The sequence below is a fragment of the Micromonospora sp. KLBMP9576 genome (genome assembly GCF_050941805.1).
Taxonomy (GTDB): Bacteria; Actinomycetota; Actinomycetes; order Mycobacteriales; family Micromonosporaceae; genus Micromonospora.
Genome location: NZ_CP194567.1, coordinates 4,120,884 through 4,178,554, shown reverse-complemented (window position 1 = coordinate 4,178,554; position 57,671 = coordinate 4,120,884). Strand labels below are relative to the sequence as shown.

Annotated in this window: 48 protein-coding genes and 1 pseudogene (2 of these 49 cut by a window edge); 30 read left to right on the top strand and 19 right to left on the bottom strand. The window is 70.7% G+C overall.

Annotated features, from left to right (window positions below):
- Nucleotides 1-668, top strand: partial view of a nucleotide disphospho-sugar-binding domain-containing protein gene (locus ACQ452_RS18240; RefSeq protein WP_433386195.1) — the final stretch only. The gene continues 748 nt to the left of window position 1, outside the view; only the last 668 of its 1,416 coding nucleotides appear in the window; its start codon lies beyond the left edge, outside the window; it ends in the stop codon at nucleotides 666-668.
- A 191-nt stretch (nucleotides 669-859) separates the two neighbouring features.
- Here the strand turns inward: ACQ452_RS18240 and ACQ452_RS18235 are convergent, their stop codons facing one another.
- From ACQ452_RS18235 to ACQ452_RS18225, 3 genes are read right to left on the bottom strand one after another with little or no spacing between them, the layout of a single operon-like run.
- On the bottom strand, nucleotides 860-2,392 hold the full coding sequence (locus ACQ452_RS18235) for a 4-hydroxyphenylacetate 3-hydroxylase family protein (RefSeq protein WP_433386193.1): 1,533 nt from the start codon (nucleotides 2,390-2,392) through the stop codon (nucleotides 860-862).
- On the bottom strand, nucleotides 2,389-3,384 hold the full coding sequence (locus ACQ452_RS18230) for an NAD-dependent epimerase/dehydratase family protein (protein WP_433386191.1): 996 nt from the start codon (nucleotides 3,382-3,384) through the stop codon (nucleotides 2,389-2,391). The genes ACQ452_RS18235 and ACQ452_RS18230 overlap by 4 nt, the downstream gene beginning before the upstream one ends.
- Nucleotides 3,381-4,679: a nucleotide sugar dehydrogenase gene (locus ACQ452_RS18225; RefSeq protein ID WP_433386189.1), complete on the bottom strand. Its 1,299-nt coding sequence runs from the start codon at nucleotides 4,677-4,679 to the stop codon at nucleotides 3,381-3,383. Before ACQ452_RS18225 ends, ACQ452_RS18230 begins: the two co-directional genes overlap by 4 nt.
- 622 nt (nucleotides 4,680-5,301) lie before the next feature.
- On the opposite strand from ACQ452_RS18225, the gene ACQ452_RS18220 reads away from it, so the two are divergent.
- Complete coding sequence (locus ACQ452_RS18220; protein ID WP_433394207.1) at nucleotides 5,302-6,513, top strand: methyltransferase domain-containing protein; 1,212 nt, start codon at nucleotides 5,302-5,304, stop codon at nucleotides 6,511-6,513.
- Nucleotides 6,514-6,619: 106 nt separating this feature from the next.
- Here ACQ452_RS18220 and ACQ452_RS18215 read toward each other — a convergent pair whose 3' ends face one another.
- Genes ACQ452_RS18215 through ACQ452_RS18195 form a run of 5 tightly spaced genes read right to left on the bottom strand, consistent with a single transcriptional unit; the run spans nucleotide 6,620 to nucleotide 12,069 of the window.
- Nucleotides 6,620-7,948 (bottom strand): cation:proton antiporter, encoded by a 1,329-nt coding sequence (locus tag ACQ452_RS18215; RefSeq protein WP_433386187.1) that lies wholly within the window; start codon nucleotides 7,946-7,948, stop codon nucleotides 6,620-6,622.
- Nucleotides 7,945-9,072 carry a carboxymuconolactone decarboxylase family protein gene (locus tag ACQ452_RS18210; protein WP_433386185.1) on the bottom strand — a complete coding sequence of 376 codons (1,128 nt, stop codon included), beginning with the start codon at nucleotides 9,070-9,072 and terminating at the stop codon, nucleotides 7,945-7,947. Before ACQ452_RS18210 ends, ACQ452_RS18215 begins: the two co-directional genes overlap by 4 nt.
- A complete protein-coding gene (locus ACQ452_RS18205) occupies nucleotides 9,069-10,697 on the bottom strand; it encodes a GMC family oxidoreductase N-terminal domain-containing protein (protein WP_433386183.1) in 1,629 nt (542 codons plus the stop codon). Before ACQ452_RS18205 ends, ACQ452_RS18210 begins: the two co-directional genes overlap by 4 nt.
- The gene (locus tag ACQ452_RS18200; protein ID WP_433386181.1) at nucleotides 10,694-11,263 is read right to left on the bottom strand and encodes a DUF5987 family protein; all 570 of its coding nucleotides are present in this window, start codon (nucleotides 11,261-11,263) and stop codon (nucleotides 10,694-10,696) included. Before ACQ452_RS18200 ends, ACQ452_RS18205 begins: the two co-directional genes overlap by 4 nt.
- Complete coding sequence (locus ACQ452_RS18195; protein WP_433386179.1) at nucleotides 11,260-12,069, bottom strand: TIGR03084 family metal-binding protein; 810 nt, start codon at nucleotides 12,067-12,069, stop codon at nucleotides 11,260-11,262. The genes ACQ452_RS18200 and ACQ452_RS18195 overlap by 4 nt, the downstream gene beginning before the upstream one ends.
- Nucleotides 12,070-12,400: 331 nt before the next feature.
- On the opposite strand from ACQ452_RS18195, the gene ACQ452_RS18190 reads away from it, so the two are divergent.
- The 6 genes from ACQ452_RS18190 (at nucleotide 12,401) to ACQ452_RS18165 (ending at nucleotide 22,711) form a co-directional block, all read left to right on the top strand.
- Nucleotides 12,401-13,399, top strand: coding sequence for a DUF1702 family protein (locus ACQ452_RS18190; protein WP_433386178.1), 999 nt, complete (start codon nucleotides 12,401-12,403; stop codon nucleotides 13,397-13,399).
- Between the two features lie 103 nt (nucleotides 13,400-13,502).
- Nucleotides 13,503-14,489, top strand: coding sequence for a DUF1702 family protein (locus ACQ452_RS18185; protein ID WP_433386176.1), 987 nt, complete (start codon nucleotides 13,503-13,505; stop codon nucleotides 14,487-14,489).
- A 42-nt stretch (nucleotides 14,490-14,531) separates the two neighbouring features.
- Nucleotides 14,532-20,345, top strand: coding sequence for a type I polyketide synthase (locus ACQ452_RS18180; protein WP_433386174.1), 5,814 nt, complete (start codon nucleotides 14,532-14,534; stop codon nucleotides 20,343-20,345).
- Between the two features lies 1 nt (nucleotide 20,346).
- Nucleotides 20,347-20,787 carry an acyl-CoA thioesterase gene (locus tag ACQ452_RS18175; protein WP_433386172.1) on the top strand — a complete coding sequence of 147 codons (441 nt, stop codon included), beginning with the start codon at nucleotides 20,347-20,349 and terminating at the stop codon, nucleotides 20,785-20,787.
- A 32-nt stretch (nucleotides 20,788-20,819) separates the two neighbouring features.
- Nucleotides 20,820-21,338 carry a flavin reductase family protein gene (locus tag ACQ452_RS18170; protein ID WP_433394206.1) on the top strand — a complete coding sequence of 173 codons (519 nt, stop codon included), beginning with the start codon at nucleotides 20,820-20,822 and terminating at the stop codon, nucleotides 21,336-21,338.
- Entirely contained in the window at nucleotides 21,335-22,711 is a 1,377-nt protein-coding gene (locus ACQ452_RS18165) for a cytochrome P450 (protein ID WP_433386170.1), read from the top strand. The genes ACQ452_RS18170 and ACQ452_RS18165 overlap by 4 nt, the downstream gene beginning before the upstream one ends.
- Here the strand turns inward: ACQ452_RS18165 and ACQ452_RS18160 are convergent.
- Complete coding sequence (locus tag ACQ452_RS18160; RefSeq protein WP_433386168.1) at nucleotides 22,624-23,442, bottom strand: helix-turn-helix domain-containing protein; 819 nt, start codon at nucleotides 23,440-23,442, stop codon at nucleotides 22,624-22,626. The two genes, ACQ452_RS18165 and ACQ452_RS18160, sit on opposite strands and share 88 nt — an antisense overlap.
- Before the next feature lie 835 nt (nucleotides 23,443-24,277).
- On the opposite strand from ACQ452_RS18160, the gene ACQ452_RS18155 reads away from it, so the two are divergent.
- From ACQ452_RS18155 to ACQ452_RS18110, 10 genes are all read left to right on the top strand, one after another.
- Complete coding sequence (locus ACQ452_RS18155; protein WP_433394204.1) at nucleotides 24,278-26,188, top strand: CRTAC1 family protein; 1,911 nt, start codon at nucleotides 24,278-24,280, stop codon at nucleotides 26,186-26,188.
- Nucleotides 26,189-26,310: 122 nt separating this feature from the next.
- On the top strand, nucleotides 26,311-27,177 hold the full coding sequence (locus ACQ452_RS18150) for an enediyne biosynthesis protein (RefSeq protein ID WP_433394202.1): 867 nt from the start codon (nucleotides 26,311-26,313) through the stop codon (nucleotides 27,175-27,177).
- Between the two features lie 891 nt (nucleotides 27,178-28,068).
- Complete coding sequence (locus tag ACQ452_RS18145; protein WP_433386166.1) at nucleotides 28,069-28,863, top strand: AraC family transcriptional regulator; 795 nt, start codon at nucleotides 28,069-28,071, stop codon at nucleotides 28,861-28,863.
- A gap of 180 nt (nucleotides 28,864-29,043) precedes the next feature.
- Nucleotides 29,044-30,222, top strand: coding sequence for an acyl-CoA dehydrogenase family protein (locus ACQ452_RS18140; RefSeq protein WP_433386164.1), 1,179 nt, complete (start codon nucleotides 29,044-29,046; stop codon nucleotides 30,220-30,222).
- Nucleotides 30,223-30,253: 31 nt separating this feature from the next.
- On the top strand, nucleotides 30,254-30,676 hold the full coding sequence (locus ACQ452_RS18135; protein ID WP_433386162.1) for an SgcJ/EcaC family oxidoreductase: 423 nt from the start codon (nucleotides 30,254-30,256) through the stop codon (nucleotides 30,674-30,676).
- 418 nt (nucleotides 30,677-31,094) lie between these two features.
- Complete coding sequence (locus ACQ452_RS18130) at nucleotides 31,095-32,408, top strand: aminotransferase class V-fold PLP-dependent enzyme (protein ID WP_433386160.1); 1,314 nt, start codon at nucleotides 31,095-31,097, stop codon at nucleotides 32,406-32,408.
- A 77-nt stretch (nucleotides 32,409-32,485) separates the two neighbouring features.
- Entirely contained in the window at nucleotides 32,486-33,352 is an 867-nt protein-coding gene (locus tag ACQ452_RS18125) for a formylglycine-generating enzyme family protein (RefSeq protein WP_433386159.1), read from the top strand.
- A 12-nt stretch (nucleotides 33,353-33,364) separates the two neighbouring features.
- On the top strand, nucleotides 33,365-33,631 hold the full coding sequence (locus ACQ452_RS18120; RefSeq protein WP_433386157.1) for a MoaD/ThiS family protein: 267 nt from the start codon (nucleotides 33,365-33,367) through the stop codon (nucleotides 33,629-33,631).
- A complete protein-coding gene (locus ACQ452_RS18115) occupies nucleotides 33,631-34,629 on the top strand; it encodes a quinone oxidoreductase family protein (RefSeq protein ID WP_433386155.1) in 999 nt (332 codons plus the stop codon). The genes ACQ452_RS18120 and ACQ452_RS18115 overlap by 1 nt, the downstream gene beginning before the upstream one ends.
- A 99-nt stretch (nucleotides 34,630-34,728) precedes the next feature.
- Complete coding sequence (locus ACQ452_RS18110; RefSeq protein ID WP_433386153.1) at nucleotides 34,729-35,793, top strand: glucose-1-phosphate thymidylyltransferase; 1,065 nt, start codon at nucleotides 34,729-34,731, stop codon at nucleotides 35,791-35,793.
- Between the two features lie 170 nt (nucleotides 35,794-35,963).
- Here ACQ452_RS18110 and ACQ452_RS18105 read toward each other — a convergent pair whose 3' ends face one another.
- The 9 genes from ACQ452_RS18105 to ACQ452_RS18065 all read right to left on the bottom strand — a co-directional run bounded on the left by ACQ452_RS18105 (nucleotide 35,964) and on the right by ACQ452_RS18065 (nucleotide 46,064).
- Nucleotides 35,964-37,190, bottom strand: a complete 1,227-nt coding sequence (locus ACQ452_RS18105; RefSeq protein WP_433386151.1) for an acyltransferase family protein — start codon at nucleotides 37,188-37,190, stop codon at nucleotides 35,964-35,966.
- A gap of 112 nt (nucleotides 37,191-37,302) precedes the next feature.
- Entirely contained in the window at nucleotides 37,303-38,649 is a 1,347-nt protein-coding gene (locus tag ACQ452_RS18100) for an NAD(P)/FAD-dependent oxidoreductase (RefSeq protein ID WP_433386149.1), read from the bottom strand.
- A gap of 236 nt (nucleotides 38,650-38,885) precedes the next feature.
- Nucleotides 38,886-39,221, bottom strand: a complete 336-nt coding sequence (locus tag ACQ452_RS18095; RefSeq protein WP_433386147.1) for an ArsR/SmtB family transcription factor — start codon at nucleotides 39,219-39,221, stop codon at nucleotides 38,886-38,888.
- 49 nt (nucleotides 39,222-39,270) lie between these two features.
- Nucleotides 39,271-40,665: a UbiD family decarboxylase gene (locus ACQ452_RS18090; RefSeq protein WP_433386145.1), complete on the bottom strand. Its 1,395-nt coding sequence runs from the start codon at nucleotides 40,663-40,665 to the stop codon at nucleotides 39,271-39,273.
- Complete coding sequence (locus ACQ452_RS18085; protein WP_433386143.1) at nucleotides 40,662-42,089, bottom strand: aldehyde dehydrogenase family protein; 1,428 nt, start codon at nucleotides 42,087-42,089, stop codon at nucleotides 40,662-40,664. Before ACQ452_RS18085 ends, ACQ452_RS18090 begins: the two co-directional genes overlap by 4 nt.
- Nucleotides 42,086-42,886, bottom strand: a complete 801-nt coding sequence (locus ACQ452_RS18080; protein ID WP_433386141.1) for an SDR family NAD(P)-dependent oxidoreductase — start codon at nucleotides 42,884-42,886, stop codon at nucleotides 42,086-42,088. The genes ACQ452_RS18085 and ACQ452_RS18080 overlap by 4 nt, the downstream gene beginning before the upstream one ends.
- Nucleotides 42,883-44,481, bottom strand: a complete 1,599-nt coding sequence (locus ACQ452_RS18075; RefSeq protein WP_433386139.1) for a class I adenylate-forming enzyme family protein — start codon at nucleotides 44,479-44,481, stop codon at nucleotides 42,883-42,885. Before ACQ452_RS18075 ends, ACQ452_RS18080 begins: the two co-directional genes overlap by 4 nt.
- Nucleotides 44,482-44,484: 3 nt before the next feature.
- On the bottom strand, nucleotides 44,485-45,690 hold the full coding sequence (locus ACQ452_RS18070) for a pyridoxal phosphate-dependent aminotransferase (RefSeq protein ID WP_433386137.1): 1,206 nt from the start codon (nucleotides 45,688-45,690) through the stop codon (nucleotides 44,485-44,487).
- A gap of 38 nt (nucleotides 45,691-45,728) precedes the next feature.
- Complete coding sequence (locus tag ACQ452_RS18065; RefSeq protein ID WP_433386135.1) at nucleotides 45,729-46,064, bottom strand: hypothetical protein; 336 nt, start codon at nucleotides 46,062-46,064, stop codon at nucleotides 45,729-45,731.
- A gap of 14 nt (nucleotides 46,065-46,078) precedes the next feature.
- Between ACQ452_RS18065 and ACQ452_RS18060 the strand changes: the two genes are divergently transcribed.
- The 12 genes and pseudogenes from ACQ452_RS18060 to ACQ452_RS18005 all read left to right on the top strand — a co-directional run bounded on the left by ACQ452_RS18060 (nucleotide 46,079) and on the right by ACQ452_RS18005 (nucleotide 57,092).
- Nucleotides 46,079-47,260 carry an epoxide hydrolase family protein gene (locus ACQ452_RS18060; RefSeq protein WP_433386134.1) on the top strand — a complete coding sequence of 394 codons (1,182 nt, stop codon included), beginning with the start codon at nucleotides 46,079-46,081 and terminating at the stop codon, nucleotides 47,258-47,260.
- Nucleotides 47,261-47,364: 104 nt separating this feature from the next.
- A complete protein-coding gene (locus tag ACQ452_RS18055) occupies nucleotides 47,365-48,927 on the top strand; it encodes an MFS transporter (protein ID WP_433386132.1) in 1,563 nt (520 codons plus the stop codon).
- A gap of 106 nt (nucleotides 48,928-49,033) precedes the next feature.
- Entirely contained in the window at nucleotides 49,034-50,020 is a 987-nt protein-coding gene (locus ACQ452_RS18050; protein WP_433386130.1) for a hypothetical protein, read from the top strand.
- 147 nt (nucleotides 50,021-50,167) lie between these two features.
- Nucleotides 50,168-50,557 carry a DUF1801 domain-containing protein gene (locus ACQ452_RS18045; RefSeq protein WP_433386128.1) on the top strand — a complete coding sequence of 130 codons (390 nt, stop codon included), beginning with the start codon at nucleotides 50,168-50,170 and terminating at the stop codon, nucleotides 50,555-50,557.
- Nucleotides 50,554-51,345 carry a YaaA family protein gene (locus ACQ452_RS18040; protein WP_433386126.1) on the top strand — a complete coding sequence of 264 codons (792 nt, stop codon included), beginning with the start codon at nucleotides 50,554-50,556 and terminating at the stop codon, nucleotides 51,343-51,345. The genes ACQ452_RS18045 and ACQ452_RS18040 overlap by 4 nt, the downstream gene beginning before the upstream one ends.
- Nucleotides 51,346-51,444: 99 nt before the next feature.
- Nucleotides 51,445-52,041 (top strand): hypothetical protein, encoded by a 597-nt coding sequence (locus ACQ452_RS18035; RefSeq protein WP_433386124.1) that lies wholly within the window; start codon nucleotides 51,445-51,447, stop codon nucleotides 52,039-52,041.
- A 45-nt stretch (nucleotides 52,042-52,086) separates the two neighbouring features.
- A complete protein-coding gene (locus ACQ452_RS18030) occupies nucleotides 52,087-52,602 on the top strand; it encodes a copper resistance CopC family protein (protein ID WP_433386122.1) in 516 nt (171 codons plus the stop codon).
- Nucleotides 52,603-52,657: 55 nt separating this feature from the next.
- Nucleotides 52,658-54,046: an FAD-dependent oxidoreductase gene (locus ACQ452_RS18025; RefSeq protein ID WP_433394201.1), complete on the top strand. Its 1,389-nt coding sequence runs from the start codon at nucleotides 52,658-52,660 to the stop codon at nucleotides 54,044-54,046.
- Nucleotides 54,047-54,280: 234 nt separating this feature from the next.
- The gene (locus ACQ452_RS18020; protein WP_433386120.1) at nucleotides 54,281-55,564 is read left to right on the top strand and encodes a serine hydrolase domain-containing protein; all 1,284 of its coding nucleotides are present in this window, start codon (nucleotides 54,281-54,283) and stop codon (nucleotides 55,562-55,564) included.
- Between the two features lie 376 nt (nucleotides 55,565-55,940).
- Nucleotides 55,941-56,423, top strand: coding sequence for an iron chaperone (locus ACQ452_RS18015; RefSeq protein WP_433386119.1), 483 nt, complete (start codon nucleotides 55,941-55,943; stop codon nucleotides 56,421-56,423).
- Nucleotides 56,422-56,852 (top strand): annotated as a pseudogene (locus tag ACQ452_RS18010) (IS5 family transposase); the annotation flags it as partial. The gene ACQ452_RS18015 and the pseudogene ACQ452_RS18010, both read left to right, overlap by 2 nt.
- A gap of 33 nt (nucleotides 56,853-56,885) precedes the next feature.
- On the top strand, nucleotides 56,886-57,092 hold the full coding sequence (locus ACQ452_RS18005) for a hypothetical protein (protein ID WP_433386117.1): 207 nt from the start codon (nucleotides 56,886-56,888) through the stop codon (nucleotides 57,090-57,092).
- Between the two features lie 418 nt (nucleotides 57,093-57,510).
- Here ACQ452_RS18005 and ACQ452_RS18000 read toward each other — a convergent pair whose 3' ends face one another.
- On the bottom strand, nucleotides 57,511-57,671 hold the end of the coding sequence (locus ACQ452_RS18000; protein ID WP_433394199.1) for a TetR/AcrR family transcriptional regulator. 418 nt of this gene lie beyond the right edge of the window; only the last 161 of its 579 coding nucleotides appear in the window; its start codon lies off the right edge, out of view; its stop codon occupies nucleotides 57,511-57,513.

The window sequence follows — 57,671 nt, the reverse complement described above, 5'->3', positions numbered from 1 at the left end:
GGATCTGCCTGACCCTGGGGGAGTCGTACCGGCGGTTCATCCGCGGCGACTGGAATCGGACCCCGATGCTGCTCGAGGCGCTGGCCGAACTGGACGTGGAGGTCGTCGCCACGCTCAACGACGTGCAGCTCGACGGCTACACCCCGCCGGACAACGTGCGCCTCGTCGAGTACCTTCCGCTCAACCAGATCCTGCCGACCTGCTCGGCCATCATCCACCATGGTGGCCTCGGCACGTTCCAGGCGGCCGTCGCCAGCAGGATCCCCCAGCTCGTCTGCGACACGTCGGAGTCCATCCTCCTGCGTTTCGAGGAGGACACGGCGCACGACGAGTCGGACGACACCGGGGTGTACCGCTCCGGTGTCGAGTACGGCGTGCGCGAACCGGACGCCCACGAGAATCCGGCCATCCGGTGGGTGATGCCGGCGAAAAAGCTCGAGGCGACACCGGTGGCGGACTACGTCGTATCCCGGGGCGCCGGAGTGCGGTTGGACCACCAGACCCAGTCGGTGGCCGACCTGAGGGAGGCGATCCTGGACGTCCTGCGTGATCCATCCTACCGACGGGGCGCCGAGGCGATCCATGACGTCTGGCGCGCCATGCCGGGCCCGAACGATGTCGTACCGGTCCTCGAGAGCCTCGCGGCCGACGCCCGCAACCGCAGGTGACAGGGGATGCTTGGCCCGGCCGGTGACCGTCGAGTTTCGCGGCGAGTTCGGGTGAGACACATCGCCGCCAGGATCGTGGCCCACGACGTGGGGGAGACGGCGACGGCCATGGCGATGGACCGGTTGTAGACCTCGCCGGGCGTGCCGCTCCGGGTGACGGGAGGCGGCACGCCCGGTCGGGGCGCGGCAGCTCAGTCGTGCCCGTGCAGCCCCTGGTTGCGGTAGGCGAGATCCGGAACCCGCCAGCCGTCGAGGTCGTACTCGTCGAGGCACGCTTCCGCGAGCGCCTTGTAGCGGTCCAGGTCGCCACTGGCCATCGCGCCCGCCAGCAACTCGACCCGGGTGTTCTCGTGATTGCCGGCGTAGTTGCGCTCATACAGCTCGTGCCGGCCACCGAACTCGGAGCCGACCGCGTCCCACAGCAACTTCATCACCTTGACCCGGCCGACTGCGTCGACGCCCTGCGAGCCACGCAGGTAACGGTCGAGGTGCGGGCGCAGTTCCGGGTTGCGAAAATCCTCGGCGCCGGAGTTGACGTAGATCAGGCCACTGGCCACGTCCTGCATGATGATTTCGCGGACCCGCGGGTAGCCCACCTGCATGAACCAGCGGTAGGCCATGCCGTACCGCGGATTGGGCAGGACCGCCCCGTCGTGCCACGGCACCGGATCGCGTGCGGCCGCCTCGGCCAGACCACGGAACAGGTTGCGCCACGCCAGTACCTCGCCCAGCCGGCTCTGCACGCCCCGGAAGTCGGCGGTGCCGGTCGTTTCGAGCGCCTTGGCCAGCAGGCCGGCGAGGAACTCCAGCTTCACCGACAGCCGGACGCAGCCGTGAAAGGTGAAGCGCTCACTGAAGCCCGACCGCCCGGCGAAGGTCTGCACCTTGGCCAGATCGCCGTAGACGAAGACGTTCTCCCACGGGATGAGGACCCGGTCGAGGACGAAGATGGTGTCGTTCTCGTCGAGTCGCGACGACAGCGGGTAGTCGAAGGGGCTTCCGGTCGCCTCCGCGTTCGCGGTGTAGGAGGGCCGGCAGATCAGGGTGACCCCGGGTGCGTCCGTCGGCACGGCCGCCACCAGCGCGAATTCTCGCTTGGCGACGGGGAGGCCGTAGTGCGCGATGAAGGTGTGGTGGGTCAGGGCCGAGCCGGTCGCCACCACCTTGGCGCCGCTGACGATCACGCCCGCGTCGGTTTCCCTCTCGACGTGGACGAACACGTCCGCCACCTCGTCCGGCCGGCGTGTGCGGTCCACCGGCGGGTGCACGATGGCGTGGCTCCAGTAGAGCACCTTCTCCTGCGACTCCCGGTACCAGCGCCGCGCGTTCGCCTGGAACGGGTCGTAGAAGTCGGCGTTGGCGCCCAGGGTGCCGAGGAACGAGGCCTTGTAGTCCGGGCTGCGTCCCATCCAGCCATAGGTCATCCGCGCCCAGGTGTCGATGGCCCGCGCGTCGGCGACCAGGTCCTGCGCGCTGCGCGGCGTGGTGAAGAACCGGTGCGTGTAGCCGTTGCTTCCCGGCGCGTCGCAGGCGGTGGTCAGCGTCGACCGATGCTCCGCGCTGTGCAGCGCGTCGTACAGGCGCGCGGTCATCCGCACCGGGTTGCGGAAGGCGGGGTGGCGGGTGACGTCGCGGATCCGTTCACCGTGCAGGTAGACGGCCCGCCCGTCGCGCAGCGACTCGACGTACTGCTCCCCGCTGAGGGGCCGTGTCCCGTCGCTCACCGGCCGGCACCGCTGTCCGGCAGGGCCAGCCACCACGGGTTGGCGCGAGCCCACCGTACGGTGCGGTCCAGGCCGTCGCGCAGACTGGTTTCCGCACTCCAGCCGAGCAGCGTGCGGGCGCGGGACGCGTCCGGGACGCGCCGGGGCAGGTCCTGGTACTCCTTGCCGAGGTGCGCCGCGGTGTCGAGGCCGACGACGCTTCCGTCGTCCCCGCCCACGGCAGCGACAAGGGCGATCGCCTCGGCTATCGTCGTCTCGCGCGTGCCGCCGATGTTGAAGGCCTCGCCGATGCCCTGGTCGCACGCTCCGACGAGGATCGTGCCCTCGACCGCGTCGGCGACGTACGTGAAGCTGCGAGTCTGCCCGCCCTGGTCGTAGACGACAGGTGCCCGGCCGTTGAGCATGCGGTGGATGCTGCGGCTGATGACGTACGCGGGCCGCTGCCGGGGGCCGTAGACGTTGAAGTAGCGCACCACGGAGGCGGCGAGGCGGTGACGGTGCACGAAGGCGAAGGTGAGGTGTTCGGCGAGGGCCTTGCTGGAGGAGTAGCACCACCGCTGTGCATTGGTGGGACCGAGGACACGGTCGGCGTCCTCGCGCCAGGGCACGGCGGGGTTCTTGCCGAAGATCTCGCTCGTGCTGGCGACGACGACCCGGGCTCCGACCTGCGCGGCGCGTTCCAGCACGCGCTGGGTGCCGACGAAGTTGACGTCGATGACGTCCAGCGGATCGCTCAGATAGGTGTCCACGCCGACCTGCGCGGCGAGGTGGTAGACGATGTCCACGTCGGGGGTGATCGCCTCGGCGAGCCGCCGCTGGTCGCGGACGTCACCCTGGACGAGCCGGGTGTGCCGGTGCAGCACGTCGAGATGCGGCGGCGCGGCGCCACCGTCCAGGATGGTCACCTCCGCCCCCGCTGCGACGAGCCGTTCGGCGAGGTGACTGCCGATGAAGCCGTGACCGCCTGTGACGACGGCCCGGGGAGCGCTCACCGCCCCACTCCGCGGTAGGTGTAGCCGAGCGTGCGCAGCATGGCGATCTTCTCCTTGGAGAGGTAGGCGCGACCGTCGAGAACGAGGCACCCGTCGGCGACGGGAAGTCCGGCGAAGTCGACGGACTCGAACTGTCGGTGCATGGCCAGCAGTGCGACGCAGTGCGCGTCGCGCACGGCCTGCCGCACCGTGGCGGTGACCGACAGGCCGAAGACCTCGCGCGCGTCGTCCGGGTCGACAAGTGGATCGTGGATGCGCACCCGTACCCCCGCATCGCGCAGGGCGTCGACCACGTCGCGGGTGGGCGTGGCCCGCAGGTCGCCTGTGTCGTTCTTGAAGGACAGCCCGAGGACCGCCACCGTGGCCGCGTAGGCGGGCACGCCCCGGGCGGCGAGATCATCGAGGATCAGCCGGGCCACGTGGCCGGGCATCCGCTGGTTCACCTCGCGACCCACGCGGGCGGTGGCGATCTCCACACCATGGCGTCTGGCGGTCCGCCAGACCATCCAGGGGTCCTTGGTCAGGCAGGAACCACCGACACCGACACTGGGGCGCAGGATGTTGACATGTCCGCTGCCCTTCGGGATGGAGTTTGCGGCAGCGATGACATCCAGCACGTCCACCCCGAACAGGTCGCAGAACATGGCCAGTTCGTTGGCGAGAGCGATGTTGAGGTCGATCCACCAGTTGTCCGCGAGCTTGACGATCTCGGCTGCCTCCAGCGACTCCTGCGGCAGGACGGTGGTCCCGAGCGCATCGTGCAGGAATTCGGCGGCGGCGGACGTGCTGTGCGGGTCCAGGCCGCCGACGACGACGGGCAGGGCCTGCAGATCGGTAAGCGCGGTGCCTTCGGCCAGCCGCTCCGGCGCGAAGGCCAGGGTGAAGTCCGTGCCGGCCCGCAGACCACCCGTCTCGAGCAGAGGCAGCACGAGGCCCCGGGTCGTACCCGGGGGGACGGTGCTCTTGAGTATCACCAACTGTCCGGGCCGCAGGATCGACGCCACCGCCAGACAGGCCGCCCGCAGGTGCTCGTCTGCCAGTGAGCCGTCGGGCCGTACGGGCGTGGCGACGGTCAGGAGGATGACGTCGGCGGCTGCCGCGGCCCGATGGTCGGTGGTGGCGCGCAGGCGTCCACCGGCGACCCCCGCCGCAAGCAGGACATCGAGGCCCGGCTCATGCATCGGGGTGCTGCCGTCGTTCAACCGGGCAACGAGCTGGCTGTCGACGTCGACGCCCACCACGTGCAGCCCACGACCGGCGAGCGTCGCGGCGACGCAGGAGCCCACGTAGCCCATGCCGACGACGGCAGCCGTGGCGGCGCGGTCTCTACGTCCGGGCGACCCTCGCGGGTGCGCGGGCCGCGCCGATGCGCGTTGCGGCGGATCCGCCGCAGCGTCCGCTGATCCGGCACTGGACATGTGCGTTCCCTCCGGTTGCGGGTGAAAGACCAACTCCTGGTCCGGCGCTGTTGCCGCAGCGCCGGACCAGGAGGAGAACGGGGGGATCGGCAGCCATGAACCGCAGCGGTTGCAGAGGTGAACTGGGATGTGCTGCGTCCCGCCCGATGTCCACAGATCCTGGTTGCCCGACGACGGTGCCGGCATCTTCCTGTTTGCGGTAGCGGCGCCCCCTGAGATCGGGCAGCCGGGCGGGAAGAGCGGCCTGCCTCACCGGACAATCCCCGCAACCTGGGATGTGCCAGGAGGCCAGGTTGTCGCGACGATGTCGGGTGACGGCCGCACGCCTCGCCCCGGTACGACCGCCGGCGGGCCGGGAAGCGCCGGGGCGTTTCCGTTGCCGTCCGCCCGTCACCGGATGCCGGGGATCCCCGTGCGGCCCGCGGCCAGGTGGCTCACGCTGCGCGACACCCCTAAGGAGCACGACGTGAATGGCCCTGACCTGACATCTCCCGCGCCGGTGTGTCGGCTGTGCGCGGGACCGGTACGCCAGTGGGTCGACCTCGGTAGGCAGCCGGCTTCCAACGCCTTCCTGCGGCCCGAGCAGCTCGACTCCGAGACGTTCTTCCGGCTGGCCGTCGGCATCTGCGCCGACTGCACGATGGTGCAGCAGTTGGAGGCGATGCCCACCGGCAGCATGTTCCGGGCGGACTACCCGTACCGGTCCTCCACCTCGTCCGGGTTGCGCCGTCACTTTCAGGACGTGGCCCGGACCCTACGTGCCACCGAACTCGCCGGCCCCGGGGACCTGGTCGTCGAGATCGGCAGCAACGACGGTGTCCTGCTGCGCGCGCTTCACGCCGACGGCGTACGGCATCTCGGGATCGATCCGTCCGCGGAGGCCGCCGCTGCTGCCGCCGCCGACGGCGCCAACGTGCGGGTCGGCTTCTTCGACGAGCAGTCCGCCGCGGCGATCGCCGCCACCGAGGGCCGCGCCAAGGTCATTTTTTCGGCCAACACCATAAGCCACGTCGCGCGGATCGACACGATCTTCCGCGGGGTCGACCTGCTCCTCGCCGCCGACGGGGCCTTCATCTTCGAGGACCGGTACGTCAGTGACATCGTCGAGTTCGGTTACTTCGACCAGATTTACGACGAGCACTTCTACCTGTTCGCCGTGCGGTCGGTCGCCGCGATGGTGGCCCGTTTCGGTTTCGAACTGGTCGACGCGCAACGGATACCGATCCACGGCGGGTCCCTGCGCTACACGGTCACCCGGCGCGGGGCGCGCGAGCGCCGGGCGAGCGTGGCGCGGCTGCTCGACGAGGAGGCCCGGTACGGTGTCGCGGAGTACGAGACCTACCTGCGTTTCGGGCGGCAGATCGACCGTGTCGGCTCGGACCTTGTCGCGCTCCTGACCGATCTGCGCGACGCCGGACGCCGGGTGGTCGGATACGGCGCAACCTCCAAGAGCGCCACCGTCACCAACTACTTCGGGATCGGGCCGGCTCTGGTGCCGTTCATCTGTGACACCACGCCGGAGAAGCAGGGACGGCTCTCGCCGGGAGCGCACATTCCGGTCCGGCCATACGAGGCATTCGCCGAACCCTATCCCGACTACGCGCTGCTGTTCGCCTGGAACCACGCGGCGGAGATCATGGCCAAGGAACATCGGTTCGTCGCGCAGGGCGGCCGGTGGATTCTCTACGTCCCGCACGTGCGCATCGTCTGAGCGGCGACCCGCTGCGGCGGCCGGTTCACCGGCCGCCGCAGCGTCGCGTACGCCCTTGTCGTCCCGCGGGTGCGCGGCGCGACGCCCCGGCAGCGAGTCGCGTCGGTCACGGCGGCGGGGAGGCACGGAGCGCAGGCGTCGGCTCGCCGCCCTCCATCCGCAGCAGCCGCCGCCGTTCCTCCGGCTCGACCCGCACCCGGCTCAGGGTGAGCCGCAGCAGCGGTGGGGCCATCACCGAGGTCACGATGGCGACCAGCACGATCACGGTGTACATCTCGACGTCGAACAGGCTCAGCTGCAGGCCGACCATCGCCACGATCACCTCGACCACGCCCCGGGCGTTCATGCCCGCCCCGATGGCCAGACCCTCCTGGCTGGACAGCCCGCCGAGCCGGGCACCCAGGTAGGCGCCGACGAACTTGCTGGTGATTGCCACGGCCACCACGGCCAGCGCCGTCAGCGCCAGACCGGGATCCCGCAACGCGGTCAGATCCATCCGCAGGCCGGCGCCGGCCAGGAAGATCGGCGCGAGTACGGCCAGCACCACCGTACGCAGTGGCGCCAGCTTCGCCGGGTCCGGGGAACGAGCGAGCAGTCCGGCGACGAAGGCCCCGAACACGGCTTCCATGCCGAGTGCGTGCGTGATCGCCGCACCTGCCAGCACGATGATCACCGTCGCCGCGACCGTGGCTCCCGGCCCCTCCGTGCGGGCGGCCCGACGCATCACCGCCCGCACCACCACCCGTCCGACGGTGGCCGCTACCAGGACGAAGCCGACAAGCGCCGCGATCGCACCGACCACCGCACCGGCGCTCAACCCCACAGTGGCCGTGACGGTCAACAGGGAGAGCAGGAACCAGCACACGGCGTCGTCGACGGTGCCGGCCATCAGGATCAGCTGGCCCACCGTGCGGTGCAACAGCTTCATGTCCGTGAGGATCTTGGCAACGACCGGCAGTGCCGTCACGCCCATCGCCACCGCGAGGAAGAGTGCGAACACCACCCGGTCCGCCGGTGCGTCACCGGCCGGCGCGGGCAGCACCAGACCGAGGCCGGCGCCGCAGGCCAGTGGCAGCAGCAGCCCGCAGAGGCTCACCGTCACCGCGGTCCGCCGGTGTGTCCGGAACAGCCCCGGGTCCAGATGGGTGCCGGTGACGCCGACGAGGAGCAACACGCCGAGCTGCCCCACGGCGTCGATCAGGTGCATCTGCCCGCCATCGGACGGCAGAAGCAGTCCGGCCACCTCGGGCAGCACGTTCGCGAGCAGGGACGGCCCGAGCAGTACGCCGGCGAGCAACTCGCCGACGACAGCCGGTAGGCCGAGCCGGCCGGCGAGGTGCCCCAGGACGCGGGCGGTCAGCAGGAGGGTGGTCAGGCCGACGAGGAGACCGAGCAGCGCGTCGCCTCCGAGCGGCGCGAGGATCTCGCCCGTCACCTGCCGGCCCTTGACGGCTCGGCGCCGAGCGAGCCCTGCCACGCCGCCCACAGGTCGTGACCGGCTCGCCGCGCCGCCGCCAGGCTCGCCCACGAGACGAGCTCCACCAACGGGCGGTCACCCGGGCGGTCGACCCGGAAGGCCGCCACTTCGGCGTCGGTGACCCGCCAGGAGAAGAAGGCGGTGTTCAGGGCCAGCCGTCCGGCGGCCCGGTCGGCCTCCGGCAAGGTGGCGAGAACCGCGTCGACTCCGGCCCGGTCGGTGAGCGAGCGCAGCCCGTCCGGTCCGGCCAGCAGACGCAACACAAGGCTACGCACGCCCGCCGGCACCGCGTCTCTGCCCGCGGCGTCGATCGCGACGGCGGCGCGGGCGAAGGCGGCGGCCAGGATCGGATTGCCGTGGGCCCAGTCCAGGTCGGGCGGCACCGGCGCCGGCGGCAGCAGATCCAGGTCGGCCCCCGGTGCGCCCCGCCGGCGGGTCAGCCGCGCCATCGTCACCGCGGCCAGCCGATGCACCACCCGGGCCGCTGCCGGCGGCATTGCCGGCAGCGGGGACCCCGTGAGAAAGACGTTCACCATCCGGTTGAGGTAGTGGAACAACACTGAGACGCCGATGAGTTCGACCACCTCGGCAGTGCCGAGGTGCGCCGGTACGGCAGCGGCACCGCCGTGCCGGAACCATTCGGCGACCGCCCGCAGCCTCGGCTCCCGCACCTCGCCGAGCCGGTCGTCGGTGAGCGCGCGGGCGTCCGGACCGCGCAGCAGCCCGTGCAGGGCGGTGCCGTGCACGTCCACGCAGTACGGACAGCGGTTGACGAGCGACACGGCGGCCGCGACCGCCTCCTTCGTGTCCCGCCCCACCCGTGCGTGCACCAGTAGCGCCTCGCGCAACATCAACCAGCAGCCGGCGAGGACGGCCGGCGCGGCCGCGTGCAGCGCCACCGGCGGCGCGAGCAGGCCGAACTCCTGCTCGAGCCGTCGGTAGACGTAGCGCACCTCGCCCGTCGCGTCGCTGACCCGAACGGGTGTCAGGCGCTCGATGTGACGCTGCGTGATCCGGCGGGTCAGCCGGGCGAGCGGCCTGTCGCTGGGCCGCCACCGGCGTGGGCTCCGGCGGCCGCTCACGTCGCCGGCCGAGCGTTCGTGCGGGTGCCGCCGGGCGACGGAGCGCCGTACGTCACCGCGACGCCCCGCTGCTGTGCCGCCCGCACCAGCTGCGGCACCGCGCGCTCGGCCAGGGCGGCGATCGTCAGCGCCGGGTTGACGGTCAACGCCCCCGGCACGGCCGAGCCGTCGGTGACGAAGATGCCCGGGTGTCCGCGCAGCTCGTGCCGGTCGTCGAGGGCGGACGTCGCCGGGTCGTCGCCGATGCGGCAGGAGGAGAGCGGGTGCACCGTGTACGCCCCCACCTGCTCGTTCGTCCACGGCCGTACCCGGGCCAACCCGTCGCGTTCGAGGATGTCCCGGACGTCGGCGTCGGACGTGGCCCAGCCCCGCAGGGTGTTCTCCGTCGGGTCGTAGCGCAGTGAGCCGCGTCCGAGCATCTGCTGAGCGATCCGTTCGGCGTTGCCGCGCGTCGGCGGTGTCCCGAAGACGCCCTCGTTGTCGTCCTCCGTCATGGCGAAGACGGTGAGCCAGGAGCGCCACTGGCGCAGCATCTTCTTTTTCTCCCGGCCGAACCACGTCGGTGCGGTGGCGCCCGGGGCCTGGGCGAGGATCGTGCCCAGACCCGGCGGGAAGTACAACTGTTCCAGCGAGTACCGGTGATATTCGGGTAGCGACCCGTCGAGCCTGTCCCAGGTGGCCACGCAGGGCCCCTTGCCGATCTGGTGTGCCTCGTAGGCCCGGCCGTCACCCCGGTCGAGTCCGAGGAGCTCGCGGGCGCGGTCGTCGTCCACCACGGCCGTGTTGAGCCGTTCCCCGTTCCCGGAGAAGTAGCGCCCGACCGCCCGCGGCAGCGCGCCGAGCTCGGCCTCCGAGCGTTGCAGGATGATCGGCGTGGCGCCGGCACCGGCCGCGAGCACCACGATCTTCGCCTCGATCACGCCGCTGCCACGGGTGAGGCGGTAGTCCTCGTCGTCGACGATGTCGTAGTGGACCCGATAGCCGCCCTCGGGGGTGCGGGACAGCCGCTGCACCTCGTGCAGGGGGCGGATCTGGGCACCGTGCCCGAGAGCGGCCGGTAGGTAGTTGAGCAGCAGCGACCGCTTGGCGTCGAAGCGACAGCCGGCCATCATCCAGTTGCAGTTCGTGCACTTCGGCTTGTCGATCGCCGAGGGGACCGGGTTGGCGGTACGGCCGGCACGGGCGCAGGCGGCAGCGAACAGGCCACCGGCGAAGGGCACGTCGTGCCAGGACTGCTCGGTCACCGGTAACGCGTCGCTGACGACGTCGTACCACGGGTCGAGGGTGTCCCGGTTGATCGAGGACGGCCACATCCGCCGTCCGATGCTCCCGGTGCGCTCGAAGACGAACCCGGGCGCCCGGGGCATCGTGGCGAAGTAGACGACGCTGCCGCCTCCGACACAGTTGCCGGCGAGCACGCTCATGCCGTCCCCGACGACGAAGTCGAAGATCCGGGTGTACGACGAGCCGAGGAGGAAGTCGTGGTCGAACTCGTCGCTGTTGAGCCACGGTCCCCGCTCCAGCACCACGACGCGTGCGCCACCGGCGGCGAGGTGGTACGCCGGGATCGCACCGCCGAAGCCACTGCCCACGACGATGATGTCGGTCTGCTCGATGGTGGTCATGTGGGACTTCCTGTCGCTGTGGTCCGCGGGTGGGGATCGGCGAGCCGCCGCTGGTAGGAAAACTCGGGGAAGCGCCAGAGCCCGTCCTCGCCCGGCGGCTCGAAACCGATGAGGGAGAGTCCGGGGTGCCCCTGGGCGAACGCCTCGACGGTGGGGAGGTGGGGGGCGCTGTCGAAGGCCATCGTGCAGAAGAGCGCCACGCCGAACCACACCTCCCGTTCCGGGTGCGCGGGGTCGGTGAGCTCCTGCACCAGCGCCGTGCGCTCGTCGAAGTCGAGCGCGACGAACGCCGGCACGGACGGGTCGAGGGCGAGCCGTCGTGCGCGGGCGTGGTTCTGGGCATGCATGTTGAGCAGCCCGGCCATGCCGTCCAGAGCGTCCGCCAGACCGAGGGCGGGATGGGCGAGCAGCGCCAGGGCGCCGGCCTCGACCGCGCCGGCGTCCTCCTCGACGCCGGCGATCGCCCGGTCCTCGGGGTGGCGTTTCACACCGGGCAGGATCGTGTCGGCGAACGCCTCCAGCGTCTGGGTCCGGGCCAGATCGTGCTGCCCGCCCGCAGCCGTCACGACTGCCCACCCGCGGCGTCGGGTGACGGGACCTGACCCGGCCGGCGTCCCGGCCCGGCGGGCCCGCGGTACGCCTGGGCGATGTCCAGCCACTGGTCGGCGTCGGCACCGACGGCGGTCAGGGCCAGGTCCTCCCGGTGCCGGCGACGGGTGGCGAGGAGGCAGAGGTCGACGGCGGGGCCCGTGATCACCTCGGCGTCGTCCGGTCCGTACACCCACAGCTCACCGGAGGGCGCGGTGATCTCGAACCGGAAGCCGCGCGGCGGCGTCCGGTCGCGGCTCAGGTAACCGAAGTCCCAGGTCTGTACGACGAAACCCACCACGTGTCGGATCCGGTCGGTGTGCCCGCGCCGGAGCCCCAGCGCATCGGCGATGTCCTGGCCGTGGGCGAACACCTCCATCGACCCGGCGGCCGCGAGCACCGGTGCCGGCAACGGACGGACCAGCCAGGGCACCACCTGATCCGCCGGCACGGCCGCAAGCGCCTCGACCGCGCCGGTCCACTCCGTACGCCACCGTCCGGGCAGCGCCCCCGCGCCGGTGACGAGGTACGGGGACAGCGCGGCCGTCACGTTGTCGTCGAAGTCGTCACCGAGTTGTGCCACGGACGCCCGGAAGGCGGCCGCGTCGGAGGCGGCCACGGCGGCCATCCGGAAAACCGCGCACAGGTGCGCGACCTGGTGTCTGACCTGCCAACCGGGCGCCGGCGTGTCGCGATTCCAGTCGCCCGGATTCAACCCGGTCAGGATCTGGTCGAGTTCCGCGCAGTCGTCGGCCAGGTCGGCGAACACGTTTTCGTTCTCCATTTGTCCTCCACGGATTGATGTCGGCCCCGCGTCCGACCGGCACCGGCCTCGCCGCGACGGCGGTCACAGGCGGTCGGGGGGGCGTGAGAGGGGGCGCGGATCTCAGCGTGCCGACGACCCCTGGGCCCGGTCCTCTCCCGCTGTGCGGTCCTGACGCCGCCCGCGCCGGCCCCCGGTTTCCCGGGTGCACCCGCCGCGCGGCAGGTCACCTGGTCCAACCGGGGTCACTACGCACAGCGGGAGAAGAATCCCGCGCTCCGGTGGCTGACGATGGAGCGTGCCGGCCGCCGGTGGCGACGCCCGGCAAACCCTCGGAAGGAGGGCGGGAACGATGCCGACCATCACCGGTTCGCTACGTCGGCTGGCGCTGGCCCCCTCGCTGCGGCAGGTCGGCTTCGCGGCACGCCGGTTCCCGGTCGCGCCGTCGGCGCAGACCCGCCGGCTGGAGGCGATCCCGCAGGCAGTCGTGTGCGGGTTCGAATGGGGCATCGAGGCCCGGGACCTGTGGGAGGTGGAGCGCCGCCTCGCGTTGGTCGATCCGCACATGCGCGGCTTCGGCTACGAGGGCGCGACGATGGCGTTCAGCATCCGGGACGCGATGGCGATGCACCGCACCTCCTGGACGCGGGAGCTGCTCGCCGGGCCGGGACGTCCGCACGTCTTCCTGAACTACATCGGGATCGGCTTCGCCATGGCCCGCCTGCCCCGGCCGTTGTGGCGGCGGGTGATGCCGGACCTGAACGGGGTGCCGTACCACCCGACGATGAGCTGGCTCGCGGTGGACGGCTACGGATTCGACCGCGCCTACTTCGACACCGACCGCTGGGTCACCCGCCTGGACCGGCCCGCGCCGTACCCCTGGGAGGGGCGCTCCGACTACTTCCTGCGCGCCGTCGACCAGGGCGTCGGCCGAGCACTCTGGTTCATCCATGGCGGCCGGGTCGACGACGTCGCGGCGGCGGTGCGACGTTTCCCGGTCGAGCGGCGAGACGATTTGTGGAGCGGCGTCGGACTGGCCGCCACGTTCGCCGGTGGCTGCGACGCCGCAGCCCTGGTGGCGCTGCGGAGACTGGCGGGCGTCCACCGGTCACACCTGTCGCAGGGCGCGACCTTCGCCGCCCGGGCCCGGACGTTCTCCGGCGCGGTGCCCGCGCACACGGAGGAGACCGTCGCCGCGCTGACCGGGCTGTCCGTCGCCACCGCGTCGGCGCTCGCCGACGACGTCGCGCTCGACGGGTTCGCGTCGGAGCGGGAACCGGCGTACGAGACGTGGCGCCGACGGGTGCGGGCCCACTTCGACGCGCAGCCGCCGGAGGCATACGCGATCTGACCATGGCGCGACGGGCCGTCCCCGCCGCCGACCACCGTCGCCGGCGAGCCGCGCGCAGCATCCGCGGATCGCCCGCTCGACGCTGAGCATGTAAGGGGTACCAGTGGGTTCCATCGGTTCGCTGCGTCGCGCCATCCTGACGCCGGGCGTGCACAACACCGACCTCGATGTCAGGGGATTTCACGCGAAGACACCCGAGGCACGCGACCTGCTCGAGACCGTCGGCCGGACCTTCCTCAGGGGCTACGGCGAGGCCGCCGAGGCCGCCCGGGTCGTCGACGTGGCACCGGCTCTGAACCGGATTCCACCACGGTTTCGCGGTTTCGGTTACGAGGGCGCGGCGATGGCACTCGCCGTCCGCGACGCGTTGCCGTTCGGGGGCGGGAAGCTCGCGCAGTTCCTCGCCGGCCCCGGCGCCGAACACGTCTACATGGCCTACGTCGGGATCGGCTGGGCGATGGCGCGTCTGCCGCGGTTCCGCTGGCCGCGGCTGCACGTCCCGGACCCGTTGCTGCGCTGGCTCGTGCTCGACGGGTACGGCTTCCACCAGGCGTACTTCCGCACCCACAGGTACGTAGTCCAACAATTTCGCGCGGAGCGGTTCCCGTGGCCCGCCGACGACGACAAGGGGTACGCGACCCGGGCCATCGACCAGGGAATCGGTCGGGCCCTGTGGTTCGTCGGCGGGACCGACGTGCTGCAGGTGACCCGGCTGGTGGAGGGGTTCGCCGAGATCCGCCACGCCGACCTCTACAGCGGCATCGGTCTCGCCGCCACCTACGCCGGCGGTGCTGACGAGGCGGAACTGCGCGAGCTGTGGCGGCGGGCCGGTCGCCATCGCGCCCACCTGATCCAGGGCAGTGCCTTCGCCGCGACGGCACGTGTGCGCGCCGGACTGGTGGTGCCGCACGTGGAGATGGCGGCCCGGCTGTTCTGCGGGATGTCGGCGCTGGACGCGGCGGCGGTCACCGAACGGGTGCGGCCCGGTCTGTCGCTGCCCGGTGAGCCGGTGGCGTACGAGGTCTGGCGGGAGCGGATCCGAAGGACGTTGGCGATCAGCCGGTACGACCAGGCGTCGGAAAGCCGCTGAGGCCGTGCTCGCGAACGCGAGCAGATAGGAGTTGTGCGCACCATGACGAGCATTGCCATCATCGGCATGGCCTGCAGATACCCTGACGCGGCATCGCCGAGGGACCTGTGGGACAACGCCATCGCCGGGCGGAGAGCCTTCCGCCGATTGCCCGACAGCCGGATGCGGCTCGCCGACTACTGGTCAGCGGACCCCACCGCGCCGGACCGGTTCTACGCCCGCACCGCCGCCGTGCTGGAGGGCTGGGAGTTCGACCGGGTCGCCTTCAAGGTGGCCGGTAGCACCTTCCGGTCCACGGACCTTACGCACTGGCTCGCCCTGGACGTCGCCGCCGCGGCGCTGGCCGACGCGGGCTTCCCGATGGGGACGGGGCTGCCGACCGAACGGACCGGTGTGGTCGTCGGCAACAGCCTCACCGGTGAGTTCGCGCGCGCCAACCAGCTGCGGCTGCGGTGGCCGTACGTGCGCCGGGTCCTCGCCTCCGCACTCACCGAGACCGACTGGGACGAGCGACGGCTGGCGGCGTTCCTCGACCGCGTCGAGGCCGACTACAAGCGACCGTTCCCACCCATCGACGAGGACACGCTCGCCGGTGCGCTGTCCAACACCATCGCCGGCCGGATCTGCAACCACTTCGACCTGCGCGGTGGCGGCTGGACGGTCGACGGCGCCTGCTCCTCGTCGCTGCTGTCGATCACCACCGCCTGCCGCGCGCTGGTCGACAGCGACGTCGACGTGGCCCTCGCGGGCGGGGTGGACCTCTCGATCGACCCGTTCGAGATCATCGGTTTCGCCAAGACCGGCGCGCTCGCCACCGGCGAGATGCGGGTGTACGACCGTGACTCGAACGGGTTCTGGCCCGGTGAGGGCTGCGGCATGGTCGTGCTGATGCGGGAGGACGAGGCGCGGCGGGCCGGGCACCGGGTGTACGCCACCATCGCCGGTTGGGGTGTCTCATCCGACGGCAAGGGCGGCATCACCCGACCGGAGGTCGGCGGCTACCGGCTCGCGTTGCAGCGGGCGTACGCCAGGGCCGGATTCGGGGTGGCGAGCGTGGCGTTGTTCGAGGGTCACGGCACCGGGACGATGGTGGGCGACGCGACCGAACTGTCCGCCCTCTCCCAGGCGCGTCGAGAGGCCGACTCCGCGGCGGCGCCCGCGGCGATCGGGTCGGTCAAGGCGATGATCGGGCACACCAAGGCAGCGGCCGGCGTCGCCGGTCTGATCAAGGCCGTGCTGGCCATCCACCACGAGGTGCTGCCGCCGACGATCGGCTGTCCGCAGCCGCATCATCTGCTCACCGCGCCCGACCGTGCCCTGCGGGCGCTCCCCGAGGCGGAGGCGTGGCCGGAGCACGCTGCGCTGCGCGCCGGCGTCAGCGCGATGGGCTTCGGCGGCATCAACACCCACGTCGTGCTGGCCGGCGCGCGGTCCCGGCGTTCCCGCGGCCTCGACGCCCGTACCGCCGCCCTCACCACCGCCGCTCAGGACGTCGAGCTGCTGGTCGTGGACGGTATGTCCCGGGAGGCGCTGCGTGACCGGGTGGAGCAGTTGGCCACCTTCGCCGGGGCCGCCTCCTACGCCCAGCTCAGCGACCTGGCCGTCGCGCTCCGCCACGACCTGCGTGATCTGCCGTTCCGGGCCGCTGTCGTCGTCGACACGCCGCAGGACGCGGAGCGCCAACTCCGGCAGGTGCTGGACGCGATCGACGCCGGGGAGGCGACGCTGGTGTCCGGGCAGACCCGGGCCTTCCTCGGCCGGGTCGGTGGCCGGGGCCGGATCGGTTACCTCTTTCCCGGCCAGGGGTCAGCGACGAGCGTCAGCGGTGCGGCGCTGCGCCGCCGCCTCCCCGCGGTGGACGACGTCTACCGACGTGCGGGCCTGCCGGCCGGCGAGGGCACGGTGGCGACCGAGGTCGCCCAACCCCGGATCGTCACCGGCTCGATGGCCGGTCTCGCCGCGCTGTCGACGCTCGGCATCGACGCCACCGTAGCGGTCGGGCACAGCCTCGGCGAGCTGACCGCCCTGCACTGGGCCGGCGTCATGGACGAGGCGACGCTGCTGAGGCTGGTCACCGATCGGGGCCGGGTCATGGCGGAGCACAGCGCGGCGGGCACGATGGCGGGGATCGCCGCTCCACCGGAGATCGTCGCCCGGCTGGTGGCCGGCTCTCCGGCCGTCGTCAGTGGGTACAACGGCCCCGGCCAGACGATCGTCTCCGGCACCGCCGACGCGATCAGGGAGGTCTGCGCCCGGGCCGCCGCCGACGGCGTCGCAACCGTGCCGCTGGCGGTGTCCCATGCCTTCCACTCACCACTGGTCGCGCCGGCTGCCGACGCGTTCGCCGCCACACTGGTCGGGGTCGACCTGGGCACCGTCGAACGGCGGGTCGTCTCGACGGTCACCGGTGAACTGCTGCCCGCGAGCACCGACGTGGTGTCGCTGCTGCACCGGCAGATCACCGAGCCGGTGCGGTACAGCCAGGCCGTCATCGCCGCAGCCGAGGAGGTCGACCTCTTCGTGGAGGTCGGTCCGGGCCGGGTGCTCTCCCGCCTCGCCGCCGATGTCACCGATGTTCCGGCCGTCTCGCTCCACACCGACGACGCATCGCTCACCAGCCTGCTGCGGGTGGTCGCCGCCGCATACGTCTGCGGCGCGGCCGAAATTCCCGCGCGGTTGTTCGAGGACCGTCTGGCCCGACCGGTCGACATCCTCGCGTCACCCGCGGTGCTGGCCAGCCCCTGCGAGGCGGCCCCGCTCACCGACCTCGGCGGTGGGCAGGGAGCTGCCATCGCCGGACCGGAAGCCGATGGTCCGGACGTCACCGTCCGGGCGGCGCAGCCCGCGCCGGCGGTCACTGCACCGGAATCGACTCTCGACCTGCTACGCCGCACGGCCGCCGCCCGGGCCGAGCTCCCGGTGGAGATGGTACGACCGGACAGCCGCCTCTTGGACGACCTGCATCTGAGTTCGATCACTGTCGGGCACGTCGTCAACGAGGCGGCCGAACGGCTGGGCATGCCGCCGGCGCGTACCCCGTTGAACCTGGCGACCGCCTCGGTGCGCGAGCTCGCCGAGATGCTCGACGAGCTGCGGTCCGGTACGGCAGAGGGCGCACCGGAGGCGGTGTCGCCCGTCGCCGGCGCGGGCAATTGGGCCCGGGCCTGGCGGCTCGACCTGGACCCGGCCCCAGCGCCGGAGCCGATGGAACCTGTCGGCTGCGGTTCGTGGCGGTGGTACGCCCCGGCGCGGCACCCGTTCGCCGCGGCACTCGCCGAACGGCTGGAGAACGGCGGAGTCGGGTCGGGTGTGCTCGTCTGCCTGCCGGAACAGTGCCCGGAGTCCGCCCTCGAACTCGCGCTGCGGGGCTGCCAGGAGGCGCTCGCCGGTCGGAGCGGCGAGCGATTCGTCCTGGTGCAGCGGGGCCGCGGCGCGGCGGGCATGGCCAAGACCCTGCGGCTGGAGGCGCCCCACCTGCGGGTGACGATCGTCGACCTGCCCGCCGACGAACACGCGGTCGGACGCGTGCTCGACGAGGTGCGCGGCACGGACGGGTTAGTGGAGGTCCACTACGACCACGACGGGGTCCGCCGGCAGCCGACGCTGCGCGCCATGCCGGTGCACCCGGAGCAGAGTCGGCAGCCCCTCGACGACTCGGACGTGCTGCTGGTCACCGGGGGCGGCAAGGGGATCACCGCCGAGTGCGCGTTGACAGTCGCCGTCGACACCGGGGCGCGGGTCGCGGTGCTGGGCCGGTCGGACCCCGCGCGGGACACCGAGTTGGCGGCCAACCTGGAGCGGATGGCGCACCACGGTGTGCGGACGCACTACGTACGGGCGGACGTCACGGACCCGGGGCAGGTCCGCGCCGCCGTCGAGGAAGTCGGCCGGGTGCTCGGTCCGGTCACCGCCGTCCTGCACGGGGCCGGACTCAACGAACCGGCGGCGCTGCCGAACGTCGACGTCACCGCCGTGCAGCGGGCCTTCGCCGCGAAGGTGGGCGGCCTTCGGGCCGTACTGGCCGCCGTCGGGCCGCGGAACCTGCGTCTGCTGGTCACCCTCGGCAGTATCATCGGCCGCGCCGGGCTGCAGGGCGAGGCCCACTACGCCACGGCCAACGAATGGTTGGCCGACCTGACCCGCGAGGTCGGCCGGGAGAACCCGGGCTGCCGCAGTCTCTGTCTCGAATGGTCCGTCTGGTCCGGGGTGGGGATGGGGGAGCGGCTGTCAGTGGTGGAGAGCCTGGCCCGTGAGGGGGTCACGCCGATCACTCCTACCCAGGGAGTGGAGCTCCTGCGGCGGCTGCTCGTCGATCCGGCGGCGCCGTCGACGGTGGTGATCAGCGGGCGCACCTCCGGGATCGACACGGTCCGGTACGAGCCTGTCGAGCTGCCGCTGCTGCGGTTCCTGGAGCGGCCCCTGGTCCACTACCCGAGGGTGGAACTCGTCTGCGAGGTGGAGTTGACCGCGGGCGGCGACCTCTACCTGCCGGATCATCACCTGGACGGCAACCTGCTGTTTCCCGCAGTCTTCGGCATGGAGGCGATGGCACAGGTCGCGTCGGCCCTCACCGGCCACCGGACGGTGTCGGCGATCGAGGACGCCACGTTCCTCCGACCGATCGTCGTGCCGCCCGCCGGGGCGACCCGCATCCAGATCGCGGCGGTGGTCACCGACACCGAGGTGGTGGAGGTCGCGATCCGCAGCAGCGAGACCCGGTTCGCCGCCGAGCACTTCCGGGCCCGGCTGCGATTCGACGGCCGGCCGCCGGCCGCCGGCCCGCCCGAGCCCGACGCGGGGGACCTGCCGGCCGTGGCCCTGCGGCCGGCCGAGGACCTCTACGGTGACCTGCTCTTTCAGGGCCAGCGATTTCATCGGGTGCTGCGCTATCACCGGGCGGCGGCCCGCGAGGTGGACGCGGACCTGGTGGCGGAACCGGTCGACTGGTTCGCGCCCTTCCACCCGGACATCCTCGTGCTCGGTGACCCGGGCCTACGGGACGCCCTGATGCACGGCAACCAGGTGTGCGTCCCGCAGGCCACACTGCTGCCGATCGGCGTCGACCGGATCAGCCTGTCGACGCCGGTGGCCGGGCCGGGGGAGTACCGCTACCGCGCCACCGAACGCTCACGCGACGGCGACACATACGTCTACGACCTGGCGCTGCGCGCTGCGGACGGCACGGTGGTCGAGCGCTGGGAGGGACTGCGTCTGCGGGCCGTACGCAAGCGCGACGGCGGGGGCCCCTGGGTGCCGGCGCTGCTGGGACCGTACCTGCAACGAGCCGTCGGGGACCTGACCGGCGTCGAGGTGTCGGTCGCGGTGGAGCCCACCGAGGCAGACGGGGGCGGATCCGTTGACGACCTGCGGGCGCGCCGTCGCGCCCGCTCGGCCCGGGCGCTGGCCGGGGCCACCGGACGGGTGACCCGGGTTCGGTACCGGGGCGACGGACGGCCGGAGATCGACGCCGGGCAGGTCTCCTTCGCACATGGCGCCGGGGTGACCGTCTGCGCGACGGCGCCCACGGTCACCGCCTGCGATGTGGAGCCGGTGGTCGCCCGGACCCCGGTCGAGTGGCGCGGCCTGCTCGGCGCGCACGCCGAGTTGCTTCCGCTGCTGCAGGCCGGGGACGCGGACGAGAACGGCGACGTCGCGGCGACGCGCGTCTGGACGGCGATGGAGTGCCTGCAGAAGGCGGGCGAGCCGCCGGGCGGCACCCTTACCGTCCTGCCTGAGCAGCAGGCCGGCTGGGTGGTGTTCACCGCCGGACCGATCTCCGTGGCGACCGTCGCGACGAGCCTGCGCGGCCGGTCGGAACCGGTGGTGTTCGCCGTGTTGACCAAGGAGGACCGGTAGCATGTCCCGCTACTTCGAGTACCGGCATGTCGTCGGGTTCGAGGAGACAAACCTCGTCGGCAACGTCTACTACGTCAACTACCTGCGCTGGCAGGGGCGATGCCGGGAGTTGTTCCTCAAGGAGCGCGCGCCGGACGTGCTGGCCGATCTGCGGGCCGACCTGAAGTTGTTCACCCTGCGTGTCGACTGCGAGTTCTTTGCCGAGCTGTCGCTCTTCGACGAGCTGGCGATCAGGATGCGTCTGGTCGACCTCGCACAGACCCAGGTGGAGTTCGGGTTCGACTACGTGCGGCTGGACGGCCCAGACGCCGAGGCACTGGTGGCCCGGGGCATGCAGCGGGTCGCGTGCATGCGGGGCCCGAACACCAGGACGGTGCCGGCGCGGGTACCGGATCCTCTCCTGCGGGCGCTGCTGCCGTACTCGGCGCGGGCGGCGTCGTGACGACGCCGCCGAGCGGTGGGTGGCCGGACCCGCTGCCACGAGCCGATGCGGAGGCCCGCCGCGCACTCCGGCGTCTCTTCGGAATTTTCGCCACCGGTGTGACGGTGGTGACCGTCGGCGGCACCCGACCGCACGGCATGACGGCCAACTCCTTCGCCTCGGTCTCCCTGGATCCGCCACTGGTACTGGTCTGCGTCGATCGCGGCGCGGTCATGCACAGTTGTCTGGACACGGCGACGGCCTTCGGGATCTCGGTGCTGACAGCCGGTCAGGCGCGGCTGGCGCGCTATTTCGCCGATCCGCACCGGCCGGTCGGAGCGGACGAGTTCGCGCAGGTGGCAATGGTGGCCGGGGAGCGGACCGGCGTGCCACTGATCGCGGATGCCCTGGCGTGGTTCGAGTGTGAGCTGTGGCGCCGCTACGACGGGGGCGACCACACGATAGTGGTGGGTCGGCTGCTCGCCGCCGAGCAGCCGAGGGACGCCGAAGCCCTCTTGTTCCACGAGGGGCAGCTCCGCACGACCAGCTCCGACCGGAAGGCGACATCATGAACGTCCGGAGTGACCGACCTCTGGCTCCGCCTCCGCCCGGTCCTCCGCGTCGGGCGGCTCTGCGCATGCTGGCCGTGATGGCGCGGGATCGGCTCGGCATGATCGGCGACGCCGTCGACCGGTACGGCGACGCGGTGCGACTACCCGTCGGCCACAAGAGCCTGCACGTCTTCAACCGCCCCGAGTACGCGAAGCACGTCCTGGCCGACAACAGCGGCAACTACCGAAAGGGGATCGGCCTGGTCCACGCGCGGCGTGCACTTGGCGATGGGCTGCTCACCAGCGACGGCGAGTTGTGGCGTACGCAGCGTCGCGTGATCCAACCGGCCTTCCATCCGCGGCGGGTGGCGCAGCACGCCGATGTCGTCGCCTTGGAGGCCGAGTCGCTGATTCACCGGCTCCAGCGGCGGCGCAGTGAGGGTCCCGTCGACATCGTCACCGAGTTCACCGGGCTGACCCTGGGCATTCTCGGCCGGACCCTGCTCGACGCCGATCTGACCGCTTTCGGCTCGATCGGGGAGGCGTTCGCCGCGGTGCAGGACCAGGCCATGTTCGAGCTCGCCACCCTCAACGCGGTGCCGACCTGGCTGCCCCTGAGCCGCCAGCTGCGGTTCCGTCGGGCCCGGCGTCAGCTGCAGGTGGTGGTCGACGAACTGGTCGCGCAGCGGGAGAGCCGGCCGATCGGTGACCACGAGGACGTGCTGTCCCGGCTCATCCTGTCGACCCGCGCGGAACCGGATCCTCGGGTGGCACGCCGCCGGCTCCGCGACGAGCTGGTGACACTGCTACTTGCCGGACACGAGACCACCGCCAGCACGCTCGGTTGGACCCTGTATCTCATCGACAACGAGCCGGAGGTCCGCCGGCGGCTGCGGGAGGAGGCGGATCGTGTCCTCGGCGGCCGCCGGCCGACCTACGCGGACCTCCCCCACCTCCGGTACACCACGATGGTGGTTGAGGAGGCGATGCGCCTGTACCCGCCCGTGTGGCTGCTGCCACGGCTGGCGGTGGACGCCGACGTGGTGGGCAGCTACGGGGTGCCCGCCGGGTCGGACGTGGTGATCCTGCCGTACACCCTGCACCGGCACCCCGAGTTCTGGGCGGCGCCGGGACGGTTCGACCCCGAGCGCTTCGATCCCGTCCGGGCGCGGGAGCGTCCCCGGTACGCCTACATACCTTTCGGGGCCGGCCCACGGGTCTGCGTCGGCAGCAGCCTCGGTCTGATGGAGGCGGTGTTCGTCCTCGCGATGATCGCCCGGGAGCTGCGGTTGTCAACGCTGCCGGGTCACCAGATCGTCCCCGAGCCGATGCTCTCGCTGAGGATCCGTGGCGGGCTACCGATGCTGATCAGTGGCTCGGACGGAGGGTCGTGACGACGCTCGTGCGAGGACATGCCCTGGATCCGTAGCACCGCCTGGGGCGGGAGGTCTATGAGGGAGTGTAGTGCGGGCGGATCGACGTCACGCGGTGGACGGATCATGATGTTCACCGCGCCCAGGCTGGTGCTTTCGCCGACCCGGACCGGCCCGTACCGAGCCACCGCGATGATGTCGTCGGCCTGGTCCACGTTGCGCGGTCGTGTCCCGCCAACCCGTAGCGAGTGCGCGATGACGTGCCAGGTGCCGGAGTGGACGCCGGAGAGCCGGTAGGGGCCGGGTCGGTCCACGACCGCCCAACTCGCCGGCGGCCCCTCGGCGATGGCGTCGGGAAACAGCCCGATAAAGATGGGTGCGGCAAAGTGCGGACAGAAGGCGCCGACCTCGCCGGTGATGACGGCACCAGCACCGGTTCTGGGGATGCGGTCACTCGGCAGCGATTCCGGGTAGTGCCGCCGATACGCGGCGGGGGATACTCCGACACTGCGGTGGAATCGGGAGCTGAAGGTGCCGAGACTGGTGTATCCCACGGACGTGCTGATGACGGCGACGGTCAGTGACGTGGTGACGAGCAGGCGTTTGGCCTCCTGAATGCGCAGGGCCGCCAGGAACCGCCCGGGTGAAATTCCGGTCACTTTGCGGAAAAGTCGGGAGAAGTGATATCTACTGAACATCGCCGCACTGGCCAGATCGTCAATCGTCAGTGGCTCGCTAAGCCTCTCCCGCATCGTCCAGAGAGCACGCCTGACGGCAACTTCGCCTATTAACATTGCGCCCTCTCCGTCGTCGGACGCGGCGTTGTCCGACTGCGCCGACAACGCCGCCCGACGGTGTTATGTGCTCAATATTGATTGATGGCAACCCTTATCGATCTAGATCTTGCAGTGGCTAGATGCTAGCGCCCGCAAATCGACGCGGCAACTCCCTGTCCGGAAATTCTCTCCGAGCGTGGAGGTGGGGTCACCAGATGTGACCGAACTTGCTCATTCACCGGCCACTGGGCCGGTCGAGCGGGTCCGCACGGTCCCACGCCTCGACGAACTCGGCGCCCAGGGCGTCGTCGTCCTCGCAGATCGCGAGGGCGCCCGCGTTGGTCGGCAGGAGACCACCGGGCCGGTCTGGTCGAGCCGGCCGGCAACCAGGGACTCGGAGCCGCCGCGCGGGACGATGGGCCGGCCGTCTGCTCCGGGCCGCAGAGCGTGGTGGACGGGCGCGTCAATTAACCGGCGCTAATGGCAAGGTGCGAGAAGACCGACGTTCCTTTCTGGGTCATGCTGTTGTTTGTTCGGGACCACGCGCGTAATGCGGCCGATCGTCCCCGAAAAGGTTCCACTGCGGCGCGCTGGTTGAACTGGCCGGGTACGGCCACCGCGCGTGGTTGTGGCGGCCGTCTTCCTGGTGCGGCGCCTGGCGGATGTTCAGATCTCGCGACAGTGGCGGTGGTCCCGAACCTTGAATTCGAAGCGGCGTGCGGGTGTCGTCCCGGCTGGCGCCGCCTGTTCCGAGGGGGAGTTGTTGGCACCTCAACCGGTCGGCATCCTACGCCGACTAACACCTGCGATCATGGCGCTCGTGCTGATGGGCGGCACGTATGCCGTCGCCCGGCTGCCGGTGGCGTCGGCGTCGGAACGTACCAGGCTGGCGGCGCAGTTCGAGTTCACCGAACTGCCCATCGTCCTTCCGGCCGGACTGCCCGAGCGTACCGTCCGCACCGTCAACCCGGAGTACGAGCACATCCGTTCCTGGGTGTCGTCCGTCGGCGCCGCCGTCGCCGTCAACGACCTCGACGGCGGAGGCGTGGCCAACGACATGTGCCTGGTCGACACCCGCAGTGACAGCGTCATCGTCACACCGGCACCCGGCAGCGGGAACGTCTACCAGCCGTTTGTCCTCGGCCCGGCACCATTGCCGGTCCACCGCGCCATGGCGCCCATGGGATGTGTCCCCGGCGACTTCAACGAGGACGGCTGGACGGACCTTCTCGTCTACTACTGGGGTCGCACGCCCGTCCTGTTCATGCACCGAGGCGAGCCCGCGACGGTCCTGGGCCCGGGCAGCTTCCTGCCGACGGAACTCGTCGGACGGACCGGTGCGGGTGACGGCTACGACGGCCCGCTGTGGAACACCAATGCCGTCTCGGTGGCCGACTTCGACGGCGACGGCCATGTCGACCTGGGCATCTTCAACTACTTCCCCGACTCGCAGGTGCTCGATCCGGACGGGCTGTCGGGCGTGCAGATGAACCATTCGATGTCCCACGCCCGCAACAGCGGGGGCGCCCACATCCTGCGGTGGGTTTCCGCTCAGGCGGGCGACGCTCCCTCCGTCACCTACGAGGATCAGAAGGCCATCGACCCGGCGTTCGCGACCGGCTGGACGCTCGGGGCGGCCTCGGCGGATCTCGACGGCGACCTCCTGCCAGAGCTATACCTGGCCAACGACTTCGGCAATGACCGTCTCTTGCACAACAGGTCGGTTCCCGGCCGGATCCGGTTCGGACTGGTTGAGGGCGAACGTGGCCCCTTCACGCCGAAGTCGCTCGTTGTCGGCCACGACTCCTTCAAGGGCATGGCGATCGAGTTCGGCGACCTCGACGGCACCGGCCGGTTCGATGCCTTCGTCAGCAACATCACGACCTCGTGGGGGCTCGAGGAGAGCACCTTCGTCTGGCGCAACACGGCCACCGGTCACCGCGAGGCCAAGGCGATGCTGCGCAAGGGCCGGGCGCCCTACGAGAACGTGGCCGCCGAACGCAACCTCGCGTGGTCCGGCTGGGGCTGGGACGCGAAAATGGCGGACTTCGACAATGACGGCTCCGTCGAGGTCGTGCAGACCAACGGTTTCATCAAGGGCAGCCTGAACCGCTGGGCCTGGCTGCAGGAGCTGGCGATGGCCAACGACCTCATGCTGCGCAACCCGGCGATGTGGCCGAAGGCGGGTCCCGGGGACGACATCGCCGGATCCCAGCCGATCGCCTTCTGGGTCGCCGAGGGCAACGGCCGGTACGCCAACGTCGGTGCTGAGCTGGGCATGGGCGACGACACCCCGAGTCGCGGTGTCGCGGTCGCGGACGTGGACGGCAACGGCAAGCAGGACTTCGCGGTCGCGCGCCAGTGGGGGCCTCCGAGCTTCTACCGCAACACGACATCCGATCCCGGAGACTTCCTGGGGTTGCGCCTGTACCGGCCGCCGGCATCCGCGGAGGCCATCGGCACGCCGGCCTACGGCGCCCAGGTGCGGGTACGGACTCCGGACGGCCGGGTCCGGCTGGCCCAGGTCGACGGCGGTGGCGGCCACTCCGGCAAGCGCAGCTTCGACATCGTGGTCGGCCTCGGCGAGATCGGCAGCCAGCCCGTCTCGGTCGAGGTGACGTGGCGCGATCTGAAGGGGGTCGTCCACACCCGGACGCAGGAAATGACCCGGGGGTGGCACAACTTGATGCTCACCGACCAGGTGCAGGAGGTGCGGCGGTGAGCGCCCGATCCGTCGACGAACACGCCGCTGCGGCGCGACCGGAACGCGTGGGGGACGTGCCGCCCACGGTGGCGGCACCCAAGGACCCGCGCTACATCGCGTTGCGCAACTTCGCGCTCTCGATGACGGTCTTCAACATCCTCGGTTACACGGTGCTGGGCTTCGAACAGCCGTGGACCTGGCCGATCTTCGCGCTCCTGGTCGGCTACGCGGCGGAGATCCTGATCGAGTTGGTGGCGGCCGCGGCCCACCGTCGCCCGCCGGAATTCGCCGGCAAGGGACTGCGGGGCATCTACGTCTTCCTGTTGCCGACGCACATCACAGCCCTCGCGGCCAACATGCTGCTCTACGCCAACGACCGCTTCTGGCCCATCGCCTTCGCGGTGCTCGTGGCGATCGCCCAGAAGGCGCTGCTCCGGGCCCCGATCAACGGACGGATGCGGCACTTCATGAACCCGTCCAACCTCGGTATCTCCGCGGCGCTCCTGGTGTTCCCGTGGGTGAACGTGGCACCGCCGTACCACTTCACCGAGAACGTGCCCGACGCCATCAGCATCGTGATTCCGCTCGTGATCATCACCTCCGGCACGGTCCTGAACGCTCTGCTGACCAAGAAGGTGCCGCTCATCCTGGGATGGGTCGGTGGTTTCGTGATCCAGGCACTGATCCGGCACTGGACTCTCGACGTGGCGTTGTGGGCCGCCCTGGTGCCGATGACCGGCGTGGCCTTCGTCCTGTTCACCAACTACATGATCACGGACCCGGGAACCACGCCGTCGAAGGGTTGGCACCAGTTCGCCTTCGGCTCCGCTGTCGCCGCGGTCTACGGGATCCTCATTGCCCTCAACGTCGTCTACACGCTCTTCTTCGCGGTCACCATCGTGTGTCTCTTCCGCGGAGTGATGTGGTGGGTCATCTGGCTGCGCCGTCGCGGTGACGGTCCGGAGGGTCCCGTCGTGGTCCCGGCGCTCGTGACCGCACGGGGATGACGGTGCGCCGGCCGGCGCACCGCCGGCCGGCGCACCGCGCGGCGTCGTGGCCGAGTGTCAGCCCCTGGCGGGCTCGACGACGCGCGAGCCGCAGCCGGTGCGGGCCCGGCCGGCGGCCGGAATCGGGTGGGCCAACGCATCGGTAACATCGCCGAGAGATGAACGGCGGTGGCCTTCGGCGTTCTCGTGATGTCTAATGAGGCGTTGGTCGTCAATCACGGGAAATCATGCTCGTGTGACCGAACGTCAGGTAGCCCTCAGTGTAGGAATGTCTACCTGTACATCAGTCGTTAATACCGTGGGTAACGATTAACGGGCCCTCTACGCGCGTGGTGTCAGTTTAGGTTGACGGAGCGTGGAGGGTGGGCGGCGACTGTCGGTGAGGGTGCCCGACAGATTCTCCTCTCCTTTGTGACGCACCGTGACCAACGGCGGTGCGCACATTTCTTTGCGGGCGCGCGGCGCGCGTGATGCGTGACGCTTCACCCTTCTTCGGCCGTGCGGAATTGACCGCACTTTTCGAGATGCTGTCGTGTTACCTGTCCCGCGAGGATTACCGCAATCGCAGATGCGAGCCCTGCCGAGTCAAAGGGGAGTGGAGCGTGGCAGCTGGCGGTACATATGTTCGACATCCGGTGTGAGGCGACAAAGCGTGCCGCCGTGGAAAAGGCAGTACGGAGCCGGCGGGTGAGGCATCCCCCGCGGCGATCGCCGCGGTTGCGGAGGGGCGGGCGGAACGGTATGCCGTTCTCGCTCGGCGCCCCCGCGCAGGTGTAGTCCGCGCGAGTCATTCCGAATCCCGCCAGGGCATCGAGTCGAATCGGCGGGATGCGCCCGAATGCTCCGCGGTCCTGATGGAGGGTCGAGAATGCGTCGGTCTTGGGGGGCGTGGTGAGCAGCCATTTCGTTGATGCTGTCGAGCGATCAATCAATCTGATGCGGGAGAATCTCGGAGAACAGTTGACGGTCGACGACATGGCCCGTGCCGCCATGTTCAGCAAATTCCATTACACGCGGGTGTTCCAGCGGATAACGGGTGTCTCGCCGGGCCGGTTCCTGTCGGCGCTGCGACTGGAGCGTGCGAAGACGCTGCTGCTGTCGACGTCCCTGAACGTCGCGGACGTCAGCGTGCACGTCGGATACAACAGCGTGGGCACCTTCAGCTCTCGCTTCACCCGCAGCGTCGGCCTGTCGCCCACCGAGTATCGGCGCTGCGGCGGCGTCGCGCCCTGTATCGCCGTCGCCGGATCCGACCGGACGCCGATGCGCGCCGGCGGCGTCGTGTCCGGGATCGTGTCAGCGGTGTCTCCGGTGCCGCCGGACACAATCTTCCTGGGGCTCTTCAAGAGCCGAATACCTGAGGGACGTCCGGCGAGCCTTACCACCCTGTCGGGCCCTGGCCGGTTCCTGCTCGACAAGGTCCCGGAGGGCACGTGGTACCTGCTCTGTCGTGGCGTGGGGACGAGCCGGGCCGCTGACGACGTCCCCGAGGGGGAGACGGTGTCCCAATTCGGCAGTCACGGTCCTTTCCGGATCAATGCCGAACAGACCGTGGACGTCATGGTGCGACTCGGACCTGCCCGCCTCTGCGACCCACCGATGCTGCTGGCGCTGCCCGACGTCCGCACCGCCGCACCAACCCGCCGCCTCACCTGGAACGACGTCGCTTTCGGCCGAGCGGCTTGAGGGGTGTGCGGCCCGGTTCTGCACCGGCCGCCGGCCGCACTCAGGGGGTTTCGACCAGCCGATGCGGGCGTCGACAGTGACGTCCATCGGATGAACGACCGTCTCCGGCCGGCGGATGCCCGCGCGCCGGTAGGCGCCAGGTCCGGCCGCACGGAGCGGACATCGATGAGGAGGCGCGATTTGACCACCGACCGACCCGAGCACGCGGAGCTGCTCCGCCGAGCATCCGAGCTCGTCCCGACACTGCAGAAGTTCTCCACCTGGAACGAGGAAAACCGGCGGATCCACGACGAGGTGATCGCCGCCATCGCGGCGGCGGGCATCTTCCGCCTGCGTACCCCCTTGCGGTATGGAGGCTATGAAGCTGGCACCCGCACCCTGGTCGACGTCGCCGCCACGCTCGCCCGCGGCGACGGCTCCACGGCCTGGGCGGCGTCGGTCTACTGGATTCCAACGTGGATGGCCTCCCACTTCCCGGACCACGTCCAGGACGAGGTCTTCACCAGCCCCGACAGTCTGATCTGCGGGACGCTGAGCCCCAGCGCGATGGCCGCTCCCGCCGACGGCGGGGTCGTCGTCAACGGCAAGTGGGGCTTCATCACCGGCGCCCTGCACAGCCGTTGGCAGGTCATCATCGCCGTCCTGGTCGCGCCCGACGCCGAGCCGATGCCGATCATCGCGGTGGTGCCCACCGCGGAGCTGCACATCGTCGACGACTGGCACACCGCCGGCCTGAAGGGCAGCGGCAGCGTCAGTACGCTCGCCCAGGACCTCTTCGTGCCGCAGGATCATGTCCTGCCGCTGGGCGCGGTTCTGCAAGGGCAGGGCGCATCGCACGCGAACGCCGCCAGCGGGATCTACGGCGCGCCGTTGCTTCCGGTGGCCGCCGCGTCGTCGATAGGCGTCGCGCTCGGGCTGGCGCGCGCGGCCCTCGACGCCTTCACCGCCCAACTCGCTGATCGCAAGATCACCTACACCGACTACGCGAGTCAGCGCGAGGCGCCGATCACCCACCTCCAACTCGCCGACGCGGCGACCCGGATCGACGAGGCGGAGTTCCACGCCCACCGGCTCGCGGACACCGTCGACCGCAAGGCGTCCCGCCAGGAGCAGTGGACGATGCGCGAGCGGGTGCTGGCCCGGGCCGACATGGGCGCCGCGGTCGAGCGCGCCAAGGAGGCAGTCGACATCCTGGCCAACGCCAGCGGCGGATCCTCCATCTACCTCGACCGCCCCGTCCAGCGCATCCAGCGCGACATCCAGGCGCTGAGCCTGCACGCGCTCATGCACCCGGACACCAACCGGGAGCTCCACGGCCGCCTGCTCAGCGGGCTCGGGCCGAACACGCTCTACGTCTGAACCCTGTCCCGTCAACCAGGAGGAGTCCCACGTGTCCGCAACCCATCAGACCTTCCGTGCCAGCCCGGCAGATCACGCCGGCGTCGCCGCCCTGCCCAACCGGATCGTGGCGGCCTGGGCGGAGCAGGATGCCGATGCCTTCGGGGCGGTCTTCGTCGAAGACGGCACCATGATCCTGCCGGGCCTGTTCCTCAAGGGCCGCGACAACATCGTCGGCTTCATGCGGGAGGCCTTCGCGGGTCCTTACCGAGGAACCCGGGTAACCGGCCAGCCGATCGACGTTCGCATCCTCAACAGCGAGGTCGCCGTCGTGCTCACCGACGGCGGCGTACTGGCGCCGGGCGAGACGACCGTGGCCGATGAGCGAGCCGTCCGTGCCAGCTGGCTCATGGTCAAGCGTGACGGCGGCTGGTCGCTCGCCGCCTACCAGAACAGCCCCAGCCTCTCCGCCTGACGGCGTTCTTCCCGGGCCGGCCACCGCACGGGTTCCGCTCCTCCCGAGCGGCTCGTGCGGTGGCCGTTCGTCGTCCTCCGGACCCGACCCGTCGACGGAAGCACCCGGGAACGCCGCCGTGCCGCGCCGGCCACGTCACCGGCAGAGCGGTGAGGGGGTGGCTGCCCACCCCCTCATGCACCTGCCGGCACCAGTCATCTACTGCCGTCAGGGCCTGAAGCCATTGCAGGTCATCTATTCCATTGGTTCACCTTCCGTCGTGCGAGGAGGTGCGCGTCCCAGGCCAGCCGAGCTCTGCCGTTGCGGCACGAGGAGAGGTGCCGTCACCAGGGCGCGGTGGGAGCGTGGCGACAGGGCACACGGAGCGGGCGTGGACGGGACCGCACCGGCCACCCACCACGATCCCTGGAGGACGCGAATGGACGTCACCAGCCCGGCGTACGACGTCGAGCGAATGCGGTCGGACTTTCCGATCCTGCGCCGCAACGTCCACGGGCGCGGCCTCGTCTACCTCGATTCGGCCAGCAGTTCCCAGGCGCCACGCCAGGTGCTCGATGCGATGTACCAGCATCACCGTGGCCACCACGCCAACATCGGCCGGGCCGCGCACGCCCTGGCGGCGGAGGCCGGCGCCGCCTACGAAAACGCCCGGTCGAGGGTCGCCGCATTCGTCGGCGCCCGCCCCGGGCAGGTCGTCTTCACCGGGAACGCGACGGAGGCGATCAACCTCGTCGCGCACGCCTTCGTCGCCCGCGAGTCCCGCCAGCCCGCGGATCCCAGATTCCGCCTCGGACCAGGCGACGAGGTGGTGGTCACCGAGATGGAGCACCACTCGAACCTCGTACCGTGGCAGCTGCTGTGCCAGCGCACCGGCGCCACCCTGCGCTGGATTTCCCTGACCGACGACGGTCACCTGGACCTGTCCCGACTCGACCGGGTGATCAATCGACGGACCCGCCTGGTGTCCTGGGTACACGTGTCGAACCTCCTCGGCACCGTCAACCCGACGCGCGAGATCGTTGACCGGGCCCGAGCGGTCGGAGCCCTGACACTGCTGGACGGGTCCCAGTCGGTGCCGCACCGACCGGTCGACGTCCGGGCGCTCGACGTGGACTTTCTGGTCTTCACGGGGCACAAGATGTGCGGCCCGACGGGGATCGGGGTCCTGTGCGGGCGTGTGGACCTGCTCGACGCGATGCCACCGTTGCTGACCGGGGGCGGCATGGTCGCCACCGTCGACCTGACCGAGGCGACCTTCCTGCCGGCGCCGGCGCGATTCGAGGCCGGTACGCCCGCCATCACCCAGGCGGTGGGGCTCGCCGCGGCCGTCGACTACCTCAACGCCCTCGGCATGACCGCCGTACGCGACCACGAGCGGCAGCTGACCCGGTACACCCTCGACGCTCTCGGAACCATGGCGGGTCTGCGGATCCTGGGGCCCCCGGCCACTGCCGAACGGGGCGGGGTCGTCTCCTTCGTCGTCGATGGTTGGGAACCCGCCGCGGTGGCGCGGCACCTCGACCGGCACGGTGTGCAGGTGCGAGCCGGCCGCCACTGCGCCGCCCCGGTCTGCCGCCGGTACGGGGTGCCCGGCACCGTCCGCGCATCGTTGCATCTCTACAACACCCGCGCCGACATCGATCGGTTGGTGGCCGCCCTGCCGGACGTGACGACGGCTCGCCACCGCCCGCTCCCGCCCCCGGGCGTGCCGCACGGCGAGAGGTGCCCGTAGCCGTACTGCCTCCCGATGATTGATGCGAAGGCAGGTCCGGACGCGGTGCACGCTCCGGAGGCGGGAGGTCAGACGCGGTGAGGGAGATGTGCCGGATACCCGGCGGGCAGTTCCGACAGGGCAGCCCGGACTGGGTGCTCGACTGGCTCGAGGCCGCCGACCAGCCCCTGCCCCGGCAGTGGTTCGCCGACGAGACACCGCAGGTGACCACCGTGGTCCGGCCGTACCTGATCGACCGCTTCCCGGTCACCGTCGGCGAGTACGCGCGGTTCGTCCAGGACACCGACTATCGGACCGAGGCGGAGCGGCGAGGCTTCGGGCTGATCTACACCGAGCGCGGCTGGGTCGAGCGCGCCGGAGTTACCTGGCGTACGCCAGGCGGGCCGGGCACCGGTGGCCAGGACCTGAACGAGCACCCGGTCGTACACGTCGCCTGGGCCGACGCCACCGCGTTCGCGACATGGTCCGGACGGCGACTGCCCACCGAGGCCGAGTGGGAGTTCGCCGCTCGCGGGCCGGACTTCCGGATCTGGCCCTGGGGCGACGCATGGGACGCGGACGCCGCCAACACCGCCGAGCTGCGCGCCGGGCCACTGAGCTCGTTGTCGGCGTGGCAGAGCTGGTGGCGGGCGGAGTGCGCACGCAACGGCCCCGTGCCCCGCACGACCGCGGTCGGATCCTTCGGCGCCCGGGGGGAGAGCCCCTTCGGCTGCGCCGACATGGCCGGCAACGTCTACGAGTGGACCGCGACCCTGTCCCGGCTCTACGCCGGCAACAGCGGGTGCGACCCGACGGTGCGGATGGCGATGGGACGGTACCGCGTCATCCGCGGTGGCTCGTGGATGAACTTCCGATACCAGGTCCGGTGCAGCGAGCGGATGCACGGCGACCCGACCGGGTGGTCCAGCTTCGCGCACGGATTTCGCTGCGCCGCCGACGTCTAGGAGCGAGAAGACATGGTCACAATCGTGGTACCCGCCGTCTGGACCTCCCGGGGCCGCACCAGATTCGAGGGGACGGCCGGCCCGCTGGACGCCCTCATCCGCGACTTCGCCGCACGCCATCCCGAGCTCGCGCAGCGGCTGCTCGACGCCGACGGGGTGCCGTTGGGATACCTCACCCTCTGCGTCGACGACGACATGATCCCGCGCAACCAGCGCGCCGCCACCACGGTGCCGCCCGGTGCCGTCGTGACCATCATCGCCCCGATGGCGGGCGGCTGATGACGTCGGCGGAGCGCTCCGGCCCGGCGCTGCGGCGGGTGGTGATGGAGTCGTACGGCGATCCGGACGTCCTTGCGGTGCGGGAGGCCGACCTGCCACAGGTGTCCGCGGAGCTGGTCCTCGTCCGGGTGGCCGCCGCCGGCGTGAACGTCGTCGACCTGTACCAGCGCAGCGGCGTCTACCGGGTCGACCTGCCCTTCACCCCGGGTATCGAGGGCAGCGGGACGGTGCTCCAGACGGGCACCGGTGTCGCCGGGATCGCCGTCGGGGACCGGGTCGCGTGGCTGGGGCAGCCAGGCGCGTACGCGACCCACGTTCTCCTGCCGGCGTTCCGCCTGGTCCCCGTACCGGACGGGCTGAGCCTCACCGACGCGGCGGCAGCGCTCATCCACGGTATGACCGCGCACCTGCTGACCACCGACGTGTACGCGCCCACCGAGGGCACGGTGTGCCTGGTGCACTCGGCGGCGGGCGGTGTCGGCGGCATGCTCTCCCAGTACGCGAGGCGGCGCGGCGCCACCGTGATCGGCACGGTGTCCCGCGACGACAAGGCGGCCGCGGCCAGGGCGGCCGGTGCGCATCACGTGGTCAACTACGAACGCTCCTCGTTTCCCCGCCGGGTCCGTGAACTCACCGGGGGGCGGGGCGTGGACGTCGTGTACGACGCCGTCGGGCGGGACACCTTCCTCGACGGCCTGACCTGCCTCCGACCGGGCGGCACCTGCGTGCTCTACGGGCAGACCAGCGGGGCGGCCGACCCGATCGACCCACAGCTGCTCAATTCGTCCGGGTCGCTCTTCCTCACCAAGCCGTCGCTCAGCCACTACGACCATTCGCCCGAGCTGGTGCGCCGCCGCGCCGCGACAGTGTTCGAGGACGTCGTCGCCGGACGGGTGCGGGTGCGGGTGCACGCCACCTATCCGCTGGCGGACGCGGCAGCCGCGCACCACGAGATGGCAGCACGCCGCACCCGCGGCAAGATTCTGCTCCTGCCCTGATCCGGCTGGTCACCGCCGGCCCCTGGCCGCCGCGCCGGAACATCTCGGTGTGCGGGAACCGGCCGCCGGCCGGCCCCTGCAAACCGATGGGAGAAATTCGTGAAAGCCCTGGTGTTGTCCGGCGGCTCAGGTACCCGACTGCGGCCGATCAGCTACTCACTGCCGAAACAGCTCCTACCGCTGGCGAACCAGCCACTGCTCGCGCACGTGCTGCGGGGCATCCGCGATCTCGGCATCACCGATGTGGGCGTTGTGGTCGGCGACCAGGGCGCCCAGATCCGGAAGGCGATAGGTGACGGCGCCGACCACGGCGTCGCCATCACCTATCTGACCCAGGACTCACCGAAGGGCCTCGCCCACGCCGTACAGGTCGCCCGCGACTACCTGAGGGACGACGACTTCCTGCTCCACCTCGGCGACAACCTGCTGCCGGACGGCCTGGGCGACGGCGCGGTCGAGTTCCGCCGTGGCGGAGCGGCGGCGCATCTGCTCGTGCAGAAGGTCCCGGACCCGCGGCCGTTCGGCGTGGTCGAGCTCGACGACGACGGACGGGTGCGGCGCGTCACGGAGAAGCCGCAGCGTCCGCGGAGCGACCTGGCGATGATCGGCGCGTGCTTCCTGACCCCGGCCATCCATCGCGCCGTCGACGCCATCCGGCCCGGTCGCCGAGGGGAACTGGAACTGACCGACGCGGTGCAGTGGCTCGTCGAGCATGGCGTGATGGTGCGCGCGAGCGAGTACGTCGGCTACTGGAAGGACCTGGCCGACAGCGAGGACGTCCTGGCGGCGAACCGCCGGCTGCTCGAGGCCGTCGAGGCGCACTGCGGCGGGGAGGTCGACCGGTTCAGTGCTGTCGGTTCCCGGGTCGCGATCGGTCCGGGTGCCCGGATCATCCGTAGCCACCTCGAGGGACCGGTGGTCGTGGGCGCCGGCTCGGTCATCGAGGACAGTCGGGTCGGCCCGTACACCTCGGTGGGGCGTGACTGCGTGGTGCGCGGTAGTGAACTGACCGGATCGGTAGTCATGGACGGCGCGGTGATCTCGAAGGTCACCCGGTTGGCGGATTCGATAGTTGGCCGCGGGACCGAGATCGGTCGGGGTGACCGGCGGGTGGGCCATCGGATCGTCGCCGGCGACCACTGCCGGATCGAGGTGCCGTGGTGAGCCGTCGCGTCGTGGTGAACGGCCGGTCCGTGGCGCCGTGGCCGGCCGGCGCAGCGGACGGGACAGCCTTCCTCGCGTTGGTGACCGCCGCCTGGTCCTGAGGGCCGTACGAGCGGGGGCCGCCCGGCCATCGGGCGGCCCCCGTCGTGTTTCGCGGCCGGTGACAGCGGTCAGGATGCCCGACCGCTGGCGACGTCGGGCAGCGGGCCCGCCGGGTTCCGGCGATCATCGCGCTGCCGGGGGCGGGACCAGCGCCGCATGACCGGCTGCTCGACCAGCGCGTACAGGATCGCCGCGAGCACCAGGCAGAGCAGGTACGTGGCGATCAGGACGAGAATGCCGGTGCCGAGGCCGAAGGTCGTGCGGGTGTACATGCCCACCACACCGTTCTCCCCGCTGAATGACGCGTGGACCATGAACATCACCGTGACGTGGATGACGAAGAAGGCGTACATCCGTTCGCCGAGCCAGACCATCAGCCGGCTGCTGGCCAGCGTCCGCCGACCACGCACGTCCGCCATCGCGAAGGCGGGGATGAGCAGCGCCATCGGGATGAGCGGCACGAAGGTGTACCCGTAGAAGACCGGCACGTCGAGGGTCGCCAGGTAGTACCCCGCGGTCAACAGGGTGGCGGGTAGTGCGCCCAGGCCGATCCACCGCCCGGTCAGGACGATCCGCGCCATGATGATCCCGACCACGAACTCCAGCGCCCGGGTCAGGGGGAAGTAGAAGCCGAACCAGTGCTGGGGCCAGGACACCTCAGGTGCGACGAGCGACGGCGGCTGGTCCGGCAGGAAGGCGTTGGCGACGAACGGGACCAGCGCCGACAGCGCCGTCACGCCGATGGCCCAGGCCCACAGCCGGTTCGGTCGAATCTTCTTGACCAGGACGTACAGCAGGGGGAACGCGGCGTACGCCAACACGTCGATGTTGGCCGACCACATCGGACCGTTGAGGTTGCCGAACAGGAACGGCTCCGACGGGAACCACGCGCTGATCAGCAGGAGCCCGGCCAGTGCCTCCAGCGCCTTGATCGGTACGCCGGTGGGAATCCACAACGCCAGGATGATGAGGTACACGACCACGTGGTTGGGGAAGAGCTTGAAGAAGCGGCGTCGCCAGAACAGCCACGCGCGATCCTGCGACGACGCGGTCCAGGTCACCACGAAACCGGTGAGGACGAAAAAGAAGCTCAGCCCGAACATGCCGGCGTTGGCGCCGTAGCGTACGTACTGCATGAGAACCGCGGGATCGATGAACAGGCCCAGGGCGAGCCCGTGCGTGATGAACACCGACAGGCCCGCGACGGCGCGCAGACCGGTAAGCGACGGTAGGCGGGAGCGGTCCTGCGCTCCCGGGCGACTGTCCGGTTGCGCTCCGGGTCGTGTGATCGTCATTGCGGCACCTCCGGGTGCGGTTGTCCGTCGGCGTCGCCGACAGGTGACGGGTCGGGGCTCAGACCGCGGTGGGCACCGCCCCGGACGGTCGGTGCCCACCAGCGGGCGGTCATCAGACGGGGGCGCCCTGCGGAGCCGGCCGGGAATTGCGCAGGACGCGAAGGAGCATGCCGGGACGCATCAGCGCCTCGAGCGGGTCGACCAGGCCGGCCGAGCGCATGAACTGCTCGGTCACCGCAGCGTCCCGGGTGGCGGCGACCTGCACCCGGTACATGTACGCCTGCATCAGCTTGAGCATCGGGGTGCGGTTCCCCTCGACACCGGGAAAGCTCAGGTTGACGCCCTCGGTCATGTCCCAGGCCGGATCGATGATCCGCCCGACCTCCCGCATGAGCCGCAGTGAGTCCGGGGCGGTGCCCCGGCGGAGCTGGTCGCGCAACGCCAGGGCCTGCAGGGCGGCGAGGCTCTGTGCCTGGGCGAACACCGGGTTCGGCGTGCAGACCGCATCACCGAGCACGATCAGCCGCTCCGGGAAGCGCGTCATCTTGTCGTAGCGCCGCCGCAACGTCGTCGGGAACCGGAACAGCACCGGGTCGTCGAGCGGCTCGGCCTCGATGATCGCCTCGTGGATCTCCTTGGCCGCCAGCGTCGAGACGAACGCGTTGAAGCCGTCGGGGTCGGTGGGCGGGTGGTCACCGAGCAGCCCGTACGCGGTCAGCTCGACCAGGCCGCTGTCGGTCTTGGTGAAGATGGCGCCGCGCGGCAGGGTCGGGTTCGCGACCGCGATGATCGAGTGGTCGGTGCCGAAGGGGTCGGTGCGCAGCCGGTAGTGCCGCGTCACGTACCCCAACCCGATCTTCGTGCCCTCCTCCTCGACGCGGGGGTAACCCAGGGACTCGAGCCACAGGGGGGTCCGTGAGCCGCGGCCGGTGGCGTCGACGACCAGGTCGGCCTCCACCGTCTCCTCCGTGCCGCCGTCGCGCCGCTGTACCCGCGCGCCGGTCACCCGGGAGCGGTCCGGGCTGGTCGCCAGCCCGGTGATGTCGTACCGCTCCATGAAGGTGACATTGCCGAGCGCCTGGACGCGCTCGCGGACGTGCGCCTCCATGACGGGCCGGCGGGCTCCCACATTCGTCAGGCCGGCGCGGACCTGCTTGAGCGGCTTGCCGTTGAAGTACCAGCGCACGGTGCCGGACAGGTCGGTCTGCGGGCAACCGGCGCTGATCATCTGCGCGGTGATCTCGGGGAACAGCTCTTCCATGGCGCGGGCGCCGCGAGCCAGCAGCCCGTTGATGTGCCGCGCCTGGGGCGCCCCGCGCCGCGCCTCGCGTACGCCCAGCAGCTCGTCCCGGTCCACCACGACGACCTCGCGGTAGCTCTCGGACAAGGCGCTGACGGCGAAGAGCGCGGTGATGCTGCCACCGAGCACCACCGCTCGTTCTCCGACGAATGTGCTCATGAAAGATCGTCTCCCTTGTATGGATAAACGAATTCGACGGGGATGAAAAACCGTTTCGGCGGACGTGCGGCGTCGATTCGACGTCCGGGCCGGCCCTGTGTGGGATCGTTTCAGTTGGGACAGCCGCACGGCATCTTCCTGGCTGCCCATGGCGACCGTGTGACCTGCGGTTCGCGTCGGCACGATGCGGCGCGCGCACCCGGGCGCCCGCCTCGCAAGGCGGTGGCCGCGGCATGCTATTCGTCGACGTCCGGCAGCGGCCCGGCGGGCTCCGGTGGTGTACGCAGGGGCGCGGCCCCCGCCTCGGCCAGCAGGTCATGCAGCCACGCGGTGGGCTTGTGTAACGGTCCGGTGTCCAGGCGGCACGGGCGGCGCTGCGCGTCCCGCCGACGCCGCACCAGGCCGGCCCGTTCCAACACCCGCAGGTGACGACTGACCGCCGGCATGCTCATCGCGAACGGGGCGGCCAGCTCGGTCACGCTCGCCTCACCGGAGACGAGCCGGGCGAGAATGGCCCGCCGGGTCGGATCCGCCAGCGCGGCGAGGATTCGGCTGAGATCGTCGGTTGCCACAGCTGATGGCCTCCTGTTCGGAGCGGGTGGTCGACCAGCAGGCGAACCCTCACCTGGCGAGGGCCTCGGCGAGACACCGGTCGACGTGCTCCGGCCGTGCCGGACGGGTCCGCATCCGGGCGTGGCGGTGCCGCCCGCCCGCGGGGACCGTGGCGTCGAGGCCGAGTTTGGCAGTCGTCCCACCGACGGAGGACGGGTCCAGGCTGCTGCCGGCGGCCCCGGACACGACGATGACGTCCCGGTCCGCCTGGACCCGTGTCGCCACCGCCCACCCCACCTGCTCGTCGTCGTGGATGTCCACGTCGTCGTCGACCACCACGGCGTGCTTCACGACGGTGGAACCTTCGAGCGTGGCCAGCAGGATGTCCACCGCCGACCTGGTGCTGCCGGCGCGCACCGACACGACGGCGTGCAGCCGGCATGAACCGGCCTCCGGCAGCCGCACGGCCGTCACCTCGGGGTGGGCGCGACGCAGCGTTCGCAGCAGGGCCGCCTCCCGTGGGACACCGCCGATCAGGAAGTGCTCGCGCCCGCCGGAGAGGATGGTCTGGAACACCGGTGACTCGCGATGCCAGCCGCCGGTCAGTTCGATCACCGGGGCCGGCGCGCTGGGCCCGTAGGTGCGTGGGAACTCCCCGAACGGGCCCTCCGGCTCCCGTACGTCGGCGCGGAACCGCCCCGCGAGGACGAACTCGGCCTCGGCCGGCACCGGGAGTCCGTTACCCGGGCAGGCGACCACCGGCAGCGGGGTGCAACGCAGGGCACTGGCGATCTCGAGGTCGTCCAGGGTGGGGTCCGTGGCCGGGGCCTGACTGGCCATGGCCAGCAGCGGGTCGACGCCCACCACGATCGCCACGTCGAGGTCGAGCCCTCGACGCTCGGCCGTGGAGAGGATCCGGCGTAGCCGCCCCGGTAGGACCAGCGTCCGCAGTGTCCGCTCGCCGACGGCGAGCATGCGGTTGATCGACAGGTTCGTACGGCCGGTCGCTGGGTCCCGGACGACGAGCAGCGCCGACGTCAGATAGCGCCCGGCGTCGTGTTCGTGCTGCACGGTGAGGGGGAGGCGGGACAGCAGCACGTCGTCGTCGAACCGGTGGGCGAGCACCGGGGCGGCGGTGCCGGGCAGCGGCGCGCACGGCCGCGGTGCCGTCAGCCCCCGCAGGTAGCGCGTCGTCGTCTCGTGCGGCAGGCAGCCCATGGCCCGGGCGAGGTCGCCGCGGTCGAGGACCAGGTTCCCGGCGAGCGGAAACGGTGCGCCGGCGACGTCGAGGAAGAGCACGGAGCGTCGGCCGTCGAGTCGCTCCAGGACTGCCGAGACCTCCTGGTCCGGGTCGACGCGGGACCGTACCCGGCCGAGCAGACCGGCTGCCTCCCGGAGAGCCATCCAGGACCGCAGGTCCTGCTGGGCCGGCCAGTTGGGCGACGCCGCCGCGGACGAGGTCACGGTCGACCGTCCGAGGCACGCGCGGCGAAGTGGATGTGTTTGAGCTCGGTGAACTGTTCGAGACCGACGACGCCGCGGGTGCGACCGATGCCGGAGGACTTGACTCCTCCGCTGGGTATCTCGGGGTACGAGTGGTGGTGACCGTTGACCCAGACGGTGCCGGCCTCGATGCCGCGGGCGAGGCGCCACGCGCGATCGAGGTCGCGGGTCCAGACACTCGTCGCGAGACCGTACGGCGTGGCGTTCGCCAGGTGCAGCGCCTCGGCGTCGTCGTCGAACGGCTCGACGGTCACCACCGGGGCGAACAGCTCGCGCTGCACCACGGGGGAGTCCACGGGCGGCTCCACGACGACGGCCGGCCGGACGAAGCACCCGGCGAGGCCGTCGAGGTGCAGGCGCTGACCACCGTGCACCCGCAGCCGCTCGCTGGCCGCGCCGAGCACCTCGGCCAGACGGTCGCCGGCGTCTGGTGACACCAGCGGCCCCATCTGGGTCGAGGGGTCGGCCGGATGGCCGACCCGGATCCCGGCGAGCCCGGCGGTTACCGCCGCCAGCACGTCGCGGTGCACCGGACGGTCGACAAGGATCCGCGTGCAGGCCATGCACATCTGCCCGGCGGTCACCACGGCTGCCCGGACCGCCGCGGTCACCGCCGCCTCCACGTCGGCGTCGCGGCAGATGACGACGGCCGCCTTGCCACCGAGTTCGAGCAGGGGCCGCTTCATCCCGGTGCCCGCTGCCCGCAGGATCTCCGTTCCCACCCGGGTCGAGCCGGTGAATGCGACGGCCCGTACCAGGGGATGCTCGACGCCGGTCTGCCCGACCTCGGGTCCGCCGACGACGAGATGTGCGACATCGGCCGGAAGCCCCGCCTGCCGGCCGAGCGCCAGCATCCGGCCGGTGACGCGAGTGCTCTGCGGCGCCGGCTTGACCAGGGCGGTGACGCCGGCGGCCAGTGCCGGGGCCAGATCTCGGATCAGCAGCAGCATCGGCCAGTTCCACGGCACGATGAACATGGTGACCCCGACCGGTTCCCGCACGACGTGTGCGACCGAGCCGTCGGGCAGCGTCCCGGCCATGCCGCCGAGGTGCCGGGCGAGGCCCGCGTTGTAGGTCAGGGCGTCGACGCAGGCCGCGATCTCCAGGTACGCCTCGGCCACGGTCTTGCCGGTCTCGGTCACGAGCGCGTCGGCCAGTTCCGGCGTCTGCGCGGCCAGCGCCTCGCCCCACAGGTGCAGCACCGCCGCGCGGTGACGCGCGTCGGTCGCCCACCGGCCGCGTCCCGCCGAGTGCGCCCGTGCCGCCGCCTCGTCCAGCTCGGCCGCGCAGGTGACCGCCACCGGTTCCAGCGGCGCGAGGGTCGTCGGGTCGAGCGGTCGCACGTACCCGTCGACGGCGGCCCGTCCGGGTGTCCCGAGGCTCACGCGAACACCTGCCCGCCGTCGACGATGACGGTCTGCCCGGTCACGAACGCGGCGGCCGGGGAGGCCAGCCAGAGCAGGGGGCCGACCAGATCGTCGGCCTGCATCGGCCGGGACAGCGCCCGGGCCTGCGCTGACGAGTCGAGGTACGACCCGGTGTTCAACGCTCGGCTCGCCTCGTTGTCGACCAGCCCGGGAGCGAGGACGTTGACGCGGATGTGCTGGTCGCCCAGCTCCCGGGCTGCGGCACGGGTCAGGCCCTCCACGGCCGCCTTGGAGGCGACGTAGTGGGCGAAGCCGACCGCGCCGACGCGACCGACCACCGAGGAGACGTTGACGACGCATCCGCCACCGAGGTCGGCCATCACCGGCGCCACGGCACGGATGCCCAGCCACGAACCGCGTACGTTGACGGCGAAGACGTGGTCCCACTCCTCGACGCCCAGTTCGGTCAGCGGACGCTTCGCGCCGATGCGCCGGTAGACGGCGGCGTTGTTGACGAGCACGTCCAGGCCGCCGAACTCCGCGACGGATCGCTCCACGACAAGCCGCCAGTCCGCCTCCGAGGTGACGTCGGCGGGGGCGAAGAGCGCACGTCCGGGACCGGTGCGGGTGGCCTCCCGGGTCACGGCCAGGGCCTGTCGGGCGGTGCGTAGCAGGTCGACCGCGACGACGTTGGCCCCGGTCGCGGTGAACGCCCGCACATAGGCGCCACCGATCTCGGCGGCGGCACCGGTCACGATGACCGTACGACCGGCGAGAGCGGTGGGGGACGCCGGGCGGATCGGCAACACACTCATCCGGGTACCTCCGGGTCGTGACGGGATGGGGCATCGGGGGCGGCGGTGTCGGCGAGCGGTTCGTAGCGGCCGTCGGCCAGCTGCCGGCGCAGGATCTTGCCGACGGGGGAGCGCGGGATGCGGTCGACGGCGATGATCCGCTTCGGGCGTTTGAGCGATGGCAGTCCGGAGGATGCCCGGACGAATCGCTGCGTCTCTCGAACCGCGTGGGCCGGGTCGACGCCTTCGCGGGCGACGACGAACGCGGTGACCACCTGTCCCCACCGTTCGTCGGGGAGCCCGACGACGACGGTGTCACTGACGGTGGGTACCGCGGCCAGCGCCGCTTCGATGTCGGTGGGGTAGAGGTTCTCGCCACCGGAAATGATCATGTCGTCGACCCGGCCCTGGTACCAGAGATCGCCGTGTTCGTCATGCACCGCGAGGTCACCGGTGTGGTACCAACCGTCGCGAATGGCGCTCTCGTCGGCGTCGGGGCGTCCCCAATAGCCCGCGAACGCCTCCGGGGAGGCCATCGAGGCGATCACCTGACCGGGCTCGCCCGGGGGCACGACATCGTCGGGGCCGGCGCCGTCGCTGGTGTGGATGACGCGTATCCGGGAGAACAACCCCGCCCGGCCGGCGCTGCCCGGCCGGGCGGTGACGTCGGGCTCGACGGTGAACGTGTAGATCTCGGTGCTGCCGTAGTGGTTGACGAAGGCGGCCGGGCGGACCGTCTCGGCGAGGCGGCGGGCGAGGTCGGGGGCCATGGGTGCTCCGGCGTACCCCAGCCGGCGCAGCGACGGCAGTTCATGCAGCCGGCCGGTGTTGAGCAGGGACCAGTAGACCGTGGGCACGAGGTACAGGGCGGTGACACCCTCCCGCAGGATCAGCTCCACCGACTCGTCGGCGTCGAACCGGCGTTGGGGAACCCAGGTCCCGCCGGTCAGCACGCTCGCCAGCAGGGTGCGCAGGCCCATCGTGTGGAACAGGGGCATCACTCCGAGAGTGACGTCCGTGCCGGTGTGGCCGGACTGGACGACGTGCGCGACGGTGGCCGCGTGTTCGGCCGCGTGGGTGCGCGGGACACCTTTGGGTTGTCCCGTCGTGCCCGAGGTGTACAGCAGCACGCTCAGGTCACGGTCGTCGACGGTGACGGGCACCGGCGTGTCGGTCTGGGTCCGCACGAGCGTGGTCAGTGCGACGGCGCCCTCCGGCGCGTCACGCGGATCGCCGACGTACGCCCGGATCGGCGCTTCGGCCGCGTGCGCCGCCGCCGTGGCCGGCCGACCGGAGGTGTTGGCGTCGGTGACGAGCAGCGCGGGCGCGCAGTCGCGTAGGCAGTGTTCCAGCTCCGCGGCGCCCAACCGGGTGGACAGAGGCACCGCGACCGCTCCGAGCTTCTGCGTCGCCAGGTAGACGCCGGCCAGATCCGCTCCGTTGCCCAGATGGAGCGCGACCCGCTCGCCGCGTCGGACGCCGAGTGCCGCCAGCGCCCGGGCGAGCTGGTTGGTGTACGCGTCCCACTGCCGGAAGGTCAGGGACGGCTCTCCCCCCACCGCGAGTCGCTGCGGATGCCGCGCCGCACTCCAGGTGAGCGTCCGACCGATGTCCATCGCTCACCCGAGGTTTTCGACGGCTTGGCGGATGCGCTCCAGGCCCTCGTCGAGGACGTCGTCCGGCACGGCGTACGTGATCCGCACATGTCCCTCTCCCCGGTCACCGAACGCCGTCCCGGCGACCACGCCCACCGAGTGGTGATCGATCAGGTGGTCGGTGAGCTGCTGTGCGGTCATGCCGGTGCCACGGATGTCCGGGAAGACGTAGAACGACCCGTCGGGCGTGGGGCAGGTGATTCCGGGCATCGCGTTGAGGGCCGCCACCGTCCGGTCGCGCTTGGCGCGTAGCCGGTCGCGCGTCGCGATCACGTGGTCCTGCGGTCCGGTGAGCGCGGCGAGAGCGGCGTGCTGGACGAAGGCCGGCACATTGGTCACCGAGTTCTGCTGGAAGATGTCCATGGCGGTGATCAGGTCCCGGTTGCCCACGCACCATCCGATACGGAAGCCGGTCATGATGTAGCTCTTGCTGAAGGTGTCGACCAGGAGAGTGCGTTCGGCCATGCCCTCGACTGCGGCGATGGTCTGGTGCCGGGCGGGCGGGTACACCATGTGACTGAAGATCTCGTCCGAGATCACCGTGACGTCGTTGAGCTGGCACAGCTCGCCGATCTCGGCCAGGCGGTCGACGGTCATTCCGTTGGGCCGCTGCGGCGTGTTGAGGATCAGCACCTTGGTGCGGTCGTTCATCAGCTTGCTCAGCTGGTCGATGTCGAAGTGGAAGTCGGGTTCGACCAGCGGCGCGTAGACCACCCGACCGCCGGCGTAGGTGATCCAGAACTCGTCCGGCGGGTAGCCCGGGTTGGGAAAGACGGCCTCGTCGCCGTTGTCGATCAGGGTGAGCAGGCTCTGCGTCAGAGCGTGCTTGGCGCCCATGGTGACCAGGACCTCCTCGCGGGAGGTCGGGCGGCCTCGGCGGGTGGCCTCGGCCGCGATCGCGTCCCGCAGCTCCGGGAGGCCGGGGCCCGGCACGTAGCGCACGTGCCCGTCGTGTACCGCCTTGACGCACGCTTCGAGGATGTGCGGCGCCGGGCGGAACTCGTCACCCTGGAAGTCGCCCTTCTCCAGGTGGATGACCCGGTTACCGCTCTCCCGCTCAAGCTGCTCGGCGCGGCGCATGGAGGCCCACTGCCGCGGTAGGACGAAGTGCCGCGTCCGGCTCGACAGTGGGCTGCTCGTGCTCCGGCCAGGGCTGTTCGGCGTCGTCACCCTTGATCACACTCCTCGTGTTCCGGTGGGAAGGGACGTCATCCGGCAGCCGGTGACGTCGCGTTCACGATTCCAACCGCCGCATGGACCGGCATCTCTGTGCGTGCCGTTGTCGTCGCTGTCACTCGCACCGGCAGGGCGTCGGAGCCGGTGCCGGCGATGCGTCGATGAACATCGACCGAGCCGAATTCCTTGACGATCAGGCCTCCCAGGATGCCGCCGGTCGCGCCGCACTCCGGAAGATGCGTCCGCCGTCGGCCCGGTGCCACCGTCATGGTCGGCGCCGGCAGGTTCCGACCGCGCGTCGTCCCGGTACGGGTCGGGGGACCGCCGGAGGTCTGCGCTTGATGTGAACCGATCCGGGCGTCATCCACGAGGAGAGGGAACCTTGCAACCATTCACGGTCAATATCCGGCAGACCGAGCTCGACGACCTGCGCCGCCGCCTGGCACAGACCCGGTGGTCGCCGGATCTCGAAAAGACGGGCTGGGCACGAGGGGTGCCGCTGGCGTACCTCAAGGACCTGGTGGCGCACTGGCTCACCAGCTACGACTGGCGTCAGGCGGAGGCCCAGCTCAACCGCCTGCCGCAGTTCACCACGACCATCGACGGCGCCAACGTCCACTTCGCCCACGTACGCTCACCCGAACCGGACGCCGTGCCGCTGATCATGACGCACGGCTGGCCCGGCTCGGTGGCGGAGTTCCTCGACGTGGTCGGCCCGCTCACCAACCCGGCGGCCTACGGCGGCAACCCGTCCGACGCGTTTCACCTGGTCATTCCCTCCATTCCCGGCTTCGGCTTCTCCGGTCCGCTGCCCGCGGCCGGCTGGACGATCGACCGGGTCGCCGGGGCGTGGGTCGAGTTGATGCGCCGGCTCGGCTACGAGCGCTACGGGGCTCAGGGCGGGGACTTCGGCTCCCCGATCTCCCTCGCCGTCGGCCGACTCGACCCGGAGCACGTCCTCGGCGTGCACAGCAACATGCTCACCGTTCTCCCGTCCGGTGACCCGGCCGAGTTGGCGGGCCTGAGCGAGCAGGACATGGCCCGACTGGGCCGGTTGGCCCGCTTCGACGCCGACGGATCCGGCTACCGCAAGCTGCTCGCCACCCGCCCACAGACCGTCTCGTACGCCCTCAACGACTCGCCGGCGGGCCAACTGGCGTGGATCGTCGAGCGGTTCAAGGAGTGGACCGACGCGGCGCTGCCCGACGAGGTCATCGACCGGGACCTGCTGCTGACCAACGTGATGATCTACTGGCTGACCAACACCGCGGGCTCCTCGGCCCAGCTCTACTACGAGGTCACCGAGCAGCAGCGCCAGGCGACCGAGGACCCCAACGCGGAGATGCTGGCCGGATACCGCGAGCGGCCCCTGGTCGTGCCGCTCGGAGTGGCGGTGTTCCCGGGCGACTGCATCCTGCCCATCCGTCGCCTCGCCGACCGGGACTTCTCCACCATCACGCACTGGACCGAGTTCGACCGCGGTGGGCACTTCCCGGCGATGGAGGTGCCGGAGCTGCTGGTCGACGACATCCGGATGTTCTTCCGGTCGCTGCGTACCGCATAGGACGAGAGCGGCAGCACCGCTCGAGACACCGGGGCACCGCCTGCCGGCTACGAGATCCCGGTGCCCCGACCTACCACTGAACACCTCGACGGAGGGACCGCAAGGTGACGACAGGTGATATGGAAACCCGGGCGGGTCGCCGGGAATGGATCGCGCTCGCTGTCCTGTGTCTACCGACCCTGCTCACGACGGTGGACATCAGCGTCCTGATCCTCGCGCTTCCGCGGCTCGCCGTCGACCTCGGGGCCAGCAGCACCCAGCAGCTGTGGGTCACCGACATCTACGGCTTTGTGATCGCCGGCTTCCTGGTGCTCATGGGCACCCTCGGCGACCGGCTCGGCCATCGCACCGTACTGCTGGCAGGCGCGGCGGGCTTTCTGGTCGCGTCCCTGCTCGCCGCCTACTCCACCTCGATCGAGATGCTGCTGGTCTCCCGGGCCCTGCTCGGGATCGCGGCGGCGACGGTGATGCCCTCCGTGCTCGCCCTCATCAGCCAGCTCTTCCCGAATCCGGCGCAGATGGGCGCCGCGATGGGCGTCTGGGGCACGACCATCATGCTCGGCGTCATCCTCGGCCCGGTGGTGGGTGGCCTCCTGCTCGACGCCTTCTGGTGGGGATCCATCTTCCTGATGGGCGTTCCCGTCATGGCGCTGCTGCTGGTCCTGGGCCCGCGGCTGCTGCCCAAGGCGCGCCACCCGCATCCCGGGAGGCTCGATCCGCTCAGCGCGGTGCTGTCACTCGCCGCGCTCCTGCCCCTGGTCTACGGACTCAAGGAGATCGCGCGCGCCGGCTGGCAGGCCGAGCCCGTCGGCGTCGTCCTGGTCGGCCTCGCCTTCGCCTCGGCGTTCGTCACGCGTCAGCGGCACCTGACGCATCCGATGCTGGATCTCGAGCTCTTCCGGAATCCGGTGGTGAGCACCATCGTGCTGCTCGGTCTCGCGTTCGGGTTCATCACCGCCGGCACCGGCCTGGTCTCCACCCTCTACATGCAGCTGGTCGAGGGGATGTCGCCGCTGAGCGTCGCGCTGTGGATGCTCATCCCGGCCGCCGCCATGATCATCGGAGGCAACGTCGGCCCGGCCGTCGCCCGTACCGTCCGACCCGCCTACGTCCTGGGGGCCGGAATGCTCCTCGCGGCCGTGGGTGCACTGATCATCACTCAGGTCAGTGCCTCCGGGGGCCTGGCGACCCTGATCACCGGCCTGGTCGTCATGTACGTCGGCGGCAGCCCGAGCGCCACCCTCGCCAACGCGGTGCTGATGGGCGCGGCGCCGCCGGAGAAGGCCGGCGCCGCCGGATCGCTCTCCTCCACCGGCGGGGAGTTGGGGGTGGCGCTCGGTGTGGCGATCCTCGGCAGCGTCGCCGGGACCGTCTACGGTAGCGCCGTCGAGGTGCCCCCGACGGTCCCTCCGGTCGAGGCGATGGTGGCCGGGGAGAGCATCGTCGGCGCCGCGACCGTCGCGGAGACGTTGCCGGAGCCCGTAGCCGGGCAACTGCTCGACTCCGCGCGGGAGGCGTTCACCCAGGCCCTGCACGGCGCCAGCGTGATCAACCTGGTCCTCTTCCTCGCGGTCGCGGCCCTGCTGGTCTTTCGTCTGCGCGTCGTGCCGCCCACCGGCGCCGCTCACCCCGCCCTGCCCGCCGAGGCCGGGCCCGGCGCTTCCTGACCTGTCGCGCCGGCGCGTGGTCCCGCGATCGCGACGCCGGGCACGGATCCCATCAACCGGAGAGGAAACCTTCATGTCCCGTCGTCGAAGATTGCGTACCACCGTCGTGGCAGCGGCAGCTGCCCTGGCGGCGATGGCGCTGGTCATCGCCCTCACACCGCGACCTGCGGTGGCGAAGGGCCCCTGGGTGGAGGTCTGCCTCGCGCCCACGGTGGCCAGCCGCGTCGAGGTCGACGTCACCGTACCGAAGAAGGTCGCTGACACCCTCCTTCGCCGCACTGCCTCCTACCCGGGGGTCTGCGCGCTGTACGGACAGCGCACGCGGATGGGTGACGGCACGATCGCTGCCTTCTCGCAGTCCCGCAAGGGGGTTCCCCACACCGTCGGTCTGGTGATGAGCGACAGCGCGCTGTCCGGTCTGCCGAGGCATCCGCCGACCGCGGGCCTGTGGTGCTACGACGTCAACGGCGACGGCGACACCGATCAGCACACCGAGTGCACCGGAGGGTACGAGCACCCGCTGCGGCTCAGCGACCAGTTCCGCGCGCGGGTGGACACCCCGTTCCAGTACGTGCTGATGAACTGGAATCCGGCCGGCCACCTGCCGGAGCACATCTACGATCGCCCGCACTTCGACGTGCACTTCTACATGAACTCCAACGAGGAGCGTATGGCGATCCGCCCGGGGCCGTGTGGCCTGCTCGTCAACTGTGAGGACTGGGAGGTCGGCCGCCAGCCCCTGCCGCCGCAGCACATGCCGGCCGATTACAGCGACTTCGGTGCCGTCGAGCCGGGCATGGGCAACCACCTGATCGACCTCACCGGACCTGAGATGAACGGCCAGCCCTTCACCCACACCTTCATCTACGGCTCGTACGGCGGGCAGTTGACCTTCTACGAGCCGATGATCACCGAGGAGTGGTACCGAGAGGTGGCCGCGGGCACCAAGCCGGGGGGCTGCTTCCCCATCAAGCAACCGCAGGCGTGGAAGACCGCCGGTTGGTACCCCACCCGCTACTGCGTGCGCCACCGCGAGAACCGGTTGGAGATCGTCACCACGCTGGAGGGCTTCGTCCGCCGGGCGGCGGGCTGAGGCTTGCCCGGGCACGGGTGGTGGTGCGGGGCGAACCCGGCCCACCACCCGTGCCGCGGCGGAGAGCGCGGTCGCTCGTGGCGACGACCGCCACGGCTCGACTTCGGTATGCTCACCACGGGTATCGATCTCGGTGCGGAGGCGAACATGGGCAAGGTCGACAACACCGTAAACAAGACCGCGGAGGTCGACGCCTTCATGGACAAGCTCGATCACCCCTTCAAGGTGGAGGTCGAGATGCTCCGGGAGAGCATCAAGGCCGTCAACCCGAAGATCACCGAGCAGGTCAAGTGGAAGGCGCCCTCGTTCTCCTACAACGGGGCGTACCTGGCGACGTTCAACCTCTGGGCGAAGGAGCACGTCCACCTGGTCTTCCACAACCCACTGGTGCTGGACGTCGACAGCGCGCTGCTGGAGGGCAACTACACCGATGGTCGGCGGATGGCGTACTTCCAGGACATGAAGGACGCCAAGGCCAAAAAGACCGAGCTCAAGCGCATCATCAAGACGCTCATCAAGGCGATCGACAATCAGTGATCATTCTCATCCACACCTCCAAGGTGATGCGTTCGGCGCCCCGGGGAGGTGCGGCACTGACCACCCCCGCTCTGCTCGACCGGGCCGAGACGCTGGCGACCTATCTCAAGAGCCTGTCGGCGGAGCAACTGGCCGCCGTCATGGAGATCTCGCCGGCGCTCGCCGGCAGAACCCACGCGCTGCTCGCCGACTGGAGCGTCGAGGCGGCGCGGCAGTCCCCGGCAATCGACAGCTTCGCTGGAGACATCTACAGCGGCCTGCGGGCATGTGACCTCTCTGCCGCCGACCGGGCCTACGCGGCGGACCGGCTGCGCATCCTCTCCGGGTTGTACGGGATCCTCAGGCCCCACGACGCGGTCCAGCCCTACCGGCTGGAGATGGGCTATCGCCTGCCCGACCGGCCCTACGACAACCTCTACCGGTTCTGGGGCGAGTCCATCGCGCGGTGTCTGCCGCCGGACGGCCCGATCGTCGATCTCGCCGCCGTCGAGTACAACAAGACCGTCACGCCGTTCCTGCCCCGCGAACGGTTCGTCAGTCCCCGCTTCCTGACGGTGCACCCAAAGACGGGCGAGCCGCGGTTCGTCGTCGTGCATGCCAAGATCGCCCGGGGCGCCTTCGCGAGATGGTTGGTGACGGCCCGGGTCGAGGACCCGGCCGACATCGTCGGCTTCGCCGAGATCGGCTACCGGCACGACCCCGCGCTGAGCAAGCCCCGCCAGCCGGCCTTCGTGTGCAGAGAGTTCGAGGGCAAGGGCCTCAGCGTCCGCCTGCACGACATGGGATGACCTCCTCCGGTCAGGGCGCACACCGCAATCTGAGAGTCACCCCCGGTAGTTCTGCTGTCTAGCGTGGACCGAAACCATCGGTGTCCACCTGGAGAAACAATGGCAGTCTCAGCGGAAAGGGTGATCCCCGGCGCCCGGGGATTCCTCAACGGCGGCGTTCACCGTGCCGCCCTCAACATCTACATGGTGATCGTCGTGGCGCACTGGGCGGAGCATCTCGTCCAGGCGTACCAGATCTGGCTGCTCGGCTGGCCACTGCCGCAGGCCCGCGGCGTCCTCGGGATGCCCTTTCCGTGGCTGGTGAGCTCCGAGTGGCTGCACTACGGCTACGCGGTCGTCATGCTTGTCGGACTGATCCTGCTCCGGCCGGCGTTCGTCGGCCGTGCCAGGGCATGGTGGACCGTCGCCCTGACCCTCCAGTTCTGGCATCACATCGAGCACGCGCTTTTGCTCCTGCAGGCCCACACGTCTTTCCGGCTGCCCGGCACCACCGTCCCGACCAGCCTGCTGCAACTGATCGTGCCCCGGGTGGAACTACACCTGTTCTACAACTCGGTGGTGTTCATCCCCATGGTGATCGCGGTCTACCTGCACCTGCGGCCCAACGAGGCCGAGCGGAAGATGGCGGCCTGCAACTGTGCTCCTCGCCCTCGTCCCGCCACCCGCGGGCGGTCCCTGCTGGTTGCCGGCGACTGAGCCCGACCAATGTCGATCGCGAGACCGATCTACACCGGTGCCGCCGTGACCGTGGCGGCGCTGGTCACGTTCCTCGCACTGTTCGCGCGATTCACCGCGGAACCGTCCGCCGGCACCGCATCCGAGACCCTCTCGATCACTCCCGCCGACAACGCGGTCCTGGCCGGCCCGCCATCGGCGGTCGAGATCCGCGTGTCGGGCCAGCCGGACCTCGACCGGTCACATATCGCTGTGCGAGGAAGCAGCCCCGACCCGCTGACCACCGGGCCGCTGACACCCGTCGGCGCCGACGGCCTGCGTCAGAACCTGACCGTTCCCGGACCCGACGAATTCGTCATCGCCTACCACGTGGTCATGGTCGACGGACGTGACGTCTCCGGCATTGCCCGATTCACGGTGGGGGCACCGGGTGACCGGCAGCCGCCGTCGCCGCCCGCCACACACGCGCACGGCGTCGATCGGGTTGGCGCCGCCCTGCTCATCGTGGACGGCGTCGCACTCCTCGCCGTCCTGGCACTTTTGGTGCGCCGGCCCGAGCGCGTCCGCCGCAACCCCTTCTGACCCGTCCCGTCATGTGCCCGAGAATCCCGCTCACCCGTCAGAAAGGTACGTGCCGATGAGTCGAATCGGAGTCCGCGCCATCGTGCTGGGCGCAAGCATGGGCGGCGTCCTCACGGCCAGGGTCCTGGCCGAACACTACACCGAGGTCGTCGTCATCGAGCGGGACGCGGTGCTGGGCGTGGCTACCCCCAGACGAGGTGCGCCGCACACCGTCCACGCCCATGGCCTGCACGCACGGGGGCATCTCATTCTCGAGGAGCTGTTTCCCGGCGTGACCGACGAGCTGCGCGCCGCCGGGGTGCCCACCGGTGATCTGGGCGAGATGCGCTGGTTCTTCAACGGCCGCAAAATCCAGCCGGCCCGCACCGGCCTGGTCTCGGTGACCGCCCCCCGCCCGGTCCTGGAGAACCACGTCCGCAACCGGGTCGCCGCGCTGCCGAACGTCACGTTCACGCAGGAGTGCGACGTGCTCGGCCTGGTTGCCACCGACGATCGCGAGCAGATCGTCGGGGTCCGGGTGCAGCGCCGCAGACCCGGTGCCGACGTGGAGGTGCTGGAGGCCGACCTGGTCGTCGATGCCACCGGTCGTGGCTCCCGTACCCCCGCCTGGCTCGCTGAGCTGGGCTACCAGCGCCCGGTGGAAGAGCGGGTCAAGGTCGGCCTCGCCTACACCACCCGGCACTACCGCACCCGTCCCGACATGTTTGACGGCGTGCAGTCGATCAATCCGGTTGCCTCGCCGGGACACCCTCGGGGCGCCTTCTTCGGTCAGGTCGGTCCAGAAACCTGCATCCTGTCGCTCACGGGCGTGCTCGGCGACTACCCGCCCACGGAGCCGGATGCGTTCCTCGAGTTCGTCAGGTCCCTGCCGGTGCCCGACGTCTACGAGGCGGTCCGCGACGCCGAGGCAGTGGACGATCCGGTCTCTTTCCGGTTTCCCGCCAGCGTGCGACGACGTTACGAGCAACTGCTGCGATTCCCTGACGGGTACCTGGTCATCGGCGACGCCGTCTGCAGCTTCAACCCCGTCTACGGTCAGGGAATGAGCGTCGCGGCCATCGAGGCGATGACGCTCCGTGAGCACTTGCGACAGCGGCACGCGCCGACACCGCACCACTTCTTCGCCGACCTGGCCAAGGTCATAGACGCCCCGTGGGGCATTGCCGCCGGCGGCGACCTCGACTTTCCGGGCGTCGAGGGCAGGCGGACCCTCAAGGTCCGCGTCGGCAACGCCTACATGGCGCGTCTGCAGTACGCCGCCACCCGCGATCACAAGGTGACGGAGGGGTTCATGCGAGTGGCGGGCCTGATCGACCCGCCCGAGGCGCTCATGCGGCCCGCAATGGCAGGCCGGGTGCTGCGCCACGCGATCCTGCGCCCGGCCCCCGGCCCGTCCTGGCACGGCGCGCCCGCCACTCACGGCACCACGCCGCAGGCGCGTTGACCTCTTTTCTTTTTGCCCGTCATCGGCTCCGGTCGCGCTTCGTCAGCGCGACCGGAGCCTTTCGCGAAGGCCTCGGAGTCGACGACGCGTACCGTGTCGGACATCGGCGTCGACTGTATTCCGCCGCTTGTCGGACGGGTTTCTCCCACGCGGGTCGGAGCCCGGGGTCATCCCCGGTGGGGAGGCCGACATGGGTCCGCAGACTGACGCTTTCGGTTGGCGGCCCTGGGCATCATGAGCGGCAGATACGTCTACACGGGAGGCGACATGCACCTGTCACGCCGCAGTTTCCTGCTGGCCACCACCGGTACGGCACTCGCGACGCCCCTGCTGGCCGGTGCCGGGCCGGCGCTCGCGGCCGGCCGTCCGCCCGCCGGGTCCCTGCCGGACGCGGCGCTCACCGCCGAGCTGCGCGCGATCACCGAGGCCGGCATGCCCGGTGTGTTCGCCGAGGCCCGGGACGCTCGGGACCGGTGGCGGGGCGCCAGCGGGGTGGCCGACGTGACGACCGGTCGACCGGTGCTGGCCGGTTTTCAGCATCGGGTCGGCAGCATCACCAAGACCTTCGTGGCCGCCACGCTGCTGCAACTTGTCGGTGAGCGTCGGATCGCGCTGGACGCGCCGATCGGCAGGTACCTTCCGGAGTTCGCGGTCACCGGGGTGACCGTCCGGATGCTGCTCGGCCACACCAGCGGGATCAGCGACTACGACCACGTCATCTTCGCCACCCCGGAGGACATCGAGCGGCACCGGTCCACCACGTTCACACCGCGCCAACTCGTCCGGGCCGGCCTCGACCAGCCGCCGACCGGGGCGCCGGGCGCGGCTTTCTCCTATTCGAACACCAACTACATTCTGGCCGGGCTGATCATCGAGCGGGTCACCCGCCGGTCCGCCACCGACGAGGTGCACCGGCGGATCATTCGGCCGCTCGGGCTGCGGCAGACGTACTTCCCCGGCCGGCATCCCCGGATCACCGGCCCGCACAGCAGGGGTTACGTCCCGTGGTACGAGGGCGAGCTGCGCGATTTCAGCGTCAGCAACATGTCCTGGGCCTGGACGGCCGGGGCGCTCGTCTCGACCATGGCCGACCTGAACACCTTCTTCCGGGCGCTGCTCGGTGGCCGGCTGCTCCGCCCGGCCCAACTGGCCGCGATGAAGACCACCGTGCCGTTCGATCCGACCCAGCCGGAGGCCGCCGGCTACGGGCTCGGCCTCTACCGGATGACGTGGCCGACCGGCGACGTCTGGGGGCACGACGGCGTGGTCTTCGGGCACAGCGCCATCTCGCTGCACACCCCGGACGGTCGGCGGCAGGTGAGCCTCGCCCAGAACGTGACGCACTACGCGCTGCCCGGCACGCCGGACCCGATCGGCGAGGCCGTCGGCAGGTTCCTGAACACGGCGCTTGTCGGTGAGAGCCCCGTCGCGGCGCGGACCACCAGCACCGCCCGGGTGCCGGCGGTCGTCCCGGCGCCGGGCGCACCGGCACTGCTCAGGCCCCTGCCGCAGCGCTGACGCTGTCACCCGGCAGCCGCGACCGGACACCGTGCTCCGGTCGCGGCTGCCGCCCGGCCGGGTGCCAGCCCCCGGGACCTGCGCGATGCCGCTAGCGCTCCGGCCGAATCGTGTCCGGCCTGGATTGACGGCGGTAGTCGTCATCGCCCGCGGCCCTGCGCGCCAGGCGTGTCTCACGAGGCTCGGGGCCCCGTAGAGCCGCAGGGATGGCCAGTGGCGTGCCTGCCCAACGGTGAGAGACGCGATCCGTCGTGACGGGTTTCCACGATGCCTGCCATTGCGCAGGCCATGAAGTGATCAGGAATGGAGAAGCCGCGATACACCGGGGTGTGACTAGCCTGAGGGGCACGATGACGGCAGAGAGGAGCGGTACGAGGTGAGCACGGCGTCGAAAGCCAGTAAGGGTGGTAGGCCGGCCAACTCTTCCGAGGATGGGTTCTCCGAGGTCGAGCGCGCTGCCATCAAGGACCGCGCGGTCGAGTTGAAGTCGGCGGCGCGACGCGGCAGGAGCGCGGACAAGGCTGCGGCCGACGAGAAGGACGTGCTCGCAAAGATCGCCGAGATGGGGCAGCCCGATCGAGCGGTGGCCGAGCGCCTGCACGTCATCATCAGGGAAGTCGCTCCCGAGTTGGCGCCGAAGCTGTGGTACGGCCAGCCTGCCTACGCCCGGGCCGGAAAGGTGATGTGCTTCTTTCGCAGCGGCCAGGCGGACAAGGAGCGCTACTCGTCATTCGGGTTCACGACGGAGGCGAAGCTCGATGAGGAGCACGGCCTGTGGCCGACGTCCTTCGCTCTGACGGAACTGAGCGACAAGGGCGAGGCGACGATCAGAAAGCTTCTGAAGAAGGCCTTGGCCTGAGGGCCACCAGCAGAAAGAGCCACCCGGTGGCGTACACGACGAACCCGCCGATCACGCTCTCGGACGATCTCGCGGCGGTCTGACCACCATGACGCATCTGGCCTGTGAGCAGGGGCAGAAGGTCCTGTCGATGGTGGTGACCGCCGGGCATCGGGGTGACAGTCCGCAGTTCATCCCGGTCCTGCGCCGTAGCGTGGGATTAAGACCTGCATCCCGAGCAAGGCCGACCAGGACGCCCACCGCAAAGCCAAGGGCAGCCGCGGCGGACGCCGGCCGAAGTTCGACCGTGACCTCTACCGGATGCGACATGCCGTCGAGAACGGCATCGCCCGACTCAAGCGCCACCGCGGCGTGGCCACCCGCTACGACAAGTTGGCCGTCCGGTTCCAAGCCGTCCTGACCATCACCATCATCTGCGAATGGCTCTGACCGGGCTTATGAAACACGCTTAGGTGCCGACCGGTGACCAGCGGCGCGTGCCGTGATGCGGCGATCCGGGATCTCATCGCAGCGACCGATCAGGTTGCTCGGGTATCCGGGCGCGAGCCGTGGCGCGAGTTCCTGCTCGGGCTGACCCGCGGCCGGTGGCCGCAACGCCACGGCTGGCCGGTCATCCCCCGCCTGGCCACGCCGTGGCAGGACACCGTCTCCGCGGAGCGGCCCGGCTGACGGATGCGGGCGGCGAATCTGCGCTACGACGACGGCGGCGGCCTCGACCGCGACGAGTTCGCCTTCGCGGTCGACTACCAGCCGTGCCACCGGTGCGAAATTGGCTGGGTGGAGCAGCCTTACACCCTACCGGCCAATCAACGGCGCGGCCTCGCCGCTGCGGGCCTGGCGGCGCTGGGTGCGGAGAACACTCCGGCATCGCCGAGGCGGTCAGGTCGTCGCTCGGCCCATCAGACGCTGCTCTGGGCGCGACCCCCGGTTCCTTCCGGTCCTGCACAAGATCCGCGTGAAGCCGGTCGGCGGTGGCCGGCTGCGAACTCGCCCGGACCGGGTGCTGGTCGACGAGGCGTACACCGGCAAAGGCAGCCGCGCTCATCTGCGCGCCCGCGCGATTCAAGGCGTGCCTCCCAAAGCCCGACTAGCGGACGCGAAGCCCGACCACGAGGAGGCCGACCAGGCGGCGTGCGTCGTAACGGGGATCGTTGCCCGCGCCGATGCAGAGATTGCCGACGCCGCGCAGCAGTCCGTAGGCGTCCATGTCGGGGCGGATCTCGTCGGCGGCGACGGCGGCGTCGAGGA

Bases quoted from the DNA above. Each gene is read 5' to 3' on its own strand.
- ACQ452_RS18130 (WP_433386160.1), top strand. From the start codon at position 31,095: ATGGACGTCACCAGCCCGGCGTACGACGTCGAGCGAATGCGGTCGGAC.
- ACQ452_RS18205 (WP_433386183.1), bottom strand. From the start codon at position 10,697: ATGACCACCATCGAGCAGACCGACATCATCGTCGTGGGCAGTGGCTTC.
- ACQ452_RS18150 (WP_433394202.1), top strand. From the start codon at position 26,311: ATGACGGTCTTCAACATCCTCGGTTACACGGTGCTGGGCTTCGAACAG.
- ACQ452_RS18115 (WP_433386155.1), top strand. From the start codon at position 33,631: ATGACGTCGGCGGAGCGCTCCGGCCCGGCGCTGCGGCGGGTGGTGATG.
- ACQ452_RS18045 (WP_433386128.1), top strand. From the start codon at position 50,168: ATGGGCAAGGTCGACAACACCGTAAACAAGACCGCGGAGGTCGACGCC.
- ACQ452_RS18075 (WP_433386139.1), bottom strand. From the start codon at position 44,481: ATGGACATCGGTCGGACGCTCACCTGGAGTGCGGCGCGGCATCCGCAG.
- ACQ452_RS18120 (WP_433386157.1), top strand. From the start codon at position 33,365: ATGGTCACAATCGTGGTACCCGCCGTCTGGACCTCCCGGGGCCGCACC.
- ACQ452_RS18190 (WP_433386178.1), top strand. From the start codon at position 12,401: ATGCCGACCATCACCGGTTCGCTACGTCGGCTGGCGCTGGCCCCCTCG.
- ACQ452_RS18160 (WP_433386168.1), bottom strand. From the start codon at position 23,442: ATGCGGGAGAGGCTTAGCGAGCCACTGACGATTGACGATCTGGCCAGT.
- ACQ452_RS18020 (WP_433386120.1), top strand. From the start codon at position 54,281: ATGAGCGGCAGATACGTCTACACGGGAGGCGACATGCACCTGTCACGC.
- ACQ452_RS18080 (WP_433386141.1), bottom strand. From the start codon at position 42,886: ATGAGTGTGTTGCCGATCCGCCCGGCGTCCCCCACCGCTCTCGCCGGT.
- ACQ452_RS18180 (WP_433386174.1), top strand. From the start codon at position 14,532: ATGACGAGCATTGCCATCATCGGCATGGCCTGCAGATACCCTGACGCG.
- ACQ452_RS18035 (WP_433386124.1), top strand. From the start codon at position 51,445: ATGGCAGTCTCAGCGGAAAGGGTGATCCCCGGCGCCCGGGGATTCCTC.
- ACQ452_RS18155 (WP_433394204.1), top strand. From the start codon at position 24,278: ATGGCGCTCGTGCTGATGGGCGGCACGTATGCCGTCGCCCGGCTGCCG.
- ACQ452_RS18100 (WP_433386149.1), bottom strand. From the start codon at position 38,649: ATGAGCACATTCGTCGGAGAACGAGCGGTGGTGCTCGGTGGCAGCATC.
- ACQ452_RS18165 (WP_433386170.1), top strand. From the start codon at position 21,335: ATGAACGTCCGGAGTGACCGACCTCTGGCTCCGCCTCCGCCCGGTCCT.
- ACQ452_RS18105 (WP_433386151.1), bottom strand. From the start codon at position 37,190: ATGACGATCACACGACCCGGAGCGCAACCGGACAGTCGCCCGGGAGCG.
- ACQ452_RS18175 (WP_433386172.1), top strand. From the start codon at position 20,347: ATGTCCCGCTACTTCGAGTACCGGCATGTCGTCGGGTTCGAGGAGACA.
- ACQ452_RS18225 (WP_433386189.1), bottom strand. From the start codon at position 4,679: ATGGGCTACGTGGGCTCCTGCGTCGCCGCGACGCTCGCCGGTCGTGGG.
- ACQ452_RS18025 (WP_433394201.1), top strand. From the start codon at position 52,658: ATGAGTCGAATCGGAGTCCGCGCCATCGTGCTGGGCGCAAGCATGGGC.
- ACQ452_RS18195 (WP_433386179.1), bottom strand. From the start codon at position 12,069: ATGGAGAACGAAAACGTGTTCGCCGACCTGGCCGACGACTGCGCGGAA.